Source organism: Sphingobium phenoxybenzoativorans (assembly GCF_001757355.1).
Lineage (GTDB): Bacteria > Pseudomonadota > Alphaproteobacteria > Sphingomonadales > Sphingomonadaceae > Sphingobium > Sphingobium phenoxybenzoativorans.
On sequence record NZ_MINO01000030.1, the window covers coordinates 1 to 44549 of the forward strand.

40 protein-coding genes and 1 pseudogene are annotated in these 44549 nt (G+C 57.1%); 14 read left to right on the forward strand and 27 right to left on the reverse strand.

Annotated features, from left to right (window positions below):
- The coding region (locus tag BHQ40_RS14325) for an IS110 family RNA-guided transposase (RefSeq protein ID WP_070156545.1) at nt 1–605 on the forward strand (605 nt) is incomplete at its 5' end.
- A 382-nt stretch (nt 606–987) separates the two neighbouring features.
- Here BHQ40_RS14325 and BHQ40_RS14330 read toward each other — a convergent pair.
- The 5 genes from BHQ40_RS14330 to BHQ40_RS14350 form a co-directional block, all read right to left on the reverse strand.
- Nucleotides 988–2073, reverse strand: a complete 1086-nt coding sequence (locus tag BHQ40_RS14330; RefSeq protein ID WP_070156546.1) for an LLM class flavin-dependent oxidoreductase — start codon at nt 2071–2073, stop codon at nt 988–990.
- A gap of 3 nt (nt 2074–2076) precedes the next feature.
- A complete protein-coding gene (locus BHQ40_RS14335; protein ID WP_171905858.1) occupies nt 2077–3360 on the reverse strand; it encodes an MFS transporter in 1284 nt (427 codons plus the stop codon).
- A 159-nt stretch (nt 3361–3519) separates the two neighbouring features.
- Nucleotides 3520–4623: an LLM class flavin-dependent oxidoreductase gene (locus BHQ40_RS14340; RefSeq protein WP_171905859.1), complete on the reverse strand. Its 1104-nt coding sequence runs from the start codon at nt 4621–4623 to the stop codon at nt 3520–3522.
- 488 nt (nt 4624–5111) lie between these two features.
- Nucleotides 5112–5987, reverse strand: coding sequence for a pirin family protein (locus BHQ40_RS14345; RefSeq protein WP_070156549.1), 876 nt, complete (start codon nt 5985–5987; stop codon nt 5112–5114).
- Between the two features lie 473 nt (nt 5988–6460).
- Nucleotides 6461–7867, reverse strand: a complete 1407-nt coding sequence (locus tag BHQ40_RS14350) for an efflux transporter outer membrane subunit (RefSeq protein ID WP_253183361.1) — start codon at nt 7865–7867, stop codon at nt 6461–6463.
- 116 nt (nt 7868–7983) lie between these two features.
- Here BHQ40_RS14350 and BHQ40_RS14355 point away from each other — a divergent pair, with 116 nt between their 5' ends.
- The 4 genes from BHQ40_RS14355 to BHQ40_RS14370 all read left to right on the forward strand — a co-directional run bounded on the left by BHQ40_RS14355 (nt 7984) and on the right by BHQ40_RS14370 (nt 13642).
- Nucleotides 7984–8601: a TetR/AcrR family transcriptional regulator gene (locus tag BHQ40_RS14355; RefSeq protein ID WP_070156551.1), complete on the forward strand. Its 618-nt coding sequence runs from the start codon at nt 7984–7986 to the stop codon at nt 8599–8601.
- A 78-nt stretch (nt 8602–8679) separates the two neighbouring features.
- Entirely contained in the window at nt 8680–9768 is a 1089-nt protein-coding gene (locus BHQ40_RS14360) for an efflux RND transporter periplasmic adaptor subunit (RefSeq protein ID WP_070156552.1), read from the forward strand.
- A complete protein-coding gene (locus BHQ40_RS14365; RefSeq protein WP_070156553.1) occupies nt 9765–12872 on the forward strand; it encodes an efflux RND transporter permease subunit in 3108 nt (1035 codons plus the stop codon). Before BHQ40_RS14360 ends, BHQ40_RS14365 begins: the two co-directional genes overlap by 4 nt.
- 98 nt (nt 12873–12970) lie before the next feature.
- Nucleotides 12971–13642, forward strand: a complete 672-nt coding sequence (locus BHQ40_RS14370; RefSeq protein WP_070156554.1) for a glutathione S-transferase family protein — start codon at nt 12971–12973, stop codon at nt 13640–13642.
- Between the two features lie 5 nt (nt 13643–13647).
- Here the strand turns inward: BHQ40_RS14370 and BHQ40_RS14375 are convergent, their stop codons facing one another.
- Nucleotides 13648–14808, reverse strand: a complete 1161-nt coding sequence (locus tag BHQ40_RS14375; protein ID WP_435593918.1) for a GGDEF domain-containing protein — start codon at nt 14806–14808, stop codon at nt 13648–13650.
- A 54-nt stretch (nt 14809–14862) separates the two neighbouring features.
- Nucleotides 14863–15741 carry a LysR substrate-binding domain-containing protein gene (locus tag BHQ40_RS14380; protein WP_070156556.1) on the reverse strand — a complete coding sequence of 293 codons (879 nt, stop codon included), beginning with the start codon at nt 15739–15741 and terminating at the stop codon, nt 14863–14865.
- A 365-nt stretch (nt 15742–16106) separates the two neighbouring features.
- Here BHQ40_RS14380 and BHQ40_RS14385 point away from each other — a divergent pair, with 365 nt between their 5' ends.
- On the forward strand, nt 16107–18404 hold the full coding sequence (locus BHQ40_RS14385; protein WP_070156578.1) for a CDC48 family AAA ATPase: 2298 nt from the start codon (nt 16107–16109) through the stop codon (nt 18402–18404).
- 128 nt (nt 18405–18532) lie between these two features.
- Nucleotides 18533–19180: a class I SAM-dependent methyltransferase gene (locus BHQ40_RS14390; protein ID WP_070156557.1), complete on the forward strand. Its 648-nt coding sequence runs from the start codon at nt 18533–18535 to the stop codon at nt 19178–19180.
- A 17-nt stretch (nt 19181–19197) separates the two neighbouring features.
- Here BHQ40_RS14390 and BHQ40_RS14395 read toward each other — a convergent pair whose 3' ends face one another.
- Nucleotides 19198–20403 carry a phospholipase D-like domain-containing protein gene (locus BHQ40_RS14395; RefSeq protein WP_070156558.1) on the reverse strand — a complete coding sequence of 402 codons (1206 nt, stop codon included), beginning with the start codon at nt 20401–20403 and terminating at the stop codon, nt 19198–19200.
- A gap of 136 nt (nt 20404–20539) precedes the next feature.
- Here BHQ40_RS14395 and rpoZ point away from each other — a divergent pair, with 136 nt between their 5' ends.
- The 5 genes from rpoZ (at nt 20540) to BHQ40_RS25170 (ending at nt 28004) form a co-directional block, all read left to right on the forward strand.
- Nucleotides 20540–20884: a DNA-directed RNA polymerase subunit omega gene (rpoZ, locus tag BHQ40_RS14400; RefSeq protein WP_070156559.1), complete on the forward strand. Its 345-nt coding sequence runs from the start codon at nt 20540–20542 to the stop codon at nt 20882–20884.
- A 515-nt stretch (nt 20885–21399) separates the two neighbouring features.
- Nucleotides 21400–21948: an RNA polymerase sigma factor gene (locus BHQ40_RS14405; protein WP_083276934.1), complete on the forward strand. Its 549-nt coding sequence runs from the start codon at nt 21400–21402 to the stop codon at nt 21946–21948.
- On the forward strand, nt 21945–22991 hold the full coding sequence (locus tag BHQ40_RS14410; RefSeq protein WP_070156560.1) for a FecR family protein: 1047 nt from the start codon (nt 21945–21947) through the stop codon (nt 22989–22991). The genes BHQ40_RS14405 and BHQ40_RS14410 overlap by 4 nt, the downstream gene beginning before the upstream one ends.
- 259 nt (nt 22992–23250) lie before the next feature.
- Nucleotides 23251–25839, forward strand: coding sequence for a TonB-dependent receptor domain-containing protein (locus BHQ40_RS14415; RefSeq protein ID WP_070156561.1), 2589 nt, complete (start codon nt 23251–23253; stop codon nt 25837–25839).
- Between the two features lie 35 nt (nt 25840–25874).
- Entirely contained in the window at nt 25875–28004 is a 2130-nt protein-coding gene (locus BHQ40_RS25170) for an Atxe2 family lasso peptide isopeptidase (protein WP_171905860.1), read from the forward strand.
- On the opposite strand, the gene BHQ40_RS14420 is transcribed toward BHQ40_RS25170, so the two are convergent.
- Genes BHQ40_RS14420 through BHQ40_RS26215 form a run of 3 tightly spaced genes read right to left on the reverse strand, consistent with a single transcriptional unit; the run spans nt 27941 to nt 30596 of the window.
- The gene (locus BHQ40_RS14420) at nt 27941–29734 is read right to left on the reverse strand and encodes an asparagine synthase-related protein (protein WP_070156562.1); all 1794 of its coding nucleotides are present in this window, start codon (nt 29732–29734) and stop codon (nt 27941–27943) included. The two genes, BHQ40_RS25170 and BHQ40_RS14420, sit on opposite strands and share 64 nt — an antisense overlap.
- Nucleotides 29734–30396 (reverse strand): lasso peptide biosynthesis B2 protein, encoded by a 663-nt coding sequence (locus BHQ40_RS25175; RefSeq protein WP_083276937.1) that lies wholly within the window; start codon nt 30394–30396, stop codon nt 29734–29736. Before BHQ40_RS25175 ends, BHQ40_RS14420 begins: the two co-directional genes overlap by 1 nt.
- Nucleotides 30397–30452: 56 nt before the next feature.
- Nucleotides 30453–30596, reverse strand: coding sequence for a hypothetical protein (locus tag BHQ40_RS26215; protein ID WP_171905861.1), 144 nt, complete (start codon nt 30594–30596; stop codon nt 30453–30455).
- Between the two features lie 368 nt (nt 30597–30964).
- On the opposite strand from BHQ40_RS26215, the gene BHQ40_RS14425 reads away from it, so the two are divergent.
- Nucleotides 30965–31750: a MucR family transcriptional regulator gene (locus tag BHQ40_RS14425; RefSeq protein WP_070156563.1), complete on the forward strand. Its 786-nt coding sequence runs from the start codon at nt 30965–30967 to the stop codon at nt 31748–31750.
- A gap of 246 nt (nt 31751–31996) precedes the next feature.
- Here the strand turns inward: BHQ40_RS14425 and BHQ40_RS14430 are convergent, their stop codons facing one another.
- The 4 genes and pseudogenes from BHQ40_RS14430 to queC form a co-directional block, all read right to left on the reverse strand.
- Nucleotides 31997–32521, reverse strand: a complete 525-nt coding sequence (locus BHQ40_RS14430) for a M28 family peptidase (protein WP_253183363.1) — start codon at nt 32519–32521, stop codon at nt 31997–31999.
- Nucleotides 32522–32559: 38 nt separating this feature from the next.
- Nucleotides 32560–33362 (reverse strand): annotated as a pseudogene (locus tag BHQ40_RS14435) (IS5 family transposase).
- Between the two features lie 124 nt (nt 33363–33486).
- On the reverse strand, nt 33487–34119 hold the full coding sequence (gene queE, locus BHQ40_RS14440) for a 7-carboxy-7-deazaguanine synthase (protein WP_070156565.1): 633 nt from the start codon (nt 34117–34119) through the stop codon (nt 33487–33489).
- 10 nt (nt 34120–34129) lie between these two features.
- Nucleotides 34130–34819, reverse strand: coding sequence for a 7-cyano-7-deazaguanine synthase QueC (gene queC / locus BHQ40_RS14445; protein ID WP_435593919.1), 690 nt, complete (start codon nt 34817–34819; stop codon nt 34130–34132).
- Between the two features lie 203 nt (nt 34820–35022).
- Between queC and BHQ40_RS14450 the strand changes: the two genes are divergently transcribed.
- Entirely contained in the window at nt 35023–35835 is an 813-nt protein-coding gene (locus tag BHQ40_RS14450) for a metallophosphoesterase family protein (protein ID WP_070156567.1), read from the forward strand.
- A gap of 141 nt (nt 35836–35976) precedes the next feature.
- On the opposite strand, the gene BHQ40_RS14455 is transcribed toward BHQ40_RS14450, so the two are convergent.
- The 12 genes from BHQ40_RS14455 to BHQ40_RS14505 form a co-directional block, all read right to left on the reverse strand.
- On the reverse strand, nt 35977–36315 hold the full coding sequence (locus BHQ40_RS14455) for a hypothetical protein (protein WP_070156568.1): 339 nt from the start codon (nt 36313–36315) through the stop codon (nt 35977–35979).
- A gap of 36 nt (nt 36316–36351) precedes the next feature.
- Complete coding sequence (locus BHQ40_RS25180; protein WP_083276940.1) at nt 36352–36984, reverse strand: GntR family transcriptional regulator; 633 nt, start codon at nt 36982–36984, stop codon at nt 36352–36354.
- Entirely contained in the window at nt 36985–37479 is a 495-nt protein-coding gene (locus BHQ40_RS14465; RefSeq protein WP_070156570.1) for a MarR family winged helix-turn-helix transcriptional regulator, read from the reverse strand. It lies immediately after the preceding gene.
- Between the two features lie 66 nt (nt 37480–37545).
- On the reverse strand, nt 37546–37968 hold the full coding sequence (locus BHQ40_RS14470) for a hypothetical protein (RefSeq protein WP_171905862.1): 423 nt from the start codon (nt 37966–37968) through the stop codon (nt 37546–37548).
- Between the two features lie 69 nt (nt 37969–38037).
- A complete protein-coding gene (locus BHQ40_RS14475; RefSeq protein ID WP_070156572.1) occupies nt 38038–38385 on the reverse strand; it encodes a hypothetical protein in 348 nt (115 codons plus the stop codon).
- 55 nt (nt 38386–38440) lie between these two features.
- The gene (locus BHQ40_RS14480; protein WP_070156573.1) at nt 38441–38920 is read right to left on the reverse strand and encodes a helix-turn-helix domain-containing protein; all 480 of its coding nucleotides are present in this window, start codon (nt 38918–38920) and stop codon (nt 38441–38443) included.
- 617 nt (nt 38921–39537) lie between these two features.
- Entirely contained in the window at nt 39538–40011 is a 474-nt protein-coding gene (locus BHQ40_RS25185) for a Ros/MucR family transcriptional regulator (RefSeq protein ID WP_083276941.1), read from the reverse strand.
- A 221-nt stretch (nt 40012–40232) separates the two neighbouring features.
- Nucleotides 40233–41573, reverse strand: coding sequence for a site-specific integrase (locus BHQ40_RS25740; protein ID WP_139139311.1), 1341 nt, complete (start codon nt 41571–41573; stop codon nt 40233–40235).
- A 189-nt stretch (nt 41574–41762) separates the two neighbouring features.
- Entirely contained in the window at nt 41763–41999 is a 237-nt protein-coding gene (locus tag BHQ40_RS25190) for a DUF2274 domain-containing protein (RefSeq protein ID WP_083276942.1), read from the reverse strand.
- A gap of 2 nt (nt 42000–42001) precedes the next feature.
- Nucleotides 42002–43201 (reverse strand): TraB/TrbI/VirB10 family type IV secretion system protein, encoded by a 1200-nt coding sequence (locus BHQ40_RS14495; RefSeq protein ID WP_070156576.1) that lies wholly within the window; start codon nt 43199–43201, stop codon nt 42002–42004.
- A complete protein-coding gene (trbG, locus tag BHQ40_RS14500) occupies nt 43198–44199 on the reverse strand; it encodes a P-type conjugative transfer protein TrbG (RefSeq protein WP_253183364.1) in 1002 nt (333 codons plus the stop codon). Before trbG ends, BHQ40_RS14495 begins: the two co-directional genes overlap by 4 nt.
- A gap of 6 nt (nt 44200–44205) precedes the next feature.
- On the reverse strand, nt 44206–44549 hold a 344-nt coding region (locus tag BHQ40_RS14505), incomplete at its 5' end, for a VirB8/TrbF family protein (RefSeq protein ID WP_253183365.1).

Below are 44549 nucleotides of genomic sequence, written 5' to 3' on the forward strand. Positions count from 1 at the left end.
GGTACAAGTCCATGAAGACGTTTGGCGTCGTCGTTCCCAGGGGTACAGGCCGTGTATTCGACAGGAATGTCCGCGAGCTTCTAGACGGCAGGGATGGCCTGGCACAGATCACATTGCCTTTGCTGGAGGCCTGGCGCGACATCCGCAAGCGCGCCGCTGAACTTGATCGTCAGTTGCTCGCCGCAGCCCGGCAAAGCCAGGCAATCAAGCTGCTGATGACGATCCCGGGAGTCGGGGCGGTTACGGCAGTCTCCTATGCTGCGGCGATCGAAGACCCAGCAAACTTCAAAACTTCACGCGCGGTCGGCGCTTGGCTTGGGCTTACCACGCGGCGATACCAATCAGGCGAAGTAGATTATGACGGCCACATCTCGCGGCGAGGCGACAACCATCTGCGCGGCCTCTTATACGAGGCGGCAACGGTCATTCTCACGCGCACCAGCGCCAGCAACCAGAGCGGCCTCAAAGACTGGGGCCTCAGGCTACGCGAGCGGCTGGGCTTCAAGCGCGCCGCGGTCGCTGTGGCCCGCAAACTGGCAGTCATCATGCACACAATGCTCAAAACAGGAGAGGCGTTCAACACATCGGCTGGCGTCACCGCATAACCAATCACCAGCTTAACTTCTCAGCGCGTCAGCATCTGACGTATTGAGGCGTCCCTGCCGTGGACGTGGGTCAGGTCATTCCGCTTTAACGGCTGCAGCATTTTAAAGACTGCGCACAAAACATAGGAAGACCTTGCCTGCGGAAACCCATCATGCGGCGGCTTTATGCCGACCGCGAAGACAACCCTGCTCCCGGCATACGAACACCCTCACGCGACACGCCGCACTGAGAAAAACAAGCACAAGGTTGAGTAACGTGTCGACGCACTACCCGACGCGATCAGCCTTCCCATGCCAACCACGCTTGACTGGAGGAATGCGATTATACAACTGTTAAATGACATGCTTTTCTTTCCATGACCGGCGGCTTTCCGTCCCCGGCCTATTCCCCAGGATTATGGCCGCGAAACTCCGGGATGATCCTTTCCGCGAACAGGCGCGTCGATTTCGCGGCGATGGCGCGGGCTTCGGCGTCGAATTGCCCCAGCGACGCGACCTGGAAAAGCCCTACGCCGATGTCCGCGAATTCCCGCACATGCCGTTCGATGGTTTCAGGCCCGCCGCAAACGACACCACGCGTCCAGAAGCTGTCGTCGGCGACTACCTGGATGCGGGATTCCGACAGCGGTATGCCCATGCGCCGCTCAGCCTCCAGGTCGCGCCTGCGCTTGACATGTAGCCATTGCTTGGTGCGCGCAAACAGCAAGTCCGCCTCTTCTCGGGCGATCGCGTCTGTTTCCGCCATGTGGAAGCCCAAAGTCGCGCGGGATGTCCAGTCCAGGCAGTGGCGCAGGGTCTCCTCCGAATGGCCCGCGGCCAGCAGTTCCTGGCGGTAGGCAGCGAAGACCGGTTGCGTCTCCGCAGCGTTCGCCCCGACCAGATAGACCGGCCAGCCGTTGCGCGCCGCACGGGTGATGGCGGCGGGGTTCGACGCCGTCACCTTGATATGGGGCTGCGGCTTGCGATAGGGCGACGGGCTGATCCGCTCGATAAGGACGCCCTTGTAGAAAGAACCGTCGATTTCGAGCGGCGGATCGTCGGGCGACTTAGCCCACAGCCTAGTCAGCGCATCCAGCGCGTCGCCCAGCATCGAGCGCTTCTGCTCGCGCGCGTCGAAGCCGAAGGCGACCGCCTCGTTCGCAGACATGCCGGACCCCAGCCCGATGATCGCTTTGCCCTTGCTAAGATGGTCGAGCACGTTGAGCATCTCGGCGAGGCGCACCGGGTGATAATTGGGCGCTACCACCACGCCCGACCCGACCCAGGCTCGCTTCAGGCGCGGCGCAAGCGAAGCCAGCACCATGAAGGGATTGGCCGCGCCATAACCACCGAAATGCCGTTCCCCGACCTTCACCATGTCGAATCCCAGAGCATCGGCCTCCAGGCCATGGGCGATTTCCGCCTCCATCATCGCCTCGTCGTCGGCCGGACCATGGGCGGTGTTCACCATCGAATAGGAAAAACGCATCGTTCAGCTCCGTTGGTCGGGTTCTGCCGGCGTGTCGCGGACGGGATAGGGATAGGGTTCAAGCAGCAGGAAAAGCAGCGCGGAAGCCAGTAGCGAGACCTCCAGCATGGCCAGAGCCGGCGTGTAGCTTCCCGTGCGGTCGAAGATCGCGCCGACGAAGATCGCGGCGGGCGCGCTCAGCAATTGCAGCACCGGCAGCAGGGAGCCGTAGATGGTGCTGAAGTTGCGCACTCCGAAATAGCGGCTGGTGAAATAGGACGTCATGCTGACCTGTCCGCCGCAGCCGATGCCAAAGAACAGCAGCGCCGCGATCACTGGCAGCTCACCCCGGCTGACGAAAAGCGCAGCCAGGCTGATCACGGAGAGGATAGCGAAGGGCGCGATAACGCGGGGCGTGTCGAACCGGTCCAGCAGGATGCCGGTCGCGATCTGCGCCAGGAGGCCGCCCGCAGCATAGACCGACATGCCCAAGGTTGCCGTCGTCGGGTCCAGCCCACGTTCGGTCATGATGCCGATGGCGTGGGTTCCGAAGCCGAAATAAGCGAACATGCCCGTGAGCTGCGCCCCGACGACGAGCCAGTAGGTCTTGCCCCGAATGGCCTGGAGGATGCGGATCGCGGGCGCGCCGTCGGGATGGACTTCGTTGCTCTCGATGCCGGAGGAGCTTCGCGAGACCGGCCGCTCGCGGAAGAAGATGAAGAGCAGCGGCAGGGCGATCAGAAGCTCGGCTAGGCCGAAGACCAGATAGGCGTTCTGCCACTCGAAACGGCTCATCAGCAGATGCGCCAGCGGGGGAATCGCGACCGACGCGGTGAAGGCGCCTGCCCCCAAGGCGGTCAGCGCGATGCCGCGCCGGCGGAAGAACCAGGTCGATATCAGCTTGCTGTAGGCGACGGCGCCCGGCGTCGCCATGCCCAGGATGAAATGCGCGGCATAGAAAAGCGGCAGCGAGGCCCCGATCACCGAAAAGGAACTGAGCGTCAGGCCGGACACCAGCGTCAGCGGCAGCAGCACGCGGCGCGGGCCGTATTTGTCGACGACGGGACCGATCAGGGGCGCGCCCAGGCCCGAACCGACGAACAGGAAGGTCACGGCCGCCCCGATCTCCGCATGGCTCCAGCCATAGCCCGCCGCGATGGGGGCGAGGAACACGGGCATGGCCGCGTTGGCGACCAGCAGCCCGGCCAGGAAAGTGCCGACCAGCGACACGCCGATCACGGTCAGCGACTGGCCCGTGATCTCCTGCGAGGGGTTGGGATTGGCGGGGAAATCGGTACCGCGGGGCATCAGCGTTTCACCGTCGGGCGGGCGTGGCGGATGGCTGCGAGCGAACGGCGGCCCGATGAGCTGAAATGCATGCATGTCCCCCTTTGCCGCGCGGGCGGCGACTGAATTTCGAAGAATCCGGGCAATGGAAAGGCGTCACCCCGGCCGGAGCGGATCATCTCAGCTTCCGATCCGCTTGCGATAAGGGCGCACGGGGTTTTGCTGAAAGCGGGGCATGACCTTGTCCGCGAACAGCTTAAGCGAGCGTTCGACGATCGCCTGTCCCTGCGGGTCGCTCGGCCCAACAAAGGCGACGTGGAACAGGCCGATCCCCAGCTTTTCCAGTTCCCGGACATGGTCCGCCACGGTATCCGGGCTGCCCCAGAATTCCATATGGCGATGAAATGCGGGGCCGCGATCCTGGGTTCCGGGAACCTGTCCGACAACGCCCTGCCGCGCCTTGGCCTGGTCCCCATATTTGGCCTTGCGCGTGAAGATCGGCGCGATGCCGGCATGGAGGAACTCATGCTCCTCCGCCGCCTGGGCGTCCGTTTCCGCTATATGCATCGCAAGGGTGACGATGGACGTCCATTCCGCGATGTGATCCAGCACGGATTGCGAATGATCATGCTCCAGCACGGCATTTTGAAACTGTTCGAAGGCGGCCTGCGTCTCGGCCGCGTCGCGCGTCATGAAATAGACCGGCCAGCCGTTGCGGGCCGCCCGCTCGATATGGGCGGGGCTTGAGGCGGTGGTCTTCAGGTGCGGGCGCGGCTTCCGATAGGGCGACGGGGAAATCCGTTCAAGCAGCGTGCCCTTGTAATAGCTGTTGTCGATGTTCACGGGCTCGTCGTCAGGCGCCTTGTCCCACAAGCGCAACAGCGCTTCGATGCCTTCGTCAAGCATCTGCTTGTTCTGCTTCAGCAGATCGAAGCCAAAGCCGATGGAATCCTCTGGCGCCATGCCGCTGCCCAGCCCGATCAGCGCACGGCCGCGCGAAAGGTGATCGAGGATATTGATCTGTTCGGCCAGCCTGACGGGATGATGGTCCGGCACCACGGTGATCCCCGTCCCGACCCAGGCATTTTTCAGCTGCGGCGCGAGCGCCGAGAGCGTCTGCAACGGATTGCCGCCGCCGATGCCGCAAAAATGCCGCTCGCCCAGCGCGACGAGATCGTAGCCGAGCTTGTCCGCCAGCAAGGCCAGTCCGAATTCGGACTGCATCATCCATTCGTCATCCCGGGGATGGTGCGACATGCTGGTCACTGAGAACGAAAAACGCAAAAGAAACTCCCTAGAAAAGCAACGGCGCCATGGCCCGCCCGCGCCCCACCCAAAGGGCAGGTCTGGGCCGCACGTCACGTTGGACGGTCAGGGATCGGACGACGCGAACCCGGCGGCGCCGCGCTTCGCCTTTCGTGCGATCCTTTCCGTCATTCCTCGCCTAAATCGGTTCGCATTCCGGATCGTTCGCGCCGGATCGTCCACGGATGAGGATCCGGCCACTCCAGCGGCACGGGACCGGCGCATTAATTGATACGTGAGCGATGCCGCCCGGTTCGAAATTGCGATGCGCCATTGTCCCGCCCCAGCTGGATTTCCGATTCCCTACTTTTTCAGTAGAGAATACACACGGAGCGCTCAACAGCGCACATTTTGTTTACCAAGACACAAATATGTGACCTGAACATGCGGCTGGAGACGGGCGCGGCATCCCGCGCCGTCACCGATTGCTGTTATTCACCGCTGGACAGGGCTTGCGGATATCCGGTTCAGGTCGGGTCGAGGCCGAAGCGTTCGCCCGTGCGGCGATATTCGGCGAAAGCGGCCTCGATCTCGGCCAGCTCGTTCATGACGAAGGGCCCGCGTGCATAGACCGGCTCCCGGATCGGCAGGCCGGCGTAGAAAAGAACGCGCATACCTCTGTCGCCCGCAACGAGCGTCAACAGGCTCTCCGATTCGACCCAGCCGGTCCAGCCGATTTGCCCTTCGGAGATGGCGGCTTCGTCGGCACCCACCCGGCCGTCGCCTTCGGCCACGACCACGAAGGCATTCCAGTCCTGCGGCACGATCTGTTCGGCCGAGGCATGGGGCTGGAGCTGGAAATCGACCACGGTGACGGGCGTGCGCGTGCGGTAGGGCGCGGTCGCTGCGCCGGACGTGCCCGCATAGACGCGCGCCTCCACCCCCGGGTCATGCCGAACGGGCGCGTCGGCCATGTCGATATCGACCACTCTCGCCTTACTGAGCTTGTCCGCCGCCGGCATGTTGACCCATAGCTGGTACAAGTGGAAGCCGTCGGCCGACTGGGGCCGCCCGCAATGGACGATGCCGCGGCCCGCCGCCACGAACTGCACATCCCCTGCCTTCAAACGGCTGATGTGGCTGAGATTATCTATTTCCTCCAGCGCGCCTTCGCGCATGAAGGTCACCGTTTCCAGGCCGCGATGCGGATGCGGGGAAAAGTCGCCGCCGCCCGTCACGACATCCTCCATCAGCAACAGGAAGGGATCGGTCCGTTGCCAGTCCCCGCCGGGAATGAGCGGCCGGGCGCGGTGATAGGGATTATAGCCCGGTCCCATTGCTGGCCTGTCGATACGAACGATCGAGCGCCGGACAAGGGTCTTGCTTTCCGAAATGGCTGTCATTCTGCTGATCCGATTTTCCGACGCTAGGGCTGAAAGCGCATTGTTGCACCTTCCCACGCCTTCCCGCCAGTTCGGAATTGAGCCTTCCCCAAGGGCCGCTTCCTATGCGCTAACGCCCCCCGAGCTTCCGCGTTGCGCTTGGCGATCTCGGCCATCCGGTGACGGCCGCTACGTCAGATTTGGGGACCAGCCCCCGAGCGCATCTATTATATCGGCTGGCAGGCCATGGCGCGCGACGCGAAAATAAGCGCTTCCGTTCAGCGCGGTCGCCGACTTCGCCGCCCGTTACGACAAGCTTGCGACCAGCTTTCTCGCCATGGTCCAACTTGCTTCAATGCGGCTGTAGCTCCGCGCTTATGAGACTACGACTTAGATGAGAATTTCTGAGGCGCTTACAGGACGACCGAGACCCTATAATTCTTTACGGGTAGGAAAATCCCCTGCTATCCCATGAAACCGAACTCTGCCTTGGTTCAAGCCGCGCCCCGCCAGCCGCCGCCAAGCGCGCGGAAAGAGGCGACGGCAGCGCGCGCCGCTTCCGCCTGCGCCTGCACGCGGGCATCGCGGGTGTCGAGCAAGCGCCGGTCGGCGTCGAGCACCTCGATCAGGCTGATGACACCGCCCTTGTAAGCGGCAAGTGATGCGCTCTGCGCTCGCGTCAAAGCGATTTCACCGCGAGCGAGCGTCGCTTCCTGCGCCTCGCGCTGCACCAGAGCGGAGAAAGCGTTCTCGACATCTTCCGATGCCCGCAGCACCGCCAGCCGATAGGATGCCAGTGCCTCGGCATTGGCGCCCTTCGCCGCCGCTATCTCGGCATCGACGCGGCCGAAATCGAAAAGCCGCCAGCGCAGTCCGAGCACGCCCTGCGCTTGGTTAGCGCCGCCTGTGAACATGTTGCCAGCGACCGTCGTTGCGCTGCCGATCAAGCCACCGATTGAGAATTTAGGGAAATATTCGGAAACGGCGACGCCGATCCTGGCGTTGCTCGCCGCCAGTTTACGCTCGGCAATGATCAGGTCCGGCCGCCGACGCAGTAGATCGCCGGGCCCGCCGGTCTCGCCGATCGCAGGCGCGTCCGGAATTGGACTGACGGCGGCAAGCGTTTGGCGATAGGTTCCTGGCTGCGCACCAAGCAATATGTCGAGCGAATTCATCGCCGCCTCCAGACCGATTCGCAGCACCGGCACGCTCGCTTCGACCTGGGTAAGCGCCCCCTCGGCCTGACGCAGTTGCAACTCGGCAGCGACACCCTTGTCATATTGGAGGCGGACAGTGTCCACCAGACGCCGCTGCGTCGACACCTGCTGCTCCGCGACGGAAAGCCGGGCTTGGAGACCGCGAATGGCGATATAGGTATCGGCGACCTGCGCCGCGACGGAAAGTCGGGCGGCCGCGACTCCTGCCTGCGACGCCTGATATCCCGCGCGCGCGGCTTCGCTGCCGCGCCGCAAGCCGCCAAACAGGTCGATTTCCCATGAAGCGCCCAGACTGGCGTCGTAAAGCTGTCCATTGCGGTCGAAGCCGGGCACTGCGCCTGCGATCCGGCCGATCGGCGTTTCGAGCGACTGATGCGCTGTCGCGGCCGAGGCCGAAATGCTCGCAGAAGGAAGCAGAGCGGCGTCAGCGGCGCGCAGCGAGGCCTTGGCCTGACTGACGCGGGCAACAGCCTGCGCGACATCCAGATTCTGTTCGAGAGCCTTCATTACGAGATCGCTCAGCACCGGATCGCCAAATCCAGCCCACCAGCTATCGGTTGTTATGGGCGCGGCCTGCGAACGGGCGGCGACGGCTGGACTTCCCATATAGGCCGGCGCGGATGCAATGGCCGGACGATGATAGTTCGGCCCAACGGCGCAACCCGCAAGACTGGAGGCGGACATGAGGAGGACAAGGGATCTTTGCAGGACGCGCATATGAGCCTCGGTGACGTGTTTGTGACCAATATACGTTTTAGTCACACGTTGTCAACGCCAGCCTCGAATGTTATATCTGAGGAATGACAGACACCCTCACCGTCGCGGCCGGCCAGCGAGGCCCCGCGGAAACTGAAAAGCGCGACGCGATCATCGACGCCGCAAAGGAACATTTCAGCCGCTATGGCTATGGCAAGACAACCGTGTCTGATCTTGCGAAGGCGATCGGATTCTCCAAGGGCTATATTTACAAATTCTTCGAGTCGAAGCAGGCGATCGGGGAAGCGATCTGCACCGGATGCCTGGGCGTAATCATTGACGCGGTGGGAATAGCTCTGGCTGAATCCTCTACCCCAACTGAAAAATTCCGACGCCTTTTCAAGACAATCATTGAGCAAAGCGCCGAGCTTTTCTTCGACGACCGCAAGCTTTATGACATCGCTGCCGCATCCACTATGGAGAACTGGGCATCGTCGCGCGCCTATTGCGAGCGCGTTGAGGTCATCCTTCAATCGATTATCCTGGAGGGCCGCGAGTCAGGCGAGTTCGAGCGCAAGACGCCGATTGACGAGGTCTGCCGCGGCATCATGCTGGTGATGCAGCCCTTCATGAACCCGATGATGCTGCAGCATAATCTTGACCTGCTTCCCGAAGCGCCGAACGAAGTCACGAACCTCGTGCTACGGAGTCTTGCGCCCTAGGCCAAAATTCCTTTTGTGACCATTTGACAAATTGGTCACTCGATGCGACATGCCGCTCATCCTTGTCGGAGAACGTCCATGTCAACGCCCGCCATACTCATGCCCCTGCTGGCCGCCAGCGGTCTTGCCCTCGCCTTGTCGGCGTGCAGCAGCGCGGAAGCCGATCCGCGCACACAGCCGCCCCTGGTCCGCGTTGCGACCGCGGCAGCGGCCGGCGATGTGGACCGGGCGTTCACCGGCATCGTCTCCGCGCGGGTGCAGAGCGACCTCGGTTTCCGCGTCCCTGGCAAAATCGTCGCCCGGCTGGTCGATACCGGCCAGATGGTCCGCCGGGGCCAGCCCCTGATGCGGATCGATCGGACCGACCTCGCGCTCGCCACAGCCGCGCAGATGGGCGCAGTCGAGGCGGCCAAGGCCCGCGCGATCCAGACTGCGGCCGACGAAAAGCGCTACCGTGACCTTGTTTCCGCCGGAGCGGTCTCCGCATCCGCCTATGATCAGGCTAAGGCAGCCGCCGACGCGGCGCGCGCGCAGCTTAGCGCCGCGAACGCGCAGGCCGGAGTCGCCCGCAACGAGGCGGGCTATGCGGTGCTGGTCGCCGATGCCGACGGCATCGTCGTGCAGACGCTGGCCGAGCCGGGACAGGTCGTCGCAGCCGGTCAAACGGTTGTCCGTCTGGCGCGCTCCGGCGCGCGCGAGGCGGTAATCGATCTGCCAGAGACGATCCGCCCCGCCATCGGCTCCGTTGCGCGCGCCGTGCCCTTCGGCACCGACATGTCCAGCGACGCCCGGCTGCGCCAGCTTTCCAACGCCGCCGATCCGCAGACGCGCACCTACGAAGCGCGCTACACATTGGAAGGTCCGGCTGCGCAAACGCCATTAGGGTCCACAGTGACCGTGGAGCTGGCCGAAAAGTCTGGCCAGGCCATGCGCCAGATCCCGCTCGCCGCGATCTATGACAATGGCCGTGGCCCCGGCGTCTGGGTAGTCAGCGGCAATGAGCCGCGGGTGCGCTGGCGGGCGGTGAAACTGGCCGCGCTTGGCGACGAAGCCGCGACGATCAGCGGCGGGCTTAACACCGGCGACCGTTTCGTCGCACTCGGCGCGCATATGCTCCATGAGGGGCAGACTGTCCGGCTCGCTTCCCAGCCGGGCCGCAGCAAGTGAGCGGGTTCAACCTCTCCGCCCTCGCCGTCCGCGAGCGCGCCGTCACCCTGTTCCTGATCGTCGCAGTATCGCTAGCGGGGCTTTATGCCTTCCTCAATCTCGGCCGCGCAGAGGACCCCAATTTCACGATCAAGGCCATGACCTTCGTGTCAACCTGGCCGGGCGCGACGGCCCAGGAGATGCAGGATCAGGTCGCCGAACCGCTCGAAAAGCGGATGCAGGAACTCAAATGGTATGAACGGTCCGAAACCTTCACGCGACCGGGGCTGGCCTTCACCACGGTCACGCTGAAGGATTCGACGCCGCCAGCGGAGGTGCCGGAGGAGTTCTACCAGGCCCGGAAGAAGCTCGGCGACGAAGCGGCGCGGCTGCCCCGCGGCGTGCAGGGACCGTTCGTCAACGACGAATATGGCGATGTGACTTTCGCCCTCTATGCGCTGAAGGCAAAGGGCGAACCGCAGCGGGCGCTCGTGCGCGAAGCCGAACAGATCCGTCAGCGCCTTCTCCACGTTCCCGGCGTCAAGAAAGTGAACATCATCGGCGAGCGGCCAGAGCGCATTTTCGTCGAATTCTCCTATGCCCGCCTCGCCACCCTGGGCGTGTCCGCGCGAGAGGTCTTCGCCGCGCTCGATAACCAGAATACGGTCACCCCATCCGGCTCGATCGACACGAAAGGGCCGGTCGTGCAGGTCCGCCTCGATGGCGCGATCGACGATCTGGAAAAGATCAGGGATACGCCGATCGTCGCTGGCGGCCGCACGCTCAAGCTATCCGACATTGCGGAGGTCCGCCGGGGTTACGAGGACCCCGCGACATTCCTGATCCGCAATCAGGGCGAGCCCTCGCTGGTCCTGGGCGTTGTGATGAAGGAGCGATATAACGGGCTTCAGCTTGGCGAGGCGCTGGAGAAGGAGGCTTCGGCGATCACCGCGGAGATGCCGCTCGGCCTCAGCTTCACCAAGATCACTGATCAGGCGGTGAATATCGAGGAAGCCTATGACGAATTCATGCTGAAGTTCTTCGTGGCTTTGGCGGTCGTCATTGCCGTGAGCCTGATCAGCCTGGGCTGGCGCACCGGTATCGTGGTCGCCATGGCCGTGCCGCTGACCCTGGCGGGCGTGTTCGTCATCATGCTTGCCACCGGACGGGATTTCGACCGCATCACGCTGGGCGCCCTCATATTGTCCCTCGGCCTGCTGGTCGACGACGCCATCATCATCATCGAAACCATGGTGGTGAAGATGGAGGAAGGCCTGGACCGGATCGCGGCCGCCACCTACGCCTGGGGTCATACGGCTGCGCCGATGCTCGCCGGCACACTGGTAACGACCATCGGCCTGATGCCGGTCGGCTTCGCCAAGTCAAGCGCCGGCGAATATGCGGGCAATATCTTCTGGGTGGTCGGCTTCGCGTTGATCACATCATGGGTCGTGGCCGTGATCTTCACGCCCTATCTGGGCGTCAAGCTGCTGCCCGACATCAAGCCCGTGTCCGGCGGGCACGGCGCGATCTACGTCACGCCGCGCTATCGCCAGCTTCGTTCGGTGATCGGCTGGACCGTCGATAACCGGAAGAAAGTGGCCCTGTCCGTGCTTGCCGCGCTGCTCGTCGCGCTATTCTTCATGGGTTTCGTCAAGCAGCAGTTCTTTCCGATCTCCGACCGGCCCGAAGTGTTTGTGGAAGTGCAGATGCCCGAAGGCAGTAGCATTGGGGCGACCAGCGCGGCCGCCGCCAAGGTCGAGGCATGGCTGAAGAAACAGCCTGAGGCGAAGATCGTTACCACCTATGTCGGTCAGGGCGCGCCGCGCTTCTATCTCGCCATCTCCCCGGAACTGCCCGACCCCTCCTTCGCCAAGATCGTCATTCTGACGCCGGGGGAAAAAGAGCGGGAGGAGCTCAAGCACCGCGTACGTGAAGTCGCGGCGCAGGGACTCGTGCCAGAAGCCCGCATCCGCGCTACGCAGATCGTCTTCGGCCCTTATTCCCCCTTCCCCGTCGCATTCCGTGTGATGGGACCGGATCAAGCAAAAGTGCGCGCCATTGCCGAGGAGGTGCGCAGCGTGATGCTCAGAAACACGTCAATGCGGCAAGTCAACACGGATTGGGGCGAGCGCGTGCCAACTGTCCATTTCGTACTCAATCAGGACCGTTTGCGCGGGGTCGGCCTCAGCTCGCACGACGCCGCCGAACAGCTGCAGTTTCTGCTGACGGGTGCCCCGGTGACTCAGGTGCGAGAGGATATACGTACGGTTGAAGTCGTGGCCCGCAGCGCCGGAAGCGACCGCCTCGATCCCGCCAGACTGCATGGCTTCACGTTGACTGGCGCGCAGGGGCAGCATGTGCCGCTCGATCAGATCGGCAAGGCTGAAATCCGGATGGAGGATCCGATCCTGCGCCGCCGCGACCGCTATACGACCATCACCGTACGTGGAGACATCGGCGAGGGATTCCAGCCGCCGGATATCGCCGTGCAAGTCATCAAGGATATCAAGCCGATCATCGACACCCTGCCTGCAGGCTACAAGATCGAGACCGCCGCCGCTTTGGAAGAAGCGGGCAAGGCGAATGTCGCGCTAGCGGCTGTGTTCCCGATCATGATCGTGCTGATGATGGTGGTGATCATCTTCCAGGTCCGCTCGCTCGCAGCCATGGCCATGGTGCTCCTAACCGCGCCGCTGGCGTTGGTGGGCGTAGTGCCGACACTGCTGATCTTTAACCAGCCGTTCGGATTCAACGCGATCCTGGCGCTCATTGCATTGGCGGGGATCATCATGCGCAATACGCTGATCCTGGTTGGGCAAATTCATCAGAACCAGATGGAAGGGCTGGATCCCTATCATGCGGTGGTCGAGGCCACGGTGCAGCGATCAAGGCCGGTGATCCTGACGGCGCTGGCGGCGGTGCTGGCCTTCATACCGCTGACCTTCTCCGTCTTCTGGGGTTCGCTGGCGTTCACCCTGATTGGCGGGACGATCGGCGGGACTGCGCTGACCCTCGTATTCTTGCCGGCGCTCTACGCGATCTGGTTCCGGATCAAGCCGGTGGGAGACGGCCAGATGGACAATGCCCCGCACCCGGCAACTTGGAAGCCAGTGGCGGAGTGAACTGGAAAGAAAGGATTTGAGAGGAACTTACCTGTCTCATCGAGAAATTCATCTGGCCCACTTCCCCATCGGCGCATCCGCGCCTAACAGATGCGTGCATGTGGCAACTGTACCAATTCCCGCTTTGTCCCTTTTCTCGTAAGGTCCGGCTGCTGCTGGGCGAGAAGGGGGTGGCCTATGACCTAGTCCGGGAATCGCCGTGGCAGATGCGGGATGAGTTTCTGGACCTCAACCCGGCCGGCACCACGCCTGTCATGGTCGATGAGGATACCAACGCGACCCTCATCGACAGCCAGGCGATATGCGAATATTTTGAGGAAACGGTAGAGCGGTTCCCGCTGATATCCGGCACTGCCGCCGGGCGGGCGGAAATCCGCCGGCTCGTCGCATTCTTCGATCAAAGTTTTTACGGCGATATCGTTGCGCCGTTACTGCACGAGCGGATGAAGAAGCGGCTGGTCGAACGCGCTCCTCCCGATGCCCGTATTCTACGCGAGGCCATGAAACGCGCGAATACGCACATGGACTATATGGACTATCTGCTCGACCATCGCAGTTGGATGGCTGGAGGAACCATGAGCCTGGCTGATATCGCCGCGGCTGCGCATGTATCCGTTGCAGATTATCTCGGGGGCATAGACTGGTCGAGTCATGAACCGGTGAAGCGCTGGTATGCGGGCTTCAAATCACGCCCGTCCTTCCGCCCGCTCCTGTCAGAGCGGATGGAAGTCATCGCCCCACCGGCACATTATGAGAAACCCGACTTTTAAAACGGCTATTCGGCGTCGGCCGCCATGTAGACGCGATTGCGGCCATGTTCCTTGGCAAGGTACAGCGCCCGGTCAGCCGCCTTCAGGGCGTCACGAGGATCGTCATAGGCAAACACATTGGCGACACCGGCGGAGAAAGTGACCTTCTCCATCCGCTGACCGGTCGAGCGATTGACCAAACTGCGTTGGGACAAGTCTTCGCGCGCGCCATCTACGATCGTGCAAACCTCCGCCGCCGTCTTGCCACGAAAGAGCATCACGAATTCCTCGCCGCCATGCCGTGCTACATGGCATCGTTCGCCCGATATGCCTGACAGCAGGTTGGCGACGAATTTCAAAACACGGTCGCCCGTATCATGGCCGTGGGTGTCATTGACCAGTTTGAAATGATCGATGTCGCAAAAAACGACGCTGAGCGCCTCTTGCGCCGCCTGTGCCTGCAGCGTTTCTTCTTTCATCCGCGCTTCGAAGGCCCGACGATTGGGTAAACCGGTCAAATGGTCATGCTCTGCCGCACGGCGCGCTGTCTCCAGGCTTTGCTGGAGCATCTGTGTCTGCTTCTGGCTGTCGCGCATCTGAGTTTCGACCTGACGGCTCTTTTCCACCATTGCGCGAGTCAGCCCGATCAGCTTGGCAAGGACCGGCTGGTCCTTCTCGGCTTCGGACATGTCTTTGACCTGTTCCTGCAAGGCTGCGCCATAATCCTTTGCTGAGCTGCGCGACTGATCCATCAGGTCAGTAAATTGCGACAGGTTGTCCTCAACCTTGTCCAGCATATCAGCGAGAGACTCAGGAGTTACCTCATCCTTTTGCCGTTCGGCAATAAGACCCTCGATCCAGCCATTAGTAATCTTTCCGCGCGTCTGCAGTATGGCGCCGACGGCTTTCTCGATCCCGTGGTCTGCCCCGGTCAGATAATCGTGTACCAGCCCAAAATTAAGCGGTGTTAGATCGAGATCATGGGAAAAAAGGAAAGACCCTATGTCATTATAGAGCTGCTTCCGGCGCTCGATTCCGCGGCTGAACGGCCGCTTGGTCGCCTCCCGCTCCGATGTTTCGGCCACCGGCTCTTGGTGCGTCGACAAGCGCCGCGCCCAACGTGTGAGCCGATCGGTCAAACCGTGCTGCGCTACAGATAATGTGGTCCCGTTTTCCATACCCATCAAAACGGATCGATTTCGTCACGATTTAGGTTAAGGCGGAAAAAATCATAAATGCGATCAGATGTCCGATGCGAGCAGCCAATCATGGAATATACGGACTGCACGGTTCTGAAGAGCGCGTGGCCGACACACGAAGAAATAGTGATATGGACTTTTCACTGGAATCGTCAGCAATTGGGTTAAACGAGGGTCCTTAGCCTGCGTAAAATGGCTGGCATGCATCACCGCCACACCCAGTCCCTGGGCTGCGGCTTCAAGCATCAATGGCCCTGAATCATAATTGTCGATCGCTGCGGGCTGCAGATCAGGCATCCCGATCGCTTCCTTCCATGCGTCGAAGCTTCCAGACATTTCGCGATGTAAGAGGATGGTATGTCCGGCAAGCTGTTCTGGCCGCGTTATCGCATCCGCCCCCTCCGCCAGGGAACGCGCACCGATCAAATAGACCTCATCATGATCTAGTTCATGGGAATAGAGGGATGGATCAGCTTCCTTACCCAGCACAATGGCGGCGTCCAACCCTTCGCCGAGGCGTGCAATGGCATGTGGTGTGGTTTCGATGTCCAGATGAAGGCTGGGATGCAACTTGCGCAGTTCCGGTAACAGCGGGAACAATCTCTGGCTGGCAAACAGAGGTTGCACCGCCAAACGCAGCCGCATCTGGTTGCCGCCGCTCTGAATATCTTCCAGTGCCACTGACATCGCATCCAAAGCAGGTGCGATATCGTCCAGCAAACGCTGCCCGTCTGCATTGATTTCCATCGCCTGATGCTTGCGATCGAACAAGGCTTTACCAAGAAAACGCTCGAGCGCCTGTACACGCCGACTCAGTGCTGGAGTCGATAGAGCAAGCTCCTCAGCAGCAGCTTTCACCGAGCCGAGACGTGCGACCTGCACGAAGGCCTCAAGGGCCGTAAGGGGCGGCAACCGTCGCATATGCTCTTATCCGGGCCAACACCTGTTGCAACGCAACATTTTGACATGCTGACCATGCAGCCAGCATATCCAGACATCCTCTGTCAAAGAAGCCAGAAAAGAGCGGATATTTCAAGATGCAATTTTTGCAACCGGCGCAAATCACTTCGCACTTGCAATAAATACGGTTGCAGCGCACATAGGAGAGGCCTTTCAGGCATCCTCTCCTATAAACTTTCATGGGCTGGCCTTCGGGTCGGCCCTTTTTTTGTGCCAAAGCATATGTCCGGAATTTTCGGGACATAGCGTGCGGGGGTTCCACCAACCGATTGCGCATCCTATCTTCTCTCTACGGGCGAAACGGCCTGGATATGATAGAGGATGCAATGGCCGACCAGGAAACAGCCGGACGCAGGATACAAGTTGCCAACGCCAGGCCAGAGGATGCCGGCCGCGGATTGGCGCGTTTGCCGCAGGCTGTGATGGCGGAGCTTGGGGTTTCGGAGGGCGATGCCATCGAAATCGTCGGCAAGCGCTCAACGCCTGCGCGAGTCGTTCGCCCCTATAAGGAGGATGAGGGTCTCGATGTGCTGCGGCTGGATGGGCTCCAGCGCGCCAATGCCGGAGTGGGCTCTGGCGATTTCGTACAGATCAGCCGGATCGAGCCGCGCGCGGCGCAACGGGTCGTCTTTGCCCCTGCTCAGCAGAACCTGCGCCTGCAGGGTAATCCCGAAGCATTGAAGCGGGTGTTCTTCGAACGCCCCCTGACTTCGGGCGATGTCGTAGCCACAGCAGGACAACAGCAGGTAGAGCGGGGTGATATGCCGGCCAACCTGCGGCAGATGCTCGCCGCCCCTGCCTATGCGCTGCAGGAAATCCGGCTCGCCGTTGTTTCGACCACTCCTAAAGGCATTGTCACGATCGACGCCGATACAGAGGTTGAACTGCGCGCCGAATATGAAGAACCCAAGGAATCCCGCCGCGCGGACGTCACCTATGATGATGTCGGCGGCATGGCGGAGACCATCGACCAGTTGCGGGAGATGGTCGAGCTGCCATTGCGTTATCCTGAGCTGTTCCAGCGCCTGGGTGTCGATCCGCCCCGTGGCGTCCTACTGCATGGCCCGCCGGGCACCGGTAAGACCCGCCTTGCTCGCGCGGTCGCCAACGAAAGCGATGCGGAATTTTTCCTGATCAACGGTCCGGAAATCATGGGGTCTGCCTATGGCGAATCGGAAAAGAAGCTGCGCGAGATTTTCGAAGAGGCCACGAAGGCTTCTCCGTCGATCCTGTTCATAGACGAAATCGATTCAATCGCGCCCAAGCGCGGACAGGTACAGGGCGAAACCGAGAAGCGCCTTGTCGCGCAACTGCTGACATTGATGGACGGGTTGGAGGCGAGAACCAACCTTGTCGTCATCGCGGCCACCAATCGACCGGAAGCCATTGACGAAGCATTGCGCCGTCCTGGCCGATTCGACCGCGAAATTATCGTCGGCGTACCTGATGAACGTGGGCGTCGGGAGATATTGGGCATTCACACGCGGGGCATGCCGCTGGGGGACAAGGTCGACCTATCGGAACTGGCGCGCACGACATACGGCTTTGTCGGCGCCGATCTTGCCGCCTTAACGCGTGAGGCGGCGATTGAAGCGGTGCGACGCTTTATGCCTCGCCTCAATCTGGAGGACGGCACTATCCCGGCGGACGTGCTGGAAGAACTCATGGTCACGCGCGAGGACTTCCTTGCCGCCATCAAGCGCGTGCAGCCGTCCGCGATGCGCGAGGTCATGGTGCAGGCACCCAACATTGGTTGGGATGATATTGGCGGCCTCGACGATGCGCAGATGCGCCTCAAGGAAGGAGTGGAACTGCCGCTGAAAGACCCGGACGCTTTCCGGCGTATAGGCATCCGTCCGGCGAAAGGCTTTCTGCTGTACGGACCGCCTGGCACTGGTAAGACATTGCTCGCGAAAGCTGTTGCGCGAGAGGCGCAGGCGAATTTCATCGCCACCAAGTCAAGCGACCTTTTGTCCAAATGGTATGGTGAGAGCGAACAGCAGATCGCACGGCTGTTCGCCCGTGCGCGACAGGTCGCCCCAACGGTGATCTTCATCGACGAGCTCGACAGCCTGGTTCCTGCGCGCGGGAACGGCCTGGGCGAACCGCAAGTGACGGAGCGGGTGGTGAACACCATCCTGGCAGAGATGGACGGGCTGGAGGAACTACAGTCAGTGGTGGTCATCGGTGCGACGAACCGGCCGACATTGGTCGATCCGGCGCTGCTCCGCCCCGGACGTTTCGATGAACTTGTCTATGTGCCGGTGCCCGATAAGCAGGGCCGGAGGCGCATCCTGAAGATCCACACCGGGAAAATGCCTCTAGCCGACGATGTGGACCTCGACAGCCTGGCGGAAAGGACCGAGCGCTTTACCGGAGCCGATTTGGAGGATCTTGTCCGCCGGGCGGGTCTTTTTGCCCTGCGCGAATCCTTGAAGGTCGAAAAGATCGATCAAGGGCATTTCGAGAAGGCCCTGCTGGAGACACGAGCTTCAGTGACGCCGGAAACAGAAGCCGAATATGAGGCTATTCAGGCCAAATTGAAGCAATCGGTTTTCGAGGCGGCCTCCATCGGGTTTGTGTCGCCAGGGATGCTGACATCGCGTGGTCCCAAAGTGGCCTGAAACCCGCTGGATCATAACCTATGAACTGCCCAGCCCGTCGCTCCATTGGTGCGTTGCGGAAAAGCCGTCTTGCAACTTGACGACATTTTTGCGACGCCCAGCCTCACATGACTCCGGGCAGGAACCGAATGGCGACCGTTGAACTGAAAAAACTGAGGAAAGCCAACCATCCGCTGGCCCGCGCTATGCGCAGTCTGACGCCCATGTCGACTTTCTTCCGGGAGTTTGTAAAGCATCCCGCGATGATCGGATCGGTGATACCGTCATCCCCGGCGCTGGTTCGAGCAACACTCGCCCCAGTGGACTGGAGCAGCGCCCGTCTGTTCGTGGAATATGGTCCTGGCGTAGGCACCTTCACCCGGCCAGTGCTAGAAATGCTGCGGCCGGACGCGATGCTGCTCTCGATCGATACGAATCGGGATTTCGTGCGCTACTTGAATGCAGACATTGCCGATGTCCGTTTCCGCGCGGTGCATGGTTCGGCTGCTGATGTGCGGAAAATCATCGCCGAGCATGGCTTTACCGAGGCTGACTATATTCTGTCGGGGTTGCCCTTCTCCACGCTGCCGAGCGGCGTGGGGGAACTCATCGCCGCCGAGACCGAGGCCGCGTTGCGGCCCGGCGGCGCTTTCCTCGTCTATCAATATTCCAACTATATACGCAAAATCCTCTATCCCTGCTTCGCGCGCGTCGAGCAGGGCTTTGAGTGGCTCAATATCCCGCCTTGCCGCATCTTCTGGTCCTATAAGCAAGAAGCTTTGGCTAAGGCCGCCTGAAACCTGCGTTAGAGCCACTAATAATCGGGGCGGCGGCGGAAATTCAGCCGGCGCGTCACCGTATAATCCAGGAAACCCACCAGGAAATAGCTGATCCAACCCTTAGCCAGGGTCAGAAATCCGCTTCGCTCTGCCTGAACCTCCGGCGTGATATGCCGGCTATTAGCAATTTGCCGCGCAACAAAATCGCGCATCCGTTCGGCAAGGGCAGCATCCTCGATTCGCAGCATCAATTCGAGGTTCACGAAAAGGCTGCGCATGTCGAAATTGGCTGATCCGATGAACACCGCATCATCAATCACGATCAACTTCATGTGCAGCTTGCACGGCTGATATTCGTAGATTTGTGCGCCCCGTTTCAGCAAAGGGCCATATAGCAGGCGGGCGGCTGCGACAGTTGCGCCATTGTCCGACTTGGCCGCCATCACAAGGCGCGCATCCCCTCGCTTCGCAAGCTGCCAGAGACGGCGCAACATGCCCTGCCCCGGTGAAAAATAGGCCTCTATCATATCAAGCCGGCGGCCATGCTCCAGATCATGTTTGACCACCTTCGCCCATGGGCTGAGCCGCTGAGTCGGTCCTCCAATGAGCCAGCGGAAAGGATTGGCGGGATCATGGTCGGTGACCGGATGCCATCGCCGCACCATCGCCCGCAATGTGCCGAATTTCTGCTTGCGTCCCGCCACCCAGCGCCAGAGCTGCCCATACCAGCGGACCATGGCCTCGACTTCCGGGCCCTCAAGCCACAGGCCGAGATCATGCCAGCAATCGTCCGGCGGAATGCCGAAATAGGAATCCGCGACATTGAAGCCCCCCATGAGCAGACGAGCATCATCGGCAATAACCAGCTTCTGATGGTTACGGATGAGATAGCGGGTGGAACGCCGGGCGCCGAACCAAGCGAAGCGGCCGCCCGCTTCAACAAAGCTGTCGAAAAATCCGGATTTCGCGCCGCTGCCGCCAAAGGCGTCGATCATAAGCGACACTTGCACGCCCCTCCGCACGGCGCGGATAAGCCGGGCCAGGACAAGCCGTCCACTCGCATCGCTGTCGAAGATGTAATAGCAGATTTTCAGGCTATGCTCGGCTTCGTCGATCAGCGCGATCAGCGCCTCGCGCAAAGCGAAGCCGCTTTTGAGGATTGTCAGATGATTGCCGTTGATGGTGCAGGCGATATGGTCTCCATCCTGCATGCGCGGTTCTTCTGCGGTCCTGCTCGCCATAGCTGCCATGGTGGCGGGTTTGTGCCAGACTGGCCAGAGCTTTCGCAAGCCCTGCAGGGAGCCTCTGCATTGACATGAGCGAGACCCCCTGCTAGGCGCTAGCCCTTTCATCGCATAGTCCAATTCAGGAGGCCCGATGGCCCGCGTTACCGTCGAAGATTGTGTCGACAAGGTCACCAACCGTTTTGATCTCGTCCTGCTTGCCGCCCAGCGTGCGCGGGAGATTTCGGGCGGCGCCGAACTCACCATCGATCGTGATCGTGACAAAAACCCGGTTGTCGCCCTGCGCGAGATCGCGGATGAGACCATATTGCCAGACGATCTGCACGATGCGCTGGTCGGCACTCTGCAAAAAGTTCAGATCGACGACGACGATACGCCCGACGAGATCGGTTCGATCAGCCAGTCGGCAGAAGCACTGCGCCTGACCGCAGCAGCACCCCCGCGGAACCAGAATATCGGCGGGGACTATGACGGCTGAAACAGCCGCATAGACACAGTCTTTCAGGAGAGGACGGAGGACCCGGCAGCCGCGAGGCAGCCGGGTCTTTTCCAATGCCTCATCAGAATTTTTTAGACTATGCGGCGGCAAAATTGGTGATGCGGCGCCAGTGCGCTGCCTCATTCGGCCAGGCCAAAGTCTCGGCGATGCAAACATATTAAGATAATTTTGGCAGCGGCCTCTTGAACTGAGTTTCTAGATAGGGCAAATTTCTCCGGCAGGACGAGACTTGTCGGCAGTCGTCCTGCAGGATTTTCCTGCCAGGCATCATATGCATCCGTTCCTAGAAGGACGGGTGGCCGAACCGGTTTTAAAGAGAGCCGCCGACTGGGCGGGCACTCGAACGGCGGCATCCCTCGCAAGCTTTCTCTCATTTTTTGAGATGTAACGCATGCTGGCTTGTCTAGAAAACGACATGTCGCTCCCTACCAACACCATGCAGCGCCTCACGTCAGAGGCAATCCCTCTACCAATTAGCGCTCAGGACCGCTTCCGTGGATGATAGCGATCTGCCCTTGGCATTGCAGCCTCTCCCACCCGATTGCTGCAACGATACCCTCGAGCACATATATAAACTGGAAACACCTCGGCTCACCCGCCTATTTCGGCAACGCCTCGGGGGACCAGATGAAGCCCGAGATTTTGTGCAGGATCTATTCGTTCTGCTTATCGCCTACGGCAGAAACCATCACATCTCGGAACCTCGCGCACTCCTTAGCCGCCTTATCAGGAATAAATTCAGCGACCTATCGCGGAAGCGAAAGAGACGTTCCGATCTCTTTTCCATCTCATTTGAAGATCAACCCGACATTGGCTTGCCAGCAACCCAGACCCACGCGATCGAAGCAGAAGATATGATGCGACAGTATCTTGGCGCGCTCGATGCGCTAGCGCCTAGAACTCGCGAAATCTTTCTCCTCCACCGTGTTCAAGAAAAAAGTTACAAAGACATAGCTTCAGAGTTGGACATCAGCGTACGCACCGTTGAATGGCATATCGGGAAAGCACTGCTCCATATCACCCGAGCATTGGATCAGGAATGAGTGAGAAGGGAACGCCACCAGAAAGAACAAGCCAGGGTCAGTTGCTGGAAGAGGCGTCTACCTGGTTTGCTCGTATGCGGGGGCCGGATGCGGATCTCTATCAGACGGAATTTGATGCGTGGCGCAAGCGAGGCGCACTTCATATGGCGGCCTACAACCGCATTGCGGAAGTTTTTAACCTGGGGAAAAGGTTAGCGGACGAACCGTCATCCGATTTGGCCGATGATAAGCGCGCCTCTAATTTCTTAGCTCCCGCATCACTGCTCGTCGCAATCGTCGCTGCTGTGCTCGTCTGGTGGGGCTGGATTGCAATTATGCCAGCTGATCCAAAAAACTTGCCCGAGAATTCGGCTAAGCTCGCCAGTAATGGGGCAGTTGCCGGGGCAACGCTAGATAAACAATTTTCAACTCATCTCGGCGAAATCCGCACCTTCACGCTTTCCGATGGCTCAAAACTAACGCTGGACACCGACAGCCTTGTCACCACTGCATATGATAGCCATGCGCGGCGTTTGCGGCTTGAGCGCGGACGGGCCCGATTCGAAGTCTTCCATGAACATCGCTCATTCGTTGTCCTTGCCGGTGCTGCAACGGTCACTGCTCGGGGTACAATCTTCGATGTTTGGCTAAATAAGACTGAAAATGTTATGGTTCATCTGTTGCGGGGCAAAGTAGATGTCTCAGCAAATACTATTCAGACCAAGGGTTTTCCTTACACATTGCAACTCAGGCCAGGACAAAGTGCGACCGTCAGATCAGGCGGCCCGCATATGCTAGCAATGATGCAGACCGTCCATACTATCAGTGATTGGCCAACAGGACTTGTAGATTTTAATGATACAAAACTTCTAGACGTTGTTGAGATGGTGAACCACCATGGGTCGATAAAATTGGTGATTGGCACACCTCACATAGCAAATCTCAAGGTTTCTGGTACATTCCGTATCAATGATCCGATATTATCAGCTCAGAGACTGGCAGAAATATTTGACCTGAAGTTAGATCGAAGCATCCCAGGAGAAATTCTTCTTTTGGATCTTTAGCATTCTCCTATTACCCGTCATCTTAATAGCTGGCGCCATTACGGGTGGTTAACCAGAGAATATCATGCGCGCAAGGCGCCGATGCGACATCTAGGGAAGGATTTGATTAAGAGCGTTAAAGATGTGGATTGGATTTACATCTCTTGGCCCCGTGCTCAATTGGGATGTCTAATAAAAAATTTTCGACACGACCCCGTATTCTGCGTTTCCAGACGCCTTTCTCCCCATCAGCGCTTCACGCGAGCAAAGGGGAACGGCTATGAACTTGCAGCGATTCAAACAATGTATCCATATCTCAACGCTAGCACTGACGGCGTTTTCCTCCATAGCCTATGCTGAAAAACCTGCAGATAGAAAAAATATATACGATATAGCCAATCAGGACTTAAGCTCAGCTCTTAGGCAAGTCGGAAAACAGTCAGGGCGAGAAATCATCGCTCCTTCGGAGGCGCTCGACGGCAAGATTGCCCCGACTTTACAGGGCACATTCAGCGCTGACGAAGCGATCAAATTTCTGCTTCGAGGAAGTGGCCTGGTAGCCGAATTTCGCGATGATATAGTGCTTATACGGGGGCGAGAGACACCGTCGGGCGAAGTAGCGTCACGCCAGACGGAAAATGACACCGCAATAATCGTCACCGGATCGCGTATCCGCGGCGCTTCGATTGCCTCGCCAGTTACAGTGCGAACGAGACGAGACATGCAAGAGGCCGGGCAATATAGTTTCGGCGACGTCATACGCTCTATCCCACAAAATTTTAACGGTGGCCAAGGTCCAACTATTGCGTCCGGGGCCGAGAATTTCGGGAGCTCAAATGTCAATTCCGGTACTGCGTTAAATCTCCGCGGACTCGGACAAGATGCCACCCTAACCCTCGTCAACGGCAAGCGCCTCGCTTATAATTCCATCCGGCAAGCCGTAGATATCACTGAAATTCCCATAGCGGCAGTGGAACGTCTAGAGATTGTCGCTGATGGCGCATCCGCCCTGTATGGTTCTGATGCTGTCGGCGGCGTAGCGAATGTCATTCTGAGAAAGGATTATGACGGCCTCACCACCACCGCGCGCTTTGGCGTCGCGACTGAAGGTGGTTATGTTCAGAAGCAACTAACTGCCGTGGCTGGGCAAACTTGGGCCAACGGTGGTTTCATTGTTACAGGCGACCTGGCAAATAGTGGTGCCATTCTGGCGCGGCAGAGAGCCTATACACAAGGCTTTGACGGCTCCTACACTCTATACCCTGACATGCAGTATCGCGGCGCTGTTTTGAGCGGACATCAGCAGATAAGCTCAAATATTACGGCCAATTTCGATGCTCTATACAGCGTCCGCCGATCAAACGATATGCAATATCCATTGGATCCAGAAACCAGCGCTACATTTTACGGCTACCTCAACAAGCAGCGGACGAGATCCTACACATTATCGCCAGGACTAGCCTTTACCATCGGCGCTGACTGGAAGGCTTCTGTGAATGGTATCTATGGGAATGAGCTTTCCAGCGGCTACAGCGAATTTTATTTGGACGGCGAGCAAAACTACGCTTCAATCTCGCGGTTCAAAAATTCCACGAAGGTTGTCGAGGTCGGAGCCGAGGGGCCGCTGATGACCCTGCCCGCCGGTGCTATCGGCCTTGCTGCAGGGGGCGGCTATCGACGACTAGATCTTGATCAACTTACCCAGACAGTGGGATTTGCGCCCACAATCTCTCTCGCCAGCCAAGACAGCTACGCAGTCTATGGCGAACTATTCGTACCGCTGGTGTCGCAGTCAATGGATATAGAGGGCTTTAATAGCCTCTCTTTCAGCGGCGCCGTGCGGCATGAAAAATATAACGGCCTAAAAACCGTCACGACGCCAAAAGCCGGTGTCGTATATGCGCCCATCGACGGTATCGAGCTCAAGGCAAGTTGGGGCAAGTCGTTCAAGACACCAGCCCTGTTTCAACTGTTTCGCGACCAACCAGCCGTGCTAGCTCCCATGAGCTTGCTTACCACAGGCTATCCCGCCTCCGCCAATTTTCTATACCTTTATGGCGGGAACCGGTCACTGAGGCCTGAGAAGGCAACTACTTGGACGACGACTGCAAAATGGTCTCCCAAATTCCTCGAAGGCAGCTATCTGGAGATCAGCTACTTTCATATTGCCTACCGCGATAGAGTTGCAGAGCCGTTCCGTTTGTCCCAAGCCTTTCTGCCCGAATATGCCGAATATATTACTTATGCTCCCACCAACGCGGAAATGAATGCCGCAATCGCTCGGTCTGCAGCGGGTCTGATCAATTATTCCGATGCTGCCTTTGACCCCGCTCAAGTCGTGGCTCTTATCGATGATCGATATGTCAATGCGACATCACAAACCATCCAGGGCATTGATGGGTCTTTCCAGCTACACTTCGCACGAACCGACTATGGCTCTATCGATCTTACAGGCTCGGTGACATATCTCAGATCACGCCAGAAACTCGCTCCCGGACAGGATGCTGTTCCGCTCGCCGGCACAATCTATCGGCCACCTCACTGGCGCGCCAATATGGGCGCTGTATGGCGCAATGGCGACCTCGCTCTCGGTACATTCTTCAACTATATAGGAAGCGTCAAAGACAATATATCGACGCCAATTCTCCAAGTTGACGATCAAGCCACCGTCGATTTCACTGCCACTTATGCTATTCCTAAAGACGGAACGGCGTTGGGAAATATAGAGGCCTCCCTCGCGATCTCAAATTTCCTTAATGATGCCCCAGCCCGTCTCCGGCCGTATTCTTTCGGAGTAGCTCCCTATGACTCAGTAAATCAGTCTCCGCTTGGCCGAACAATCAGCCTCACAATTGCGAAGCATTGGTGATGCCTTTTCTTTGTCGCGCAGCGGCGCTTTTTGCGATGACCGTCGCTTCACTCTCCATCAGTGCCGCCGCCAGGGATTGTTCTGATATACAGTCCGATAAAAATCCGGCCGCAATGTTAAAAAAGACGATAAAAGCGCAAGACCTCATCGAGCTACGCGACTTTGGAAGTCCGGATAACGGCTCAGGCACCGATAGCCCATTTTCCGTTTCACCCGATGGACGTTTTGCAGCACTGCAAATCAGGCGAGCGAGGACCGCCAGCAATGATTATTGCATTGCCTTGGTGGTGATAACTCTCAGCGGATCGCGACCAGCTGAATATTTGGACATTGGTGGCGACTGGATCCCTGAGGTCTATGATTATGAGGGTTTGGCACTTGCGCAGGTGGGGCTGCCACAGCCTGTCGTACCCCAATGGTCGCCTGACAGCAAATCCATCGCCTATCTACGCCGTGATCATGGCGTAACCCAAATTTGGCGGGCAGGCATCGGTGGGGACCGCGCCCACCAAATTACTTTTGGAAAAATCGACGTCCTAAGCTTTCGCTGGGCCGCCGATGGCAAAAGCTTCATTTTCAGCCAAAATGATGGGCTTGCACCGGCGCTTTCCACGCGGGAAGATGAAGGAAAAAGGGGATATGTTTATGGAGACCGTTTTCTTCCTACTGACGATAGCAAACCGTTTATCCCAGCTCCGATAGCCCGGGGATATTATCGCGTCAGTTCGGATGGCATGACAATCGTCGATGCAACGGATGGGGACCGTCAGCTGCTCAGTGCCTCCCAAGCGGTAAAGACTGGAGCACCTGATACGGCTTATATTTCAGTTGCAAGCCAGGACCATGATGTTGCCTGGCTAGCTCCGGTTAATTCAGTTTTTATTCTCTCGCCTATGGTCCTCCATGTGAAGCTCAAGGACGGCCGGGAGCTGGCGTGCGATTATCCGGAATGTCGATCTCGGCTCCTCAATATATGGTGGACGCAGGACGGTAAGGATGTGATCTTCCTCCGCCGCGAAGGCCCTGCAGAAAGCCGCCTAGGTCTGTATCAGTGGCGCCCTGGTGGTGGAGCGCCAAAGTCGATTTTGCACACCGATGACTTGCTTATTGGGTGTCAGAATTGGCATGCGGCACTTTTGTGCGCACATGAAGCTTCGACCCAGCCTCGGCGACTGATCTCCATCGAAATCAATACGGGCAGGATGCTCCCCATCTTTGACCCAAACCCACAATTTTCATTGATCCAACTTGGTAAGGTCGAACGATTGGTTTGGAAGAACGCGGCAGGTGTCGAAACATTCGGTGATCTAGTTCTCCCCGCCAATCATAAGCCAGGGCAACAGCACCCATTGATCATAGTGCAGTATGAATCACGCGGCTTTCTTCGGGGTGGGACCGGCGACGAATTCCCAATCCAGATGTTTGCTGACCGCGGATACGCCGTTCTAAGTTTCAATCGGCCCAAAGAGCTCGCTTATGACCGATCATTTACCACTTATGCTGATTTCGAAAGGTATAACGTCACAAATTGGGCGGATAAACGGAATGTTCTCTCATCTCTCCTTTCTGGCATAGATCTCGTTGCTCGAAGAAATCTTGTGGACGCCCGACATATTGGCATCACGGGATTTAGCGATGGATCGTCAGGAACGCGCTTTGCACTGATCAACAGCAACCGGTTCTCAGCTGCTGCTCTCGGGACCAACTGCGGTGACTATGTTTCGGCGCTAACGTTAGTAGGGCCAAAATCGGCTAACCATTCAGGTAGATACCAGTATCCGCCACTATCTGAGCCTGACTGGGATCGGACAAAACCCATGTCCCTCATTATGAACGCCAAGAAAATCACTGCGCCCATTCTCATGCAACTCGCGGATCACGAATATATCTGTGCGATTGAGAGCTACACGGCGTTACGCGAACAAAGACGTCCAACCGAAATGTATGTTTTCCCGGACGAATATCATGTCAAATGGCAACCCGCACACCGGCTCGCTATTTACGAACGCAGCCTCGACTGGTTCGATTTCTGGCTCCTGGGTAAAGAGCACAATAATCCTATTAGGGCTGCAGAATATGCGAGATGGCGTGACTTGCGCCGTCAAATGCCAGCAGCGCCTTTACCCGCTGCTGAGGGCGAGAGCGTTCCCCGGTCAGACCAGTGACGCGCCCAGCATTCAGCGTCAGCCAGCTCGAGCAGGCGTAAATTCTCGCCCGCTCGCACCGGCATGCTATCTTCAAGCCGCGCGAGAACCGATTTTTCATCAATAATGCCGTGGGATACCAGGAGGCTGTTTCGGAACAGAAGGCTTAGCCCTTCCCTATTTCTTTCAAAAAGCGCGCCAGCCAAGCCGTCCGGTCCCCCTTTCCAGGTCCGCGAAATGATTTCGGCCGGAAGCGCCTCTTGGAAGGACTCACGTATCGGTATTCGGTCAACGCCCCCTCGGCACCACATCCACGTCGGAATGGCCAAACATAGTTCGACCACGGGTTGCGACATGAGCGGCGCAATATCGACGAGCGCCTCGTCACGCGCAAAACCATCAAGGCCATTGAGCATTTCGGCGATCATGCCGACATGGGCGATCTTCCCGGGCAACTGTCCTTTTGGCGCCTCTATCCAGGGGTGATGCGGAACCACTGCCAATTGCGCTCGGCGATCTGTCGTCAAGAAAGACAGATCGGGAGAATAATATCGACGCTGATTGGGCCTAAGGACCTTTAGTCCTGCATGGATGAGACCCTCGATGACGGTGCCGCCCGTCATCGTACAAATATCCATAAGGGTTTCGCTTAGGCCAGCAGTAAGGCCATCGGATCGGATGCGGTCCACGATCGGGGACGCCGAAGTTAAATAACAAAATACACCGTCTCCACCGAAGCCTGTGAATATCGCAGGGCAATTTAGTTCGGTTGCAAGACGATGGCGTGCGCCATTCACGCCTTGCGCCAAGGCGCTTCCGCACGGCCGTGGCAGCATACGAGCGCTCGATATGTTGATATCTACGGCCTCCATGTCATACTGCAAATCAGTTAGCACACTTCCCAAGCATTTGTTCATCACAGCATGCGCGTAAACGCGCTCGTCGCTAGCCGGCGTCCCGTCATGGAGGTTGACTGCGTTCACATCGCTTCGCGTTCCTTTAAGGCATGCCGCAACGACCGAAGAATCAAGACCACCTGAAAGACTGAGCAGTAGCTTGCCAAGCTGATTGGCCCATGTTTCAACGCAATAGCGAACTACCTCTGCAAGCGCTTGTACAGGGGGCTGGCTGAGCTGCCTCGGGGTCGCTGTAAAGGTCCAAGGAGACCAGATATCCGTGACTGTTTCAGGATCTCCCAGCTGCCAAGCGCACCCACCCGGAAGTTCTTCCAGATAACGCAGTGCTGTTCTCGGCGACCGCAACGTCCGGAAGCGCAGTTGGGCATCAACCATTTGAAAATCGACGGCGGGTACCAGATGTCCCATAGACACCAAAATATCCGGGTCTGATCCGAAGATAGCGCCCCAGGGTGTCAGCAATTTATAACATGGCAAATTGCCCAGCGGGCTGCAAAGAACCTCTAATCGTCCTCCACATGAATCATCCAAGAACGCGACATAGGCGCCCCAGCATGATCGGAGCAGGCCAGGAAAGCCCTTTTGCGTATAGACTTTCGTAAACCACTGCGCTTCTTCTCGCGCAGGCTTGGCGAAATGCGGCTTGGCGAAAATATCACCAATGACAATGCCGTTGTTTGTGAGGATCGCCGGTGCGCATTCAATGTTGCCAAAGACCATAAGTCTTGAAGAGCAAAAGAGGAGATGTAGCGTCTCAGGCGCTTGTCTATAGGCCTCGATCATCGCGGCATCCTGACGATCGCGAAAGGCGTATGCGATGAAGCGCGCAGCCATTAGATTATCAGGATCGGCGTGAACTGCCGTGTATAAGCGGCTGAATCGCAAAATACTCGCTCTCCGCTTTGCACCCAACAATGCGCACTGAAAGGATTCATGCGCACACCAAAAATCAGCAGCGGCAAGTGTCGCGCTGCTAAGAGAGAACGGAACAGTGCGATAGCTTGGGTAAGGCACCGATCATTCGCGGAAAAAAGAAGATGCGTTGCCTCGAAAGCGGAAGCAGCCTGCGCATCCGCTTCTGGCGCGTAGATTTCTCCTTGAAGCCGGATTTCTTCCTTGAGTCTTTTCAAAGTTTTGACAATCTGATTCAACCCATGCAGCCGCAATGACGCGCTCGCGCTCAGGCGGTGTAGAAGCGCTTTCAAAGCTGGCCTAGAAAAACTGGATATCTTACCGGCGCCAACCGTCGACAAAGCGGGTATCACGACCGGCGGCGCAAGAGGGGAGGCCACCATGTCCGACGTTAGAATCCCCAAATGCAGCAAATTATTCAACTGATGGTGGTCATCTTGGCTCAATTCTTTCCGCTCAACGAGTTTTGAAAATGCCGTCTGCAGCGGCGGTTCTAGGCATAGATAGTGGTTGCGAGTCAGATCGAGAAAAATCGCGTGGTTATCTGCGCAGCAATAGGCAAATCCGTCACCAAGTCTGTACATCGGGAAGCCTCCGCAAGGGTGAAGCGCGCCGCGATGACGGCGCGCTTCACAATGTTTTAATCGCGGGAAAGCCCCATCGCCTGTTTGCGACCATGATTATTATCGTCTGCAGTCAGACTTGAGCCGTTGCCCTTTGTCAGGCTCGTAACCGAGCCTAGCGGAATGAGTACATCACTCGCAATTTTCTTGGTACGTGTCATGATATTTCTCCTTTCGACCGCAGAAGTCGCAGCCAAAAAAAAGATAAAATGACAATCTTATATATTGGAGCTTATAATGAATAATATTTCTAGATTATATTATAACTATTGCCCATCGCCTCCTGATTTTCAAGAAGTACTATTTCTGCTTTCTCCCAGATGTACCAATATGCAATAATATTGATGATATTTTTCGGATTTCGGCGATAAGAACGATACTGATGCCAAGGACAACTGGTGCCGGTATCCGATCAAGACATATCATTGCGACAGCGTCGACCGGTCATATCCGCAAATTCGGTATGCAATAGTTTGACATGTACATCTGTATGGGTGAACAGCTTGCTAACTCAAACAGGAGAGGTGCAATGGTCGAGACCGATCAACCCACGTTTACCAATCTGGTCGTCCAATTGTTGAGCGCCTATGTATCGAACAATAGTGTCGCTAGTGAGGACTTGGCAGGACTTATCTTGTCCACCCGGAGAGCGTTAGCGCAAGACACCTCGATTGAGCCAGCAACGTCAGCTGCGGCAAGTTACACACCGGCAGTGACCGTGCAGGAGAGCCTCGCGTCCCAAGATTGCATCATCAGCATGATCGATGGAAAATCATACAAGACCTTGAAGCGGCATCTGGGAACACATGGACTGACGCCTCAGGACTATCGGGAACGCTACAATCTTCCGGCCGATTATCCACTCGTGGCGCCCAACTATTCTAAAAAGCGCCGCGCTGTCGCCGCACGCATGGGCCTGGGTAGGAACCGAGCCAAGGTTCAGTTGGAACCGGTGGAGGCGCCGGCGGTACCAGTGGCGAAGCCCGCTTCTACCGCACGAAGAAAGACAACCACTGCGAAGGTCGCCAAAGCACCGGTCAAATCCCGCGAGACAAAGACATCAGAACCCGCCACATCGGCGGCTGCCAGCGTCGCACCAACTGCGAGAAAGCCAAAGCTAAAGCTAAACCTGGACAAGGCCGATCCAGCAAAACCGGCAAAGGAAGCTATCACAACGTCAGCCAAGGCTGGACGCAGAAAGAGGGAAACCAGCGCTTCCAATACCGCCACAGAGGTCAAGACAGAGAGAGCGAGAAAACAAAAGATTGTCCACCCTACTGCCCCGTCCGTGGATCCAGTTGTCAAGAGGCATTAGCCGCTCGTCCCGCGACTAAAAAGCCGCTAAATCATTCGATACATGTTGGCCGCTAGCATGTCTTCGGCCAACAGTTCCTCTGTCTGAACAACCTTTCCGCGAATACCCCACGCAAATATAGGCGATCTACGGTACTACACCATGTCGTCGAGGCAATTGCGCCATTGGAGACATTACCTGATTACGCCCCTGGCTGATCGCACAATTACCGACGCCTCTGGAGAAGGGAGGGGCTGATCAATCTTTCTATGGTCGCTCGCTCGCACTCTTCTCGCGCGCTGCGTGAAATTCGGAATCCGGGCTCCAGTCTGGCCAAATCCGGCTCTCTGCAAGGGCGCGCCCAGTATTGTAGAGTAGGATTAGGTCGGGCTTAACCGCACTCATATCCCAATCCGCGCCACATTCATCCGCAGGCTGGTGATAGCGGTCTTTTGTATAAGCATCGGACAATGCTTCGCCTCGATCCTTTCCGCCAATCCGCAAATCGCGGCCTGGCCCAAAGGAGATAGCAGGCACCCCCAGTTTCGCCATCGGGAAATGATCCGAACGATAAAAGCTACCTGCCTCTGTCCTGGGATCTGGAGTGTAAGCACGATTGAGTTTCGCACCCTGCTCCACAAGCAAATCGAGCAGGCCCAGTTTGGCGATGCCCGAAATGGTGAAGTCTTTCGCCTCACTTTTTTTACTCTCGAGGCGGCCAACCACATTGCTGGATATAATCGATTCTGCTTTTATCTCGTAATTGGCGGTCAGCGTTGCATTAAGAGGCATGGGCCTTAGAGCCTGATTCATAATTATCCGGTGAGATTTCATAGCCTTGCGATGCGACGGGCAAATAGCTGGATGGAAGCTATGAACAACCACGCGGTTACCGATGCGATGGTCTGTTCAAAGTCCTTGGCGAGGCGGCGGTTGAGCCAAGCCAGTGTTCGCTCGACGGCGGGAGAACCACGAAGCCTTTTGCCACATAGGATCGCTTGACGATCTCGACGGTCCATTTGATACGCCGGAGCGCCTCCCTGAGCTTGTCGCCAGCCTAGCCGCCATCGGCAAAGACATGGCGCAGCCATGGAAAGCGACGGAGGATTTCAAGCAACACCAGTGGCGCACCGTCGCGGTCCTGAATGTCGGCGGTGTGAATCACCGCATGTACCAAATTGTCCTCGGTGTCAGTGAGGATGTGGCGCTTACGGCCCTTGATTTTCTTGCCCGCGTCATAGCCGCGAGGGCCGCCGCTTTCAGTCGTTTTCACGCTCTGGCTATCGATCACGCCGGCGCTGGGAGAAGCATCGCGACCAGTCGCTTCACGAGCCATCAACAGCAGGGCATGATTGAGCGAGAGCCACAGTTTGTTATCGCGCCACAGGTAAAACCAGCGCCGCACCGTCGAGACCGGCGGAAAGCAGGGCAGCAGCATTCGCCACGGCAGTCCCCCGCGCAGCAAATACAGGATTGCCTCGACAATTCGCCGCAGCGGCCATTTGCGTGGTCGGCCCACATAGGAGGGCGGAGGCAATAACGGTTCGAGTACCGACCATTCGGCATCGGTCAAATCGCTTGGCAAAGCCAGCCCCGCGCGGGCATACTGCGTCCGAGTGGTATCGGTCCACATCGTTGATCTCCGGAAGTTTGTTGCAAAACCCCTGAATCAACGACCGCGGCGAGCGTCACGCTAACCCGCTGATACCACTCAACTTTGTTTCGGATCGGGCTCTAATACAATTGGTGGCCTAGCCTTAACGTAACCCCAGATATTTATGTCCCTGAAGTGTCAATCGCCAGCGTGGCCGTTCCATAACGAAATCCACTGCCGCCTGCATATTGGCAACCCTATTGGAGTCGTCGAGTGGCTGCACAAGCCAATTGTCGAACTGCCATGTTTCCATGTCGGCTACATCGCTCCCTGGCTGGGGCCAAACGAGTTTGAGCTCATCGCCGGATCGTTGCACAACGGCGCTCCCCGCTTTCGGGCTGATGCAGATCCAATCAACTCCTGGATGTACTGGCAGGGTTCCGTTGCTTTCGATTGCGATCTCGAAGCCCAGCCTATGCAGTGCATCGATCAAGGCGTCATCAATTTGGAGCATCGGTTCTCCGCCGGTGAGAACGGTGTAGCGATCGCGCGCGCCCTCGCCCCATTTTTCCGCAACGGCACATGCCAGCGCTGCCGCGTCGATAAACTTGCCTCCCCCGTCGCCATCGGTGCCCACAAAATCGGTATCGCAAAACTGACAGACGGCCGTCATGCGATCCTTTTCACGGCCGCTCCAGAGATTGCAGCCGGCAAAACGGATGAATACAGCGCGTCGGCCTGCCCTAACGCCTTCGCCCTGTAGAGTGAGGAACATCTCTTTGACTGCATATGTCATCGGCCCGCGCTCATGGGTTCGTCGCGTAGCGCGTGGGATCGGGCAATCCCGCCTCAGCAAATCCTTTCGACCGCAGGCGACAGCTATCGCACAGCCCGCAATGCTCATTAGCAGGTGTGGGATCATAGCATGACCAACTAAGACCAGGATCGATTCCAAGTCGGTAAGCTTCGCGGACGATATCTGCTTTCGACATATGCTGCAGCGGTGCGTTGATATGCGGTGATCTTCCCTCAATCCCTGCTTTGGTAGCGAGTGAAGCCAAATTCTGAAACGCAGCAATAAATTCAGGCCTGCAATCGGGATAGCCCGAATAATCCAAGGCATTCACCCCAATGAAGATGTCCGAAGCGCCGGATGTTTCGGCCAGGCCCAGGGTTAAAGCAAGAAAAATGGTGTTGCGCGCTGGAACATATGTGATTGGAATTTCCGAGCCTACGCCGGCTTTCGGGACGGCAATATCAGCCGTGAGCGCCGAACCGCCAAAAGCGGTAAGGTCGAGGGGTAAAACGATATGAAAAATTGCGTTAACTGCCTTCGCGATCGCAGTTGCGGCTCGGATTTCCACGCGATGGCGCTGATTATAATCGATTGTTAATGCAAAAAGCCGATATCCTGCCTCGCGCGCAATCGCCGCTGCCACCATCGAATCAAGCCCGCCCGACAGGAGCACAACAGCAAATTTAGGGTCTGATTTCATAATTTCGGGCTAACGCCCGGACCATCCAAGTGCAAGGGCACCAGCGAAACCAATCCCAAAAACGCTCGCCTTCGTGGATGCGAAGCCAAACTTGCGCATTTCAACCGACACCAGGGTGCAACCATCGGAATTGTGTCGGATTGGGAACGAACTTATGCTGCGGTTGCTTTGTACCATAACAATCTCGTGTTAATTGGAAGATCATGGGTTATTTTCGAATCACCAAGAAAACGGCGCAAATTAGCGACGGTCATCGCATTTACGCGATTGGCGATGTTCATGGCTGCTTCGACCTTTTAGCTGAGCTTTTTAAGCGGATCGAGGAAGATTCGAAAAAGCGCCAAGCCGCCAAAACCAAGATTATCATCTTGGGCGATTTTATCGATCGTGGACCAAAGTCTGCGGAGGTGTGCGATCTATTGTACAGCCTACGGGACTATGAGGGTGTCATTTGCCTCAAAGGCAATCATGAGGAAGCCATGCTCGAGTCGCTTGGTGGCGATCTCAGGGCGCTCCGTTTCTGGCTGGAATTTGGTGGTTGTGCGACACTGGAGAGTTGGGGATTGGATTCTATCCTAATCAGACGGGCAAGCCTGGGCGAAAATCAGCATGAACTCATTGCCGCCATGCACGATGTGATTCCTGCCGGAATGATCGAATGGCTGTCGAAACTTCCTTTGACCCATCGTGATGGAGATTATTTCTTTGTTCATGCCGGTATCCGGCCTGGGGTCCCACTGAACGCGCAGAAAGCGGAGGATCTTTTATGGATTCGGGAGCCTTTCCTGAGCAGCCTGCGCCGTCATGAAGCCGTAATCGTCCACGGACACAGTGAAACGACGCTGGCTACTTTTTCTTCAAACCGCATCGGTATTGATACGGCTGCTTATCGGACCGGGTGCCTCACAGCATTGGGTCTCGAGAGCGATCAACAATGGAAAATTGAAACGAGCGAGTTGCCCCTTGCCAGTGACGCGTTACCGATTGGATCACCTGCCAAGCATGCGATAGCTTGAACACTGGTCTCGAATTTTGCGCGCTCATTTTAGAGACAATCCGGACATAGTGCGTCAGATTATAAACAGATGCGGATAAAAGCCGGAAGTGCTGTGTTTTCCGTTTTGGCGCTACGCACTTAGATTCGGCTGACAGCTAAGTTAATCTTGGCCTATTGTCCAGATTTTGCGGCAATATTTCGACGCCGCATTAATCAAAAAATAACCAAAATCCTTTAGCTGGATCATATGTACGCAGCATTCGATCCATCGTTCAAATCCCGGGCCACCCCCGCAGATATTGAGCTCAATTCCATCGACAGCGCCCGGGCCACGGTGCTTAGGATTATAGGCGCCGACATACTCGCAGCCAAGCCGAAAGTCATCGCCGCTCCCCATGGCAGCAAGCGAAAAGCTGCCCGTCTCTCGTCCGACATGATCCGCATCGAAGGCCGTGACGATGAACTGAAGCTGGTACACAGTCTCTAGCAGGTTTTTCATCGCCGGCCAGATTCTGCAGCCTCCACGAATGCGATCTCACTCCAGTGATTGTGCGGCGAGCTCGGCTACAATCTGCGCTGCTTTCGTCAAACGGCGGTGATGATAGGTTTTGATAAACCGTCGCAGGCTGATCAAGTCTTCATTCCGAAGATGCTCCGCAATTTCCAGCGTCTCTTGCTCGACCCGGCTCAGCACCAGCGGTTCGACCGCGCGAGTTGCTGCGAGCAACTCATTGAGATGTCGGCCGACCAAAACAATTTGCATGTTTTCGGAACGCGCGAAAATCACGTTGAAAGCGCTGGCCATCGCGTCGCGTTCGCCATCCTCCATGATATGCTCAGCAGGGCCAGCGGGAGTCGGCCGGCCTGCCTCTCCTCGAATGCGCCGCGGCAGCGACATAAGGAGTAAATCACGGTTGAAATGATATGTGTCCCTTAATCTTTTATGTGTCATCGGCTGAACCTGGAAACCACCATCACTGGCAGATCGAACCAACCCTTCACCCATAAGGCGGAACAGAGCCTCGCGAACCGGAGTCACACTTGTATTATAGCGATCAGCCAATTTGGGTGCTTCCAGCTTTTCTCCCATTCGATAGACCGAAGACACAATGCTCGCCTTAATCTCTCTATAAATGCGATTTCTTCCCGGGTTACGATTATCGATCATTTAGATAGTCTTGATCAAATCAGTCGATAAGTGAATGATGCAGCGTTTGTTTAGCGCTTGTCGCCACTGGAGGGACGCAGCCTTCCCTTCTGCAAGCCGATCGGCGACTGTGTCCTCAAATGCCTGAAGAGCGAGACTCACGACGGCGTCGCCATTGGCACTGATCCCTATCAATGTCCGTCGTCGATCGCTCGCATCGACTGCTCTTTCGATCAGCCCATCCGTTTCCATCTTTTGCAGCAACCGCGTAGCTGTCGAGGGGGAAAGATAGCTGGCGTAACCGAGGTTTGAGATGGAGACATCCCGATGTCGCAACTTGGCGAGATAGGCGTGTAGCAACATTGTCCATTCGGCATCGAAATATCTGCGATACTCGATATGTTTTTCCAAGCATCTCCGCTTCATCAACAGCGCTTCACACAAGATAATCCTAGAAAATAGGTCCACTCTGCTTTCAGGCGCTGAGAACGGCCACTCCTCGGGTCGGTCAGTCATGATTGAAATGCCTGACGACCAGACAGCGGACCGGTTGCCTCAGAAACCAATTTGCGCTTGCGAGAGCTACGATCGACGTTGAGCGAGGCCTGGCTTTTTGTGTGCTCGGTGGTCGAGACAGACACCTACAGTCATGCAAAACAGACAGATCAGAGAGGAGCCGGCAGTTACGGCCGCGTAGATTTTGGGATCGAACTGTGAAATGAGCAGCGTCGCAAAATGGCCTTCCACGGCCAAGCTTTGGGACGCTGCCATCCAGATTGGCCAGGAACAGGCACTTTTGAGCATCAAACAGAGCAGGCCAATAAACAATAGCACATCGAAGAACATGACGCCGAGATTGACAGACCGCCAGCTCATATTGGCATGCTGGGCGATGTCCGTGAGCAGAACCGCGATCAGGATCATGCCGACCGCGATCCGCCCGTCGGACCTCCCCAGCACCATCACTGCGGCGCAACAGGTGAGCATCAGGAACCAGAACAACAAGCTTATCATCTGCTGAAATCTGCAGCCCCATATCTTGTCCCCCCATGCCGTTTCTCCTGCTGGGGGTGCTCAGGCGACAGCGGCCAGCATAGCTGGCCTTGTCTTGGAAATGGACCAAGGTCCGGGCCCAGGACAACCAAAATCTGTTTCCGCTTGATTGCTGCGTTTTTGAATGCGGTTCATAAGCCGCGTGGCGCTGATCATCTTTGCGCGCCCACTCAACAGATCCCCTGCACTTTCGTGCACTGCCAAAAGGATCGTCTGACATTGGCTTTCTGGAAGATCCGCGCCCTCCTTGCCTACAATTATGGAGCACATGAGTTGCGCTGAACTCAAGAGCGCCCTGTCTAATGTAGTGAAAGCTGTCTGCGTGTCACGGGCAATCCGAGATGCCTTGCCCCTATCGAATTTGAACATAGGATTTCCTTCATGCCGACAACGCCGGCATGTTGCTAAATTGAGTGCCTGATGATCAGATGAGAAGCTTCAGTGCTCCGGCCAGCAGCAACATCACGAACAATCCGGATATTGTCAGGACCATGGCTGCGAAGCCCATTTGAGCGAACTTGTCATGCCAAGCTATGTCATATCTCTTGCCTCCCAGTGGAGGCAGCTTCAGCCATTTCCGCAACCGTTTTGGTGCTTCTTCCGAAACCGCCTGTGAGCTACTGTCGGCAATGGATGGAGTCATGATCGAGATGTCGGCAAGAGCAGGAAATTTTAATTGAAACATTTTTAATTCGGGAAAATCCATGTTCGCCAGCAAGAAGCGGCCAGCATCCCGGCGATTGTGAAAGCCGAGCCGGTGCGTCCCATAATGAAGATATTGGCTCACCGTATTGGGCGTCCATTTGGTATGAAGCGCAATTTCCTTCGAACTTGCCCCCATCGCTGCGAAGAGAAGGCAGATCTTTTGCGATTCGGAGAGCGTTTCGATCAGCGACTTCGCCATCGCTCGACACCATTCAGGCCGCGGTCCAGGCGGCACGAAATACAGCCTATCATATTACGTATCCTTCCTCTGATGCGGTTCCGTTAGTTCCGCTTAAAAGATGCGTGCCATGAGGTATCCGCCAGGGCGTAGCCGTGTGACAATGGCAATTGCGCCCAAATGCGATCTTGTTCGGCCCCGCAGGTGCAGTCTAACTACCGATCATCTGAGGAGACTTTATGGTCTCAACTCCGATTTGCGCGGCTGGAATGCAAGATAGTCGGGGGCTCGCTGTTGCCTACGCTACTCTCGATGGACGTATTTTTTAGTATAGCCGCATCATCAGACACGGGGATACGAGCGTTCAAGGTCGTGTAATCGTGCCCGCCGCCCAAGCCTCCACCTCACAAGTGGAGGAAGTAGCTCGGTAATCTTCGGCACTGGCGAAGCGAACGAGATATAGTTTCGGCTTCCAGCGCTGCTGCCTTCCAATCAAGCCGATAAAAAGCAAAAGGATTGGCGGCCGACCCTCGGGGAGAGCGCTCCGCTATTTTCTTGATGGAGATAGACGGATTAGGGCAAAGGACATTAAAAGGGGCAGAACCAGTCTGCCCCCTAAGTCATTATCGCTCGCTATTTCATTCAGCCTCTGCAGGCTCACGCGGCGCCCGCGGTTTCAAAACTTTAGCCGCCGATGTTGGCGCGGCAGCAGCGTGGTGTTCCCCAGGTTTACGCCCAAGCCCGATGCTCTTTGCAAGTGTGCGACGTTGCTCGGCATAGTCAGGTGCAACCATCGGGTAGCTTTCTGGCAGTCCCCATTTTGCGCGATAATCTTCCGGAGTCATTTGATAATGCGTCATCAAATGACGTTTGAGCATTTTCAGCTTTTTGCCATCTTCAAGACACACAATATAAGAGGCCTTGACGCTGGAGCGTATTGAAACAGCCGGCTCCGGCCTGACGGCCTCGTCCTCTTTAGGCACGCTCAGATTTTTGAGAGCGCCAAATACGCTTATGATAACTTCAGGCAAATCTCTGGGATTGACGCTATTGTTGGACACATGCGCAGTAACAATGTCCGTTGTCAGTTCAAGCAGGCTTTCTTTGTCCATTATTATAGCTTTCTACATTTGATAGGCGACCGCTATTTTGCAGCCCTCGATAGTACCGGTACGCCTGCTTTGAAAGTGGAAATTTCGTTAGTTAACGTACACGACGACGCTCTGTGTGAGCGGCTATGCGATAAAACATGTCATCGGCTTGCAGAATGGCGCCGCCTGTCCGGCACTTAGATTTTCTGACTGGGATCGACAGCGTTCGTCGCTTTTCCATTTCAATGATCAGGGCTTGCGAGCGATGAAATATAGCAGTCGTGCGGGACTTTCCCAGTGGGACGGAAGGAAGCCGACAAGGCATCGCTACAACCGGCTATCTTTCGAAGATCGGTGATGATGTCATCGATCGCGGCTCCAACTGTAGAGAGATAGGAAGGGTCGTAGATGGCATAGACTTCGGTCATGTTCAGCAAGCTATGACCGAGAAATCCAGCCAGTTCCCATGGATTGACTCCGCGCCTGCGCAGTTCGGCAGCCATGGAATGACGCAGAAGCCTGATCGTCCATTCCCTGGGCATTCCCAGATAGGTACAAGCTGAACGCCAGCTGCTATCACAACTCAGCACCCTGCGTTGCTCGATAGTCGCAGCACCAGGCACATATCTCCAATGACGTTCAATACAAATGAACCAGCTCTCGGTATGTTCAAGCCAATCACCAAGGACCGGATGAACGGGCAGGACCGCGCGCCGTTTATTGTTTTGTACGCGCCCGGAAGGGTTAAGGTCGAAAAGGTGATCGTCCTTGAGCCACTGCCGTCGGGCTGGGTCCACGCTCATATCAAATATGCTCGAGGGCCGCGCCAAAGTGCAGATAGCTGCGATGAGATACCGTCGAAGTGCGTGCAGCTTCCAAAGTTGCATCGCGCTGTCCTTGGGACCGCGAATGCTGTAATCCAGCAGTTCGCCTATTTGTGTCACAGAGATGCGATCACGATTGACTGGTCTGAGCTGCCGGCTTGATCGAACTTTGAATTTCGGAGGTGACTGCAGCCTGTCACGGTCAAAAGCGTAATAAATGGCGCTTTTACATTGTCTAAGAACTTCCTCGACAGCGGCCGGAGATCTCGACCTTGGCAATGTTTTAGACTTCAGATCGCCACCCTGTCTGAACCTGATAATGATAGGTTTCGAAATTGCCCATAGCCGAAATCGATCGAGCACGCCCTCGTGGATGTGGGCCGGCAGTATCGGTTCTTCCATGGCACCCTGAGCAATTTCATGATCGAGAAATTGCAGAAACAACCTTAACCGGTATTTGATTCCCATAGCAGCTTCAAGCTTCGACGCATGTTCCAGAAAATAGTCGGAAAAAATCTCCTGTATACTATAGGGTTGATTGGAATGAGAGCGGTCGGACTCTGTCGCAAATTTCCGGTCCAGATAGTCGCAGGCTAACCGAAAATCTTCTGTGCCCGCGCTCTCGCGGCGGCGGCATCGTAGGGCTCCATCTTCCCAGAAGACATGCCATTGTCGGCTGGTTGGTGCGCCGCTGATCCCGCGTGGAAAGTCGAGATAGTATTTGCCTCGCTGATAGAATTTCTCTGGCTTGATCGGCATTTCGCGTTCTCCGTGAGATATGTGTTTCGTGCTCTGGCAAGCAATCTTAAAAGACCCACAGCAACTAGGGCGTCGAGATCTTCGGGCGTAAGTCTGCTACCCCGCGCAAGCGAAGCTGCGCGTGTCAGCTTTCGATCAAGTCCCATCAGGATCAGGTACGTGCTGTCTGAAAGTGAATCTGCCGGAAGATCATTCATGACGTCTCTCCCGATTTCTTCGACCGCGCGAAAAGCTCCGGTCACTAGCAATGAAGTGATCGAGAATAGGTGGAATGAGATCAGCTACTGCCTCATTTTGTCCATATGCCGACGCATAGAAGTCAGCATATCGCTGTAGAGCGAGATGTAGGTCCGGATTGATCGATATGGTTATTCGGACCGGCGTTCGCTCGGGCAGTTTTGGCAATTTTATAGTTCTCGCGGCCATGACTAGCTACTCCACGGTCTGAGGATCAGATCTTGATGCACGACCATACGTACCGACGCACCGGGACGAATGCTGATTGAAGGCTGGACTTGAAGCGAGCGTGACACGAGCATATCTCCCGCGCGCGATATATTCTGCTGCGTTGACTCCCGGAACGCGCGTAAAAGATCGCTTTCTCCCGAAATGCCGAGGTTGGCTCCCACACCGAGTAGGGAAGAGACAGCCGCACCACGCAACAGGGCGAACGCATGCTCGTTAACGCGGTCAGCAAGGCCCGAACGTCCCGATGGGTCAGTTGCCGGTACTTTATCAAGGACAAGTGAACTTCCGTCCGGGAAGAGAATACGCTGCCAGACGACGAAGGCACGCTTCTGCCCATAGGCCACTACGCTGTCATAGCTTCCGACAAGGCGGCTGCCCTGGGGGATGAGCAGGATCATTCCCGTCACGCTGTCGAATACCCGTTCAGTCACTTGCGCAGTGACAAGTCCGGGCAAATCAGAATCGATTGCGGTAATCAGGCTGCCGGAAATGATGCTCCCAGCCATGAGCATATAGGGTGACGGCGCCGCAGCTTGCGCATGGGAGTTGACGGTGTTCTGTCTGCTTTCGCCTGTCAGGAAGTCGGACTTGCGTTGCTGAGCATTAGGATCTGTATCAGACGCAAGAGCAAGTCGGGGAGATGATACAGGGTCTGCCTCGATCGTGGGCGTTGCCGCTACCATCTCGATATTTGGCGGCGATCCCTGCAAGGGCACCATCAGTCCCGCGCCGCGTGCAATGTCCCGTGCCGTGGGTGCGACATCAGCGTCCATGGCGCGATAATGATCTGGCGGCGGTTCCGATGTGGCGATCCTGACAGGATGCCTTTGCCGGGCAAGTATTGGTCGACCAAGATCGCCAGGCAGTTTTGGCCCCAACAATGGAGAAGCATAAGTCGATGGGAGATCGCGGACCGCACCTGGCAGCTGCGACAGCTCATCACGATCTTTCTCCCTGTCGAAATACCTGTGGTCCTTGTCGAAAGCCATCCAGCCCGCAATTGCCACCGCGACCATGATCACCGCCGATCCTGCAATGATAGCGCCGCGCCTGAGGCGAACCGAACGCTCAGGAGAGCTGCGCAGCACCAGTGCTTCAGCGGGCACAGCTGCCTTGCTGGTGGCACCCTCACCCTCCGACAATATGTCTCGCGCGCTCATGGCCTGGATGACCCCTTCGTAAGGCCTTCGTCCGTTCGACGTATCACGACAGTGGTCGAGCGTTTTGTTCCGAGCCGCAATTCCGCCTGCGTGAACAGGCGATCAACAATATAGAAGCGGCCCTGCATGCGATAATTTACAAGTTCGGCGTCCTTGCCGCTGATGAGAAACAGCGGCGGCGCCTCATCGGTTGCTATACTTTGGGAGAATTCGATATAGGTTTTCTGACCGTCATCGAAGGCCCGGACCGGACGCCAGCGCGGTCTGTCGCCGGAAATGACATAGTTGAAGTTCAGGCGCTCTGGTGCAAGGCGCGTGCTCATCGAAGGTGCCGTGCGAGACGAACTGTTATTTGTCAAAGCCAGCAATGCATCGTTCGGGTAGCTCCACGACATGGCGGTCGTCGCTACATGGGCGTTGCTCCTGAGATTGACATGATAGCTGCGCCTGTCGGTCGTAATGAGAAGGTTGGTGGCAAGGTTCGGAGAGGATGGCTTGACGAGGATGTGCACACGTTTGCCCTCACCGGAACCGCTGCTGGTGTCACCGATGATCCAGCGGGATGTATCGCCGCAGGCAACAGACGCAAGAACTTCTCCTGGTTCAAGAAGGATGTCGGTGATCCGTTCCGGAGCAGCATGCAGGTCGTAGATCGCACCCTCCGCATAGGGCATGATTTCCAGGGCACGCTGAAACGGAGCGCTTTCCGCATTCAGGGTGGCAGCACGATTTACTGCAGAGATGCGAGCCAGGGATGATCCACCGGTCTTTCCTTTATGCCGCTTTCGAGCAAGCCCGCCGGTTGCCGGGTTTGTTCTGGTGACCAACTGCGGGGTCGCAGTTTTGATGTGATTGACCGCCTCCCTCGGTACCGCCGGCGGAACAGCCAATCCGGGGGAAATGGATCCTGGCGTCGATATGGCGCCCTGTGCAAATTGACCTGACACAAGTGCCGTCAGACACAGGGGTACATGCAACAAGGCCGTCATGCGTTTCATCGGAAACTACTCCTGGGATTGAAGATTGTTTTGACTTGCCTCCGCTTCTGTCAGCGGCTGTGCGGGATTCGCCATGGCGTCGTTGCCGGCACCGGCTTCTGCCCGCCCCCCAGCATCAAGCTCCCTGCTCCACGCGAGTGCGTCGACATAGATTCCCAACGGGTTCTTTCGCAGCGTATCGCTGGTTGCCGGCGGCCTGGAAATAATTGTGGCTATGGCCGTCCAATGCGAGCTGCCCGCCGCGCTCCCTTGTTCGAACAGCGTCTCCGACCATTTGATCTGAAAAGACCGGTCCGAGGCGCGAACAACGCTCGTCACCTGTACAATTACCGTCTGTCTGGACTTGTACC

Coding starts and splice junctions, on each gene's coding strand:
- queE (WP_070156565.1), bottom strand. CDS start 34,119: ATGACATATGCAGTCAAAGAGATGTTCCTCACTCTACAGGGCGAAGGC.
- BHQ40_RS25740 (WP_139139311.1), bottom strand. CDS start 41,573: ATGCCGATCAAGCCAGAGAAATTCTATCAGCGAGGCAAATACTATCTC.
- trbG (WP_253183364.1), bottom strand. CDS start 44,199: ATGAAACGCATGACGGCCTTGTTGCATGTACCCCTGTGTCTGACGGCA.
- BHQ40_RS25170 (WP_171905860.1), top strand. CDS start 25,875: ATGACCGTCGCTTCACTCTCCATCAGTGCCGCCGCCAGGGATTGTTCT.
- BHQ40_RS14415 (WP_070156561.1), top strand. CDS start 23,251: ATGAACTTGCAGCGATTCAAACAATGTATCCATATCTCAACGCTAGCA.
- BHQ40_RS14480 (WP_070156573.1), bottom strand. CDS start 38,920: ATGGCGAAGTCGCTGATCGAAACGCTCTCCGAATCGCAAAAGATCTGC.
- BHQ40_RS14330 (WP_070156546.1), bottom strand. CDS start 2,073: ATGCGTTTTTCCTATTCGATGGTGAACACCGCCCATGGTCCGGCCGAC.
- BHQ40_RS25180 (WP_083276940.1), bottom strand. CDS start 36,984: ATGATCGATAATCGTAACCCGGGAAGAAATCGCATTTATAGAGAGATT.
- BHQ40_RS14385 (WP_070156578.1), top strand. CDS start 16,107: ATGGCCGACCAGGAAACAGCCGGACGCAGGATACAAGTTGCCAACGCC.
- BHQ40_RS14430 (WP_253183363.1), bottom strand. CDS start 32,521: ATGCCTCTTAATGCAACGCTGACCGCCAATTACGAGATAAAAGCAGAA.
- BHQ40_RS14380 (WP_070156556.1), bottom strand. CDS start 15,741: ATGCGACGGTTGCCGCCCCTTACGGCCCTTGAGGCCTTCGTGCAGGTC.
- queC (WP_435593919.1), bottom strand. CDS start 34,819: ATGAAATCAGACCCTAAATTTGCTGTTGTGCTCCTGTCGGGCGGGCTT.
- BHQ40_RS14475 (WP_070156572.1), bottom strand. CDS start 38,385: ATGTTCAAATTCGATAGGGGCAAGGCATCTCGGATTGCCCGTGACACG.
- BHQ40_RS14465 (WP_070156570.1), bottom strand. CDS start 37,479: ATGACTGACCGACCCGAGGAGTGGCCGTTCTCAGCGCCTGAAAGCAGA.
- BHQ40_RS14370 (WP_070156554.1), top strand. CDS start 12,971: ATGTGGCAACTGTACCAATTCCCGCTTTGTCCCTTTTCTCGTAAGGTC.
- BHQ40_RS14420 (WP_070156562.1), bottom strand. CDS start 29,734: ATGGCTGCGCGCTTCATCGCATACGCCTTTCGCGATCGTCAGGATGCC.
- BHQ40_RS14450 (WP_070156567.1), top strand. CDS start 35,023: ATGGGTTATTTTCGAATCACCAAGAAAACGGCGCAAATTAGCGACGGT.
- BHQ40_RS14355 (WP_070156551.1), top strand. CDS start 7,984: ATGACAGACACCCTCACCGTCGCGGCCGGCCAGCGAGGCCCCGCGGAA.
- BHQ40_RS25185 (WP_083276941.1), bottom strand. CDS start 40,011: ATGGACAAAGAAAGCCTGCTTGAACTGACAACGGACATTGTTACTGCG.
- BHQ40_RS14410 (WP_070156560.1), top strand. CDS start 21,945: ATGAGTGAGAAGGGAACGCCACCAGAAAGAACAAGCCAGGGTCAGTTG.
- BHQ40_RS14350 (WP_253183361.1), bottom strand. CDS start 7,867: ATGTCCGCCTCCAGTCTTGCGGGTTGCGCCGTTGGGCCGAACTATCAT.
- BHQ40_RS25190 (WP_083276942.1), bottom strand. CDS start 41,999: ATGGCCGCGAGAACTATAAAATTGCCAAAACTGCCCGAGCGAACGCCG.
- BHQ40_RS14425 (WP_070156563.1), top strand. CDS start 30,965: ATGGTCGAGACCGATCAACCCACGTTTACCAATCTGGTCGTCCAATTG.
- BHQ40_RS26215 (WP_171905861.1), bottom strand. CDS start 30,596: ATGACACGTACCAAGAAAATTGCGAGTGATGTACTCATTCCGCTAGGC.
- BHQ40_RS14455 (WP_070156568.1), bottom strand. CDS start 36,315: ATGAAAAACCTGCTAGAGACTGTGTACCAGCTTCAGTTCATCGTCACG.
- rpoZ (WP_070156559.1), top strand. CDS start 20,540: ATGGCCCGCGTTACCGTCGAAGATTGTGTCGACAAGGTCACCAACCGT.
- BHQ40_RS14345 (WP_070156549.1), bottom strand. CDS start 5,987: ATGACAGCCATTTCGGAAAGCAAGACCCTTGTCCGGCGCTCGATCGTT.
- BHQ40_RS14395 (WP_070156558.1), bottom strand. CDS start 20,403: ATGGCGAGCAGGACCGCAGAAGAACCGCGCATGCAGGATGGAGACCAT.
- BHQ40_RS25175 (WP_083276937.1), bottom strand. CDS start 30,396: ATGTACAGACTTGGTGACGGATTTGCCTATTGCTGCGCAGATAACCAC.
- BHQ40_RS14360 (WP_070156552.1), top strand. CDS start 8,680: ATGTCAACGCCCGCCATACTCATGCCCCTGCTGGCCGCCAGCGGTCTT.
- BHQ40_RS14335 (WP_171905858.1), bottom strand. CDS start 3,360: ATGCCCCGCGGTACCGATTTCCCCGCCAATCCCAACCCCTCGCAGGAG.
- BHQ40_RS14390 (WP_070156557.1), top strand. CDS start 18,533: ATGGCGACCGTTGAACTGAAAAAACTGAGGAAAGCCAACCATCCGCTG.
- BHQ40_RS14495 (WP_070156576.1), bottom strand. CDS start 43,201: ATGAGCGCGCGAGACATATTGTCGGAGGGTGAGGGTGCCACCAGCAAG.